The following is a 57,671-nucleotide window of genomic DNA, read 5'->3' on the forward strand; positions in this document are numbered from 1 at the left end:
AGTCTGTGACCCGCGCGAACGAGAGGCTTGCGGTCTTCGCGGGTTCTGTCGCACTCCGGTGGAAGACTCGCTTGCCTGTAATAGCTACGCTCCGGTGTTGACCCGCCAATCGCTGGCGGTTCAGCAGGCGCAATCGACGCAGGAATTCTACCCGGGAACCTACCGGGAGTGGCCGCTCGAGGGCGTCATGTTGTGGAATTCTCATTCCTTCAACCTGACTGCCGTCGACCACATTCTGCGTGGTCGATTCAACCTTCGATTTGCTCGCGACCGGTCGTATCCGCAACTCGAGGCTGGCGGATTTGATACGTTATTCGGAATCCCGAGGCTGATCGGTGAAGGGGCTGCGCCCTATACCGAGCAGGTTCTTTGCGAGCGCGCCGTATTGCCAATGGGTGCGATGGTGACGGGGCTGTCGTCCCATACGCATAGTCGGGGTAAACATTTCTGGTACGAAATGCCCGATGGCACGCATATCTATGACAGCTACATCTACAACGATCCCCTGAACTTGTTTTTCGACGAGCCCATGGCGTTTCTCGATCCGGACCCCGCAGAGCGGACACTGACCTATTGCTCGCTTTTTCGAAACGGAGTGGACGAAGACGGAAATCCTGTTCCGGACGAGGTGACGCGCGCGTCGGATATCGAATACGCGGTTCCGATCGGCAGATTGGGTCCCAATATCGGCCTTTGTGAACCGACGCAGTGTGTGAACGAGGGGATGTATGAGGTCGAGTGTGATGATGGAGTTGCCAACCAGGCCGGCGATGATGCCGCCTGCGACTCGTCTCCGGGTGCGGGCGATGGTAGCTGCGATGCCTGCTCGATCACGGGTGGGGTTACCACCGGAAACGAGATGTTTGGTGCACAGATCTGGTACTTTATTGCAGAAGGCTATCCGAATGAGCTGGTAGAGTTTCCCGACAGCACCTTCATTCCGGGGATCATCCCGGGTATCGGGCGCTGAGCCGTTCGCAAGCTGAAATTCGTCCGTTGCGACCGCATCGGGCTCTTTTGGAAAATCAAAGCTGAGGGGATGATACGATGGCGAAGAACAACGAAGCGGTGGAAGGTCTTGGGCTTCTGGTCTTGAGGTTGGCCGTGGGCGGGATGATGCTCACGCATGGCTTGCCCAAATTACAGAGGCTGTTGGAGAAGCCTGACCAATTCCCCGACCCGATTGGCTTGGGTCCCGAAGTGACGCTGGCGTTCGCGGTATTTTCCGAGGTGATTTGCGCGGTCCTGATCATCGCCGGTGCGGCCACGCGACTGGCCGCGATCCCGCTTTTGATCACCATGCTCGTGGCGGCCTTTGTGACCCACGCGGGCGACCCCTTCAATAAAATGGAACCCGCTCTGCTTTATGGATCCTGCAGTCTTGCTCTGGTGCTTACCGGTGCGGGCAAGTTCAGCGTCGACGGTTGGTGGAACGGTCGGGGCTGAGGTCTCAGGCGTTGACGCGCATCGCGCCGAGGAAATCCATTTTCCCCAGATCAACGCCGTCCATCCGCAACAGATCGTATCCTGTGGTGGCGTGAAAATAGAAGTTGGGAAGCGAGAAGCTCAGCAGGAAGTCGCTGGACTTGAACGGAATTTTCATTTTGCCCAATTCGAAGACGACCGGATCATCCGCTCTTGCGTTGAAGGCATCCGCGTCGATCGCGTTGACAGCTTCGGTGGCTTCCTGCACATGCGTCTGCAGGCCGGCCAGATCAAAGGCGAGTGAGAAGTCCGGCGGACCGGCCTTGCCGGTCTCCAGACTTTTCAATGCATTGGCTGAGTGGTGTACGACCGACACCACCTGAAAATGCAGCGGCAGCATATCGTCAGTCAGTTTCAGGTCGACCGCGACGTTGGGGTCCCTGCCGATTGATTCGTAATGGCTGCGGCCTTTGGCCAGGTAATTCTCCACTACGGGCAGGAGTTGTTGGTAGGTTTTCACAACGGCGTCGTAGATCGTGATCTGCATGGGGTGACTCTAGGGGTTTTGCGGCGGATGGCAATCTCTATGCGCTGTTGCGGGTTTCTCCGAACGGATCTTGCAGGTTCTCTGCGGGGTTGGGCGATCGGCTTATTTTTTAAGCAGTTTTTCGGTTGATTTCCTCATGCAGGTGCAGGGGAAAAACCTTGCATCGCGGAGTTCCAGAGGCGAAACTCTTTCTGTTGCCAAGGAGGCACACCATGGAACCAGCACAGACTGAATCGCAATCACCAGCCAAGCGTCGTCGCTACCACGACCGGGCCGTTCGACCGAGAGCAGCCTGGCGGGCTCTCCGTAATTTGATGCGGGACCCGGATGATACGAGCCAGGTTTTCGAGATTATTGATTCTCTGGCAGGGCGTTCGTTCGAGAACTCCTTCAAGCGATTCAGACGCTCGCCCAACGGTCCGCGTCTGATCGAAGAGCAGCCCGATATCGTCACGCTCCTGAACGATCGAGACGCACTGGGCGCAATGCCGGCCGGAAGTCTGGGCCGCGCCTATCTCGACTTCGTGATTCGGGAGGAGTTGACCCCGGAGGGGCTTTCCTCGGCCAGCAAAGAGTTCGATCAGGACCCTGCAGCGCCCAAAGGCGCTTATTGGTTCGGAGCACGACTGCGCGACACCCATGATCTGCATCACGTGTTGACCGGCTACAATCGGGATCTGGTGGGCGAGGCCTCGTTGCTCGCTTTCACCTGGGCACAGACCCGCAATCGCGGGATCGGAGCGATCGTTCTGATGGCCTATATCCGATCGGGAAAAGACAACCCGTCGGCTCGCACCATGATCCGCGCGGGTTATCGCCGTGGCCGCAAGGCAGCGTGGTTCCCCGAGCAGGACTGGGAGCAGTTGCTCACCCAGCCACTCGAAGAGGTTCGTGAACATCTGCGCCTCGGCGATCTGCCCGCTTACGACGAAGTGCGTTCCGAGGGCGCACCCGCGCTGGCCTAGCTGATACCCGACGAAAGGTCTCGTACCGCCAACATTTTTGCGGCGCTCGCGAACACACTCTGGAGGTCATGGGCATGGCACGCGTGCTCGAGATCCTGACCCATGGTCTGGTTCGATCTCTGTTCGGCCATCATGTGATCGAACGCTCGGACGGTATGGTGGAGGCGGCGGTGGAGTTGCTCCGCGCGGGTCTCTCATCGCCCACACTGAAGTTGCGTCGAAAAGGTAAAGTTTCATGAAATTCGGAATCCGTATTCCTCCCCCGCAAATGGGCCCGATCGGTGACCCCGATTTTGTCGTGCGCTATGCGCAGTTGGTCGAGTCTCTGGGGTTCGAGTCGCTATGGACGATCGATCATGCGGTCATGCATACCGAGTATGACTCGCGCTATCCCTACAAGACCACGGGTCGTACGCCCTTGCCCGCGGACTCCAATATGCCCGACCCGCTTCTGCTGTTGATGTTTCTCGCGGCGGCGACGGAGAAGATCCGATTGGGTACCGCGATGTTGATCTTGCCGCAGCGCCATCCGGTAATTCTTGCCAAGGAGGTCGCTACGCTGGATCAATACTCCAAAGGTCGCCTGACGCTCGGGATGGGAATTGGTTGGGTGAAGGAAGAGGTCGAGGACCTGGGACAGGACTTCTCGGACCGCGGCCGCCGCGCGAATGAGTGGATCCGGGTGATGCGCGCGCTCTGGGCGGAAGGCATATCTCATTTCGAAGGCGAGTATTTCAATTTCAAGGGCGTGCTCAGCTATCCCAAGCCGGTGCAGACCGGGGGAATTCCGCTGATGATCGGCGGTCACAGCAAATTCGCAGCGCGCCGGGCCGGGCGGTACGGTGACGAGTTCTATCCCCATTGGTCCACGCGTGGGCCCGATGCCGAGGAACTCGGAAAATTGTGGCCGGTCGTGCAGGACGAAGCGGAAAAGGCCGGTCGCCCGCGTGATGCTGTGAGTCTGACGCTGACCAGTACGAGTGATGCCAAAACGGCGCTGGCGACAGCGGAGTTTTGCGCCGAATTGGGTGCCGAGCGCGTCGTGGTGCTTCCGCCCAAGGGCCGCCTTGACGGATCCTTGCCCGATGAGTTGGCGCGCTTCCGCGAAGAGGTGATGGTGCCGCTGGGTAGCGAGGGCGCGAAGTAGCTCTCCCAGACCTCGGCGAATGCAGGATTGGAGAATGTTGGGCTGGTAGAAGCGTTGCGCTTTCGCGGCGGTATGCGCTTCTCGGATCGCAGCGTAGCCGCGAAGAGCACCTCGAAACTCCATTTTCGCGATTCGCCTTCGCGGAAGAACGCTTGGGTCTCCGCCTGAAGTCTGACGAGTCATTCGGTGGGCAGGGTAGCGTCACGAAGATGGAAGAAACCGGTTTCGAACAACCCCTGGCGCAGCGTCGCGCGATTGTTCGAATCGTCGAGGGCTTGTTCGCACGCCGAAGGGCAATCCCCTGCTGGCTCTCGAGAAGCCCGTCCGAGTATTCGCGTCTATGGTGCGAGCATTCGCAATGCGAAGTCGACTTCGTCCTCGCCGCTGGGGTGCTCGATGCCCAGAACGGGGGCATAGAGAAGGTGCTCAACTCCGACTTCGCGGGCGCGGTCCGCGATCGTGGTTGCATGATTTACGTGGTGAAAGAGCAGGGCCACGCTGGTCGGGAATTCATTCGGTTGGTTCTTGTTGCGGACGAAAATGGGGGGGTCGTCTGCTGTCAGAAGTGCGAGCATGTCGACACGGGCCCGGTAGGCCCGAATTTCGGGCGAATCAAACTCCTCGAGTTCGGAGATGCCGTAGAAACCGAGAAGCCGTTTCTCGAGTCCCAGAAGCTTCGCACCCTCGAGAACGCCGATGCCGAGATCGGGAAATACATCCGTGCTCCATCGGGCCACGTCGTAGGTTGCCTGCGTCTCGAGCAGGATCACGCCGCGGACTCGCGTCGATTGCCGCAGGACCGGGTCGGTGCGAGAAGGTTCGGCGAGGTCGTCGTTTGCGCCGATCCAGAGGCTCATGCCGGCGCCGGCTGAAGCTCCGACGAGCACGATGCGATTGGGGTCGACGCCCAGTTCCGCGGCATAGCGGCGGATGAATTGAACAGAGCGGGCTCCGTCCTGCAGAGGAGTGAGTACGCCGACACCCTCGGACCGGTTGAGAAATCGGTAATCGACACTCGCGATCGCGACTCCCATGTCAATCAGTCTCTCGATCCGGGCAGCCCAGCCATTGGCCCACGCCGACGACCGTGAACCACTGGCGAAGCCTCCGCCATGAAAGAAGATCACCAGAGGAGCTCGATCCTTGTTGTTCGGGAGGAGAATATCGAAGAGGTTTTTCTCGTCGGAGGGGCCATAGGCGATCGCTTCATGAAAGCTGGCATCAAGTCCGGAGAGTGCTTCCGGGAGTGCGGTCGGCTCGGTCAGGACCGGCTGTGAGTCGGAGTCCCCACAGCTCGCGATCAGCAAGAGGCTGAGGGCAATCAGGAAACCGGCCGGGTGCCCACGACCGCTACGATCTGCTCCAAATGCACTATTCTTCATATACTTGTTTTGTCGTTCTGCGCGATTGAGTGCAAGACGGGAAATCGCGAATCCCGAGCGACAAGATTCCAGTCGAAGCGGATCAATCGCTCAGGTAAGGGTCCGAGGAAGCCGAATGTCGGACAAGATCAGAGCCTGGCTCTTCCGCAGAGCTTCGTCGCAGGGGTATAAGCGGACATGAATCATCTCCATGGAGCTTCTGCCTCCTGCAGGTTTTGCTCCCCTTGCGAGCAGTGTGCTTCCGGCTCAGCGGTTTCGCCAGGCGGCGAGGCTTGCGCAGTGCAAGCAGGGGGTTCCAGTGATCGAAGACTATATTGAACGGATCCGGAAGGCGCGCGTTTATGACGTAGCCGAGCGCACGCCACTGGAACTCGCGCCGCGGCTTTCGGAGCGTCTTGGGAATCAGGTGCTGATCAAGCGTGAGGACCTGCAGTCGGTGTTCTCCTTCAAGTTACGGGGCGCGTATAACAAGATGGCACAGCTGACGGAAAGACAGCGTGCCGATGGTGTAATTGCTGCCTCTGCTGGCAATCACGCGCAAGGAGTGGCTCTGGCCGCGCAGAAGCTGGGACTGCGGGCACTGGTCGTCATGCCCACGACCACACCTTCGATCAAGATACAAGCGGTCCAGGCCCGTGGGGTAGAGACCATGCTCGTGGGCGACAGTTACGACGATGCCTATACTCACGCTCGGAAGCTGGAGTCAGAGCAGGGTCTCACTTTCGTGCATCCATACGACGACCCCGACGTGATCGCTGGCCAGGGCACAATCGGAATGGAGATCCTGCAACAGCACCGCGGGCCTCTTCACGCCGTCTTCGTCCCGGTTGGAGGCGGTGGTCTCATCGCAGGGGTGTCGGCTTACGTAAAACATCTCTACCCGGAGGTGAAGATGATTGGTGTGGAGCCCGAGGATGCGGCTTGCCTGAAGGCGGCTCTGGATGCGGATACTCGCGTGACTCTCGACCGCGTCGGCTTGTTTGCCGATGGAGTCGCTGTCCGACAGGTGGGGGACGAACCATTCCGTATTGCACGCGAGACCGTGGATGAAGTGGTTACTGTGGGGACTGACGAGATTTGCGCGGCGATCAAGGACTCCTTTGATGACCTGCGTTCCGTGGCAGAGCCCGCTGGAGCCTTGGCTGTCGCAGGGATCAAGCGCTACGTGAAACTGAAGGGCATTCGCAGGCAAACACTGGTGGGGATTCAGAGCGGAGCGAATCTGAACTTTGATCGCCTCCGTCACGTTGCGGAGCGCGCGGATCTCGGTGAAGCGCGCGAGGCAGTTTTCGGCGTTACCATCCCCGAGTGCCCGGGTGCCTTCGAGTCTTTTTGCAAGATTCTCGGCGCTGTCCCTGTCACCGAGTTCAACTACCGCATCGGCGATCTTGAGCAGGCACATATCTTCGTTGGGGTCGGTTTGCAGCGTGGCGACGAGGAACGCGAAGAGATTCGAACCAGGCTGGAGCAAGCCGAGTTGCCGGTCGTGGACATGAGCCAGAACGAACTCGCCAAGTCGCATGTGCGCTTCATGGTTGGCGGCCGCGCTCTGGCGGCGCATGAGAGACTCGTCCGCTTCGAGTTCCCGGAACGGCCCGGTGCGCTCCTGCAGTTCTTGCAGGCCATGGGGCATCGATGGAATATCACTCTTTTTCACTATCGGAACCATGGAGCCGCCTTCGGGCGCGTTCTCGCGGCCATGCAGGTGCCAGATTCCGAAACCAACGAGTTTCATGGATTTCTCGATGGCGTAGGTTACCGCTGGGTCGACGAGTCGGACAACCCGGCCTACCAGCTCTTTCTCCGCTGACGAGACAGGCGGCTATCGCCTCGTTGCATCTATTGTCGCAACAGTTCGCGACCTTCTAATGTTTCTGGAGAAGGGGTGTACCAGATAGGACTGGTCCATACGCGTTCCTGGATGATGGGCGCGACGACATCCGGGGGCGGTACGCCCAACGCAATGGCGTCTCGCGTGCTCCATCGGCAAACCGGATTTTCGAGGACTCGCACATAATAGAAGGCTGGAACCGATGCATCGAAATCCGGGTCTTTCCAGGTGGCCGCAAGAGTAGCCGCTCCCTTGTCGGACGAAATCGCGCAGGTCCTCAGGTCGACTTCGGCTCCATTGTTCGGGCAGCGGTGCGTGTTCGGATCGACCTCGCCGCCGTCGGAACAGGCGACATCGTAGACCTTCTCCATCATCTCGCCGTCCTTGGTCCATCCTTTGATAATCTGGATGCGTTGGAGCGGAGCGCTATTGACGTCCCGGAGGGCCGAGACCGCGAACGTCGGCGCACTCGAAGGTTTCTTGCCCGCCGCTTGTGGGTTGAGGTCGCCCCCCATGGGCACACCGGTCGCGTAGGCTTGTTGTACCCAATTCGGCTGCGCTGTCAGTTCGGTCTCGAAATTCCACCCTGCAAAGAAACGCGGTACGATCTTTACTCCGGAGGAAGCGAAGGTTTCCTTGCGTCGATGGCTGCAAAAATTGCGTCCCGATGATTGCCCTCGGCCCAAACCCCCGTGATTCCGCCGGCTGACAGCCGAGCATTCAGGTTTTTGGCCGCACCCGCGAGGGGAATTGTGCCGGTCATGCGGTCTTCCGGTGTGGAGTCGAGTACGGCAGGCCCGCCGTGATAGTTGAACTCCTCCCATGTATGCGTCGAGCCGTGATCATCGCCGCCTTCGAGCCCGAACTTCAAGGGATTGGCTCCAATCGTTTCCTGAAAACGGAGTCCGGACTTGTAGGCCTCGCGGACATATGAGGTCTTCTGCTGCTCGATCCGCTGCCAGCTGTAGAGACTGAAGGGTAGCAACTCGAAGTCGGCAAACTCATCTTCGGGCGCAAAACTGGGCATCGTCTCGGAGGTCCCCTTGAGTTGCATCATCTCGAAAAGGGGCTCGTTTGCCATGCGCCGCATGGCGTATTCGGCCGAGATCGGTGCGCCCCAGGAGTCTACGGGTTGGAACATCCGACCATTGCTCATATTCCCATTATGGGGAATGGCCAGATTATCGTTCCCTCGGGCGCGCTCGTTTTCCAGGTAGGTCCAGAGGTCTTCGGGCTTGGTGGAATCGATAGCGGAGAAAGGCAGGTCGGGTACCTTTTTTGCGTCACGGAAGATGACGTTCCGATGCAGGTTCTCGCCGTTGGGCATCGAACTCCACTCGAATGCGGCAAAGGTCGTGAAGGTCCCGGGTTGGTAATATCTCTCCGCCAGTTCTACCAGCGCCTGCCAGATGGTTCGGGTGGAATCGTTGTTGTACCCCTCGGGGACGACGCCGGTTCCAGCAGCGGTTTGCAACGCATTCAGAAACCGGGCCCCACCTGCCTTCTGATCCGGGTCGCGCAGATCTTTGCCAAGCGACGTCTGGTAGAGGGTAGTTGCCGGGTCGCTGGCAATCTGCGCAATGCCGATCATCTCGGCATGGTCGGTCAGCATGAAGAAATCGAGCGGAGATTTCAGCTGCACTTTGTAGCCACCAACGTGCTCCACCTTATCGCCACGTGCGAGCCTGTAGGCAGTTTCCGGAGGAAGGCGATTCCCGAACCCGAATGCGTCACTCGAATATGCCGAGTGTGCATGCGTATCTCCGAAGTACACCCTGCGGTCGACTGAAGTGTCCGCGGCCAATGCGCTCGAGCCCAAAAGCGAACCGAACGCCATCGCTCTCAAAGCAGCGGTTCGTAAAGCGCTGAGGGGCGCCATTTTCGATAGTTGGTGATACCAGTCTGCGAACATGCCAGAGCGAGGCGCCCGGCCCCTGTGTCAGAATGCATCGCTGAAGTAGAAAATAAACTTCGCAGGATAGCAAAGAGATTGTGGCCTTGACCTTCCAGATTGACCAGGCAGCGGCCGAACGGGATTTTTCCTCGTCACCGTTGCGGCTGTTCTTTTCGGGAAATTTCGGAAAGATCGCCCGGGCGGCAGAAACGGCCAGAAAAGCACGGTAGGACCTCTGGCCAAGGGGTGGCGAGGGATCTAAAAAGAAACAGGATGATCGATCTCGGAGACAGGGGCCTGCTGCTCTTTGATGGAGACTGCGGGGTCTGCAGCAAGCTTGCGGAGTGGGCCGCGGAGCGGGACGGCGGTCGCTATTTTCGCGTCGAGCCCTATTTCGAGTTCAGCGAGGAGCAGCTTGCGCCGTATGGGCTCAACTGGGCCGACTGCACGCGTGCCGTTCAGCTAATCACTTCGGAAGGCAAGGTGGTCGAGGGTGCCTTCGCGGTGAATCGATTCTTGTGGAGGCTGCCGCCTTTCAAGCCGCTGGTGGTCATTCTTTACCTCCTCTTCCCGCTCATCGGTATCGAGATGCTCGGCTACGCCATCGTTGCCCGGAACCGTCACCGCATCAGCGCCGCGCTGGGGATGAACGAATGCAAGATTCGTACGGCCGAGGACGTTGGCGCACCGCCAGCGGTCGACGATCACTGAGCGTCCGGCCTTGGTTGCGCCACGGGCATCTCCGAAAGCAGGCATCTGCCGGGGTGGTTGGCGGGCTTGAGCTTGACGAAACCACCGAGGTTAGGTCAGAAGGGGCGTCTGTGGCGTCCGCCCCGACCTGCAGCTTTGGGCGCAATTGTTCCTTGGACAAGAGAGAGAGAATCATGAAAACAGTTATCGCGAGCTTGCTGATCCTGTCGGTCATTCCATTGCTCTGTGCGTGGATTGCGGCCTACTACAAGCAGAAGCAACTTGGGAACGTTGACAATAAGGAGCCCCGCATCCAGACGATGCAACTCACCGGTCCGGGTGCACGGGCGAGTGCGGCGCAAGGCAATACCTGGGAGGCTCTCGCTGTCTTCAGTGCCGCTGTTCTCGCCGTCTTGATCAGTGGTGCCGATTTGGAGAGTATCTCGACCCTGAGCACGATCTTCGTGGCTCTGCGTATTGCATACGTCCCGGTCTATATTGCGGATCTGGACAAGCTGCGCTCGCTGATTTTTCTCGCCGGATTCGGTATCTGCATGTACCTGTTTTCGGTGGCGCTTGGCGCTGGCTGATCCTGCAGGTGTCTGGCCGCTGCCTGTGCGGCCCTGAACAGGGAGGCCGACTCCGTCGTCTTGTGGGAGCGGCCTCCTCCCGGAATCGGAAACGACATTCATCCGGGATTTCGATTCCAGGCCATGATTGCGCACACCGCCCCTGATATTTTCGCTGGAGCCGGACCGATGCCGGGAGCGGGTTGGAGGCCTTTTACGGGATGCGTTTCCAGACCCGCTTCTGATTCGAGAGGATGGGGCCGGGTTCGAACTGCTCGTCAATTTCGAGCAAAAGTAGCCATGGTGTCGCTGTTTCAGGGTAGTAGAGCGCTTCGATCTTGAGATCACTGTTGAGGAGTTCGCGCAGATCTCGGTTCGCGCGAACCTTCACCGCCGGGAGCCCGGCCTCCCAGGATACGATCTCGGTTGCCGAGGTCGCCACAATTCCCGAATCGGGTAGGGCCTTCCTTAGTTCACGACGCTTTGCTTCCTGCGTGAGAATCCCTTCTGAAAAATCTGCGCCGAGCGCAATGCGGCCCAGACGCGCATAGTCGGCCATTCCTGCCAGGAAATAGACAGCGGCCACGCAAAGCACCGCGCGTGTCGCAAATCGCCTCGCGGCGAGCGAGGTGTGGTGTCCTCGCAAGCGTTCCACCATCGGCAATGCCTGCTCGACCAGCAGCACCCACAATCCGCCGATACCCAACAACAACACCATCGGGACAAAGCTCGAATAGAAACGTCGTTCATGGTGCATCAGAGAGAGCAGCAGCACTCGGAGCCCGTAGGAGGACGCCAAGAAAATCCAAACCTGTCGCCTGCGATGCTTTCCGACCCAGAAGATCGAGGCTGCGGCCGCGAGGGCAATCCAAAGATGGCCTTCTCCGGCAAACAATTCCGGCCTTTGAAAAGCGTAGGTCCAGGACGACAGCTTCCCGGAGATCATGCCGATATTCTCGATCAACTGGTCAAGGAATGACGACGTAAGCCGGCTTGCATAGGGGTCGGTGCCCATTTCGGACGCTCGGAAAAGATTCCGGTCGATCGAGAGCATAGCCACCGGCTCACCAGTCACGGTCAGGTTCCGTCCGACCCAAGGCAGGACCAGTGCGGAGAAACCGAATACGATGCCGAGGGTGGATCGCCAGAGGACTCGCCTGTGCGAAAAAGCCAACGAGACGAAGGCTGCAGGGACCAGCACGAGCAGGTCGTACCGCAGCAGGAAGGACAGAGCGAGCAACAGCCCCAGCAATACGGATTGCTGCAGGCTGCGGTGTGCGGAGAGCAGTGCCCATGCGACCGCAACGATAAGGGCGGCGGCCCAAGTCTCTAGTAGCCCGGAGAATACGAAAAAAATCAACCAAGAGTTACAACAAACGGCGAGGCCCGCGATCAGCCCGGCCACGGGTGAAAAAAGTCGGGCCCCCAGGGCGGTAACGCCGAGCGCCAAAAAGACAAACCCGATGGCACCCGTCAGGAGCACCCCCTCGACGGTCGGGCCGGTGAGATGAAAGACTGCGGCATATAGAATCGTGATTAGGGGAAAGCGGGCCACATTGGGCCACGGTGGCGTCAGAGGAACGCCATGACTCTCGTACCAGGAGAGTATGTAGGGGTAGGTTTGTAGAGAGGTGAAGCCTTCCCCGCGATAGAGTTGACGCCCCATCTCTGCGTAATGGAAAGCATCGGGAAAGTTCAAAGTATGGGGTGAGAGAATCCACAGCGCGGCCATCTCTAAAATCGCGAAAGCCCCGACAAGGCCCGTGACTTGCCACCTCCGCTTTCTGCGCCAAGGTATTTGGATATCGGTGGCCATCGCAGGTGGATCCTCGCTCGAATGAACTTGACGGTCAACTCAACATGATGCCGGGCCTCCTTTGGCTTCGCAGCGGTGCGGCTTGTCCCGCCGAACTTTTGTTGTTGTATTTCGCGCCGGATCGATGTCGAGCGATCCTTCGCGGCTGGCGAGGTCGCCCATGGCGGGCTCCTCGACGGATAACGCCTCGATCCCGTTGACCAGGGTTGTCTCCGCAGGATAGCTAGAGCCCATGCAGGCAGAAGAGAAGGACCTTCGAAGCAACCCCGGCGATATTCTTGGCTGGCCGGTTCTCAAGATCGACTACCCGACGGCAAAAGAGAATATCGCAGCTCTGCTTCCGCCCGGTCTGGAGCCGAGCGCCACCTCGAACGTGCACCTCTCGATCTATTGCTATCCGGTCCCCGACGAGCCGGAATTCGGCATCGTGATCGCGGTCGATGCGGACTATGAGGGCACGCCTGGTATGTACACGCTGGGCTACGGGATTGATCAGGAGTCAGCGATCTATATCAGCAAGGATATGAACGGGCAGCCGAAATATCCGTGCGATATCGAGTTCTTCCGTCTCGGCGATTCCGTACGCGCTCGTTGTTCGCATCAGGGATATACTTTTCTTGAGTACCGCGGGAAAACCGTTGGCGAGGCGCAGTTGCCGGCCGAGCAGGTCGAGCGGGAGTGGTGGATCAAGGTTTCGCGCGCTGTAGGCGGCGCGGAGAAAGCTTACGATTTCCCACCGCATATCGTACAAGTGAAGACGGATTACCAGCCCATCCACCGCGATACGGTCGAAGGGGAGCTGCGTCTGTTGGAAAGCCCCTGGGATCCGATCGCCGAGCTTTTGCCGAACCACGGCGAGGCGAGCGCCTGGCTCTCGACGGCCATGCCGACATCGCGCGATATCACCATGGAAGGCAAGCTGGACCCCGACGGTTTCTGGCCGTTTGTCGACACGATCGGGAGTTCGCGCTGGCCGGGTAGCGGTGGTGGCCCCCGGCCCCGAAGCTAGAGGCCTGTTCGATGGCGAAGGGAGCGATTCGCTCATTCGATTTTTTTTGATCGGGTTTGGGACCCCGCGAGCATGGCCGGGATCGCCGATGGGTTCGCGTTCCTTCTTCCCGAAGACGCCTCGTTTGTCACTGGTTCGGCTGCGATGGTGGATCGCGGTCATGGAGCGATCCCGGTTCGAGGGGATGGTGTGCGCGCCAGCGAGTCGTTGATCTGAAAAAGAACTTCCGGCCGCCTGGTCGGGAGTTGACGGTCGGCACCAGTCTGGGGCAAAAGAACTTTTATCAGAGCTGTTTTGAGCCGACCACCGATGTGTTTCGGTGGCGGCGATTTCAGGAGGAAGCATCGTGAAGAAATACCGCGTGATTGAGTGGGCAACGGGAGTCGTTGGCAGTGCTGCGTTGAAACGCATCATCGAACACCCGCAGCTCGAGTTGGCCGGGGTTAAGGTCTATAGTGATGAGAAGACCGGCCGGGACGCCGGCGAACTCGTCGGTCTCCCCGCGACCGGTGTGCTGGCCACTCAGGATGTCGATGCGATCCTCACGGCTGATGCGGACTGCGTGATCTACTGTCCGATGCCATGGGATCTCGACGAGATGTGTCGGATCCTCGAGTCCGGCAAACACGTGATCACGCCTTGCCCCTATTGGTTCCCCTGGAAGCAAAACCCGGAAGTCACCGCGCAGATCGAAAAGGCATGTCGCACGGGTGGCGTGAACCTGCACGCGTCGGGCTGCAACCCCGGCGGCATCGCCGAGCGGTTTCCACTGACCTTCAGCGGATGGTGCAACCGTATCGACCGGATCACGATCACCGAATACGGAGACTGCCGCGACTACGCATCAGAGCCGGTTATCCGTGAGGTCATGAATCTGGGCAAGACACCGGAGACGGCCAAGGACAATCCCATTCAGGCCTTGCTGGCAAACAGCTGGTATGAGCCGATCGACATGATCGCCGAGGGGCTCGGTTGCGAGATCATCGACTATGAAAGCGACAACGAGTATGTTCTGGCCAACCAGGATATCGATACCGCAGCCGGGGTCATCGAGAAGGGGACGATCGCTCTGAACCGCAGCCGGCACGTCGCTCAGACCCGTGAGGGAACCGAGATTGTCGAGGAGCAGATCTGGTTCATGGATGATCTCCACCAGACCCGATTGGAGTCCAAGCTCGATATTCCGCGGGACTCGGGCTGGCGAATTCGCATCGAGGGTGATGTGAACCTCATCTTCGACGTGCAGATTGATGCGTCTGAGCAAAAGGAGCGTACCGCGCAGGGAATCCAGACCACCGGTTTCCATTGTGTGAATGCTGTCCCGCTGGTCTGCGACGCGCCGAACCCGGGCATGAAGACCTATCTTGACCTGAATCTGATCGCCGGTCGCATGGGGACGCACACCGAGCGCTGAGCGGAGCGGCGCCCCATGCCGACCGCGCGCCGACCGCGCGCCGACCCCATGCCGACTTCCCCCCGAGCACCGAGTGTCGTTTTCTTCGACCTTGATGGAACTCTGACCGATCCGAAGCCCGGGATTACCGGTTGTATCCAGTACGCGCTCGAGCGGCTGGGTGAGCCTGTTCCCGGGCAGGATGCGCTCGAGTGGTGCATCGGCCCGCCTCTGATCGACAGTTTCGAGAAACTGGTCGGTGTCGAGCGCGCCGGGCAGGGTGTGGATCTCTATCGAGAGCGGTTCGGTGATGTCGGGCTCTTCGAGAATCAAGTCTACCCCGGGATTCCTGCGGCATTATCCTCACTTCTGGAGTGCGACCTGAGACTCTTTGTCGCTTCCAGCAAGCCGAAAGTCTACGTGGATCGGATCCTCGAGCACTTTGATCTCGTGGCGTATTTTGAGAAGTCCTATGGCTCGAATCTTGACGGCACCAGAACCGACAAGCGCGAGTTGCTCTGGCATGCTCTGGCGACAGAGCGTGTCGTTGCGGCAGAAGCGATGATGGTGGGGGACCGAGGTGCTGACGCGGTGGGCGCCCTTCATAACGAAATGCCTTTTCTGGGAGTCCTCTACGGGTACGGTTCTCGTAAAGAACTTGAGCAGGCCGGCGCGACTCGATTTGCCGCGCGCCCGCGCGATTTGGTGGCTTCTCTTGTGGAGGGAAGCTGAAGGATCCGGCGTGCTCGCACCCGGTAAAGCAGGTAGGAGTTGCGAATGGCAGACGAAACGATCGAACTCGAAGCAAACGGCCTTCGTTTCCGTGCGCTCGCGGCAGGCGACGGCGATCCGGTCCTTTGCTTGCATGGATTCCCCGACCACTACGAGTCCTTCCGCCATCAACTCCCCATGCTGGCCGACAATGGCTATCGCGCCGTGGCACCGATGATGCGCGGCTACGAGCCTTCGTCGCAGCCCGGACGCGATGTTGCGGCCTATCATCCGATGCGGCTTGCGCATGATGTGGTGCAGTGGGCGCGTGTTCTGGGCGATGGCCGTCCGCTGCATCTTGTCGGGCACGATTGGGGTGCGGTCGCCGGTGCGCTGGCGTGTTTGCTCGAGCCATCGCTCTTTCGGTCCTACACTTCGGTGGCGATCGCGAATTTTCAGGCGGTGGAGGATGGCATCCGCAATCATCCGGGGCAGATCCGCAACTCCTGGTATATGGTCTTCTTCCAGCTGCGCGGACTGGCAGACTGGATCGTTGCGCGAAACGACTTCGCGTTTATCGAGAAGCTTTGGCGGGATTGGTCGCCGGGTTGGGCCTGGGAGCCCGAGGCGATGGCTTCCCTGAAGCAGACGTTCCACCAGCCGGGTGTGCGGTGGTCGGCTCTGGCCTACTACCGTGCGATGCTCAACCCATTTCTGGAGGATTCGAAACGAGTCCGAGAGCTGACCCGTGCCCAGACGCATGTGCCGACCATGGCGGTCACCGGTGCACTTGATGGGTGCATGGAGACGCGTCTGTTCGACTATCTCGACCCAGCGCTTTATCCCCGGGGCCTGCGGCGGGAGAGGATCGAGGGAGCCGGGCATTTCGCGCACCAAGAAAAGCCCGATGAGTTCAATCGATTGCTTCTCGACTGGCTTGGTGGGCAGACCTGACCCACGCCCCGCCCAGCAGGGTACAACCGGAGTCGTGCCGCTCCCGGCAGGTGGATGCAACACCAGGTGCCGGCATCGGACCAAGCTGTCGCGGTTGCGGCGCGGCTGCAGTGGCTGCAGGGTCTACCGCGGCCGCCGCGCTCCGAGTCGAGCCAGCGTGGCGTGTAGCCGTCCCAGATACGATACGGGCATGGTTTCGGGACCGCGCGGGGCAACCTCGGGCCAGCGAACCAGTTCCTCATGGGATACGCCTGCGTCATGTCGTGCGCATAGCTCCTCGGGGTCAAAGTCTACCCCGATCGGATTGGTCGCGAAGTCGGGCCCATGCAAAAACGCACTCAACGCTTCAGCGGTTGTGAAGTTGTCGACTTGAAGCTCGACGTAGTTCCCGTCCGGATCGCCGTAGTACATCGAGGTTGTGCCACCGTGATTGATGCACCATCGCGGCAAAATATCGGTGGCTTTGAGCCTTCGGTATGTGTGAACGAGCTCGCCGAGACTCTCGTACGTGAAGGCCACATGATCGACTGCCGCCAGAAAGCCGGGCCGAGTGAACAAGCCGGGCATATTCGCGATCGCGATACGGTGGTGTTCCTCATCGTAGGTGAGGAAGGTGACCTGATCGTTGGCGAAAACCGTCTCGGCTTCGAGTACCGTCTTGTACCATTGCACCATCGCGTCGTAGCGACTGGTGCGCATCACCGCGTGGGCGAGTCGGATTGGTGCGATCCGGCCGCGCTCGCGGGCCGGCTTGGGAAGTGCTTTCGGCGCGATCATCTCAGTCTGTCCTTTGGGGTGTGCGTGGGCCGATGCGGTTGCGCAGAACGCCAATCCGCTCGATCTCGAGTTCAACCTCGTCGCCCGGTTCCAGGAATCGCCAATGTTCGATACCTGTCCCGTCCCCGACGGCCCCGGTCCCGAAGAACTCCCCCGGGCACAGGCGTTCGCCCGCAGATGCCTCGGCGAGCATGCTCTCGAGCGAGTGATACATGTCTGCCGTGTTCCCCACGCCATGAGTCTGGCCGTTTACCCGGACTTCCATCCGCAGCGATGTCGGGTCCGGGATTTCATCGGCGGTCACGATCCAGGGGCCCATCGCGTTGCCTCCCTCGAAGTCTTTTCCCTTGCGCGGACCCAGCGCGCCGCCGCGCATCTCTCGGAGCAGGCGGTCGCGAGCAGAAAAGTCGTTATACACCGTGTAGCCGAAAATATGTTCCCTTGCGGCGCTTTCGCTGATGTCCTGGCCCGCGCGGCCGATCACGAGGCCGAGTTCGAGTTCGTAGTCGAGTTTGGTTTCCCGGAAGGTGGGCCAGGGGACTTCGTCCTCGGGTCCGATGACGCTGAGGGGGTTTCCCTTGTAGTAGGCTGGCGCCTCATAGAACTCACCGGGGATCTTTACGAAGCCAACGATTCCGTTGAGAGCAGCTCCCACGCGCCCGAGCCGCGCCTGGACGAGGGCATCGACAGATTGACGCATGTGTTTTTCGTAGACGCTGAAGCAGCGCATTCGGACGGGGCGCGGCAAGGGTGCATGAAGGCGCACCGAGCCGAGTTCGTGCACGCCGCGTTGTTCGCCGGTGGCATCGACTTTTTCGGCGAGATCGCGGACCTTGTCGAGAGCGGCTTCCCCGGCTTCGATCAGGGATTGCAGACTTGCGAGCTCGGGCGGAGCTGTCGCCGCGCCCGTCGTTGCGCAATACGCTTCGGGGAGCTGGGCGAGACGGCTTCCATCTCCCAGAAGAACTCCCGGCATCGCTGCCTGTCCGGGTGTTGTGAAAGTTGTCAGTTTCATGTCGTTGTCTCTCCGGGTCTCTAGCGGGAACCCCGCAGGGAACGCTGATCTGCCTTGTTCACGGCTCCGATGGCGTCGCGCCGGGGATCAGAATGCTGCCGAGAAGGTCCGCATACTCTTCAACGACCTCGGGAGAGCGTGGGTCCCGCCCCGAAAGAAGTTCGAATTCGGCAGCTTGCGCGAAAAGGCCCGCTGCCGTCATGGCCATGAATGTCAGAAGGGCGGGATTGCCTGCCACAGCTGCACCCGTTGCCTGGAGGCGTTGCAACTGGTCGCGCAAGCCCTCGAACATCGGCCGCACGTGATTGTCGACCAGCCAGTGCAAGCGCTCGCCCGGGCATCCTCCCTCCTGGAGCATGAAGCGAGGCATCTCCGGGTGGTCTGCACTGAAACGGATGAAGTCGCCCAACAAGAGTCCCGCACGTGTGCTCTCATCGACGTCACCGAGCCCCTCGAGCCGTCCCGCCAATCGCGTCTGCAGTTCTCCGAAGCCCCGTTCGGCAGCGGCTTTCCAAAGATCGAGCTTGCTCGAATAATGATAGGTCACGAGTTGTTGGGTGACACCGGCACGGCTCGCAATGTCGCGGGTGCTCGCCCCATGGAACCCAGCTTCGGAGAACGCCACCAGCGCAGCACCCTCGATGCGCTCGCGTGACACGAGCGTTCGCGCCTGAACGCGACGTTTGCGCCCGGATTGTCTCCGATCGGTTTGTGAAACCGACAGATTTTGGGCTTCTGGCTCATTCTCGGGATTTGAAATAATCCTGTTCACTTCACCAGTATTAGTATCGGAGGGCGCTTTTCGTCAAGGGGCGACGGGTGGGGTCTGTGGATATTCCAACCGGTGTTCGCTTTCGTTGGTTCCGCTTTGGTTGCGCGTTGTTTCCCTGTTTAGCCGTTTCCCCCGCTGCTATAGTCGGGCGCATGGTTTCCCGAAGAGGATTTCATAAGGTTGCGGGTGCCGGCATCGCGGCCCTCGCGTTCTCGAGTCGTGTCGGCAACGCCGCGGCGTCCGGTCCAAAACCGGCGCCGCTTTCGTCTGCTGGTAGCGCGCGGGTCTCTCTGGCGGCGTCTCGAGCCGGTGAGGCTTCGGGCAATGTCGCGACGGCGGTCCGCCGTGCGGCCGAGGAGGCGACCGATTTCGCATGGCTGAGCCGCGGTGATTCGGTTCTGATCAAACCCGTCTGCAATTCCGGCAATACCTTCCCGGCCACCACCGATCCCGCAGCTCTGCATGCAATGATCCTGCTCCTCAAGGAGAAGGGTGCCGGCCGGGTTCTGGTCGGGGACATGTCGGGCGTTCAGTTTGTTCGCTTCCAGAAGGATTCGCTCACCGGAAGTACGCGATCGCTGATGAAGAGTGCCGGCCTTCTGCAGGCGGCCGAGGAGGCTGGCGCGGAAGTTGTTGCCTTCGAGGAAGCCGGTTGGGATGGGTTTGTCCCGGAGAGGCCGCGCCAGGGACCGGATTGGCGCGGCGAGATCCTGATGCCCGAGGTCGTCGATCGGGTTGACCATATCGTGTTGATGCCGCGATGTGCTCGGCATGTGCTCGCCGGAAGCACCCTTGGACTCAAGGCCGCCGTTGGTTGGTGGCGTACCGATTCGCGGCTGGAATACCACCACGATGCCGGCTCCTTTTCACGGAAGACAGCCGAAGCCAATTCCGTCCCGAGTCTCCTCGACAAGCAGCGGCTGGTCCTGTCGAGTGGCACCAAGGTCCTGACCACCTTCGGTCCGGATCAGGGCTTTATCGCGGAACCCGAGGTCGGGCTGGTCTATGCATCGACATCCGTACTCGCGCACGACATGGTCTCTCTGGCGTGGTTGATCGAAAACCAGCAAAGAGCAACGCCGCGTTCCGCACGCGAGGGCTTCCTTGATGATCCGAACCAGAACGGTCTGGCGGTCAATCTGATCAACCGCGGCGTGACCTACATTCTTGGCGGGGGACTTTCGGGCTTTCTGTCAGCCGAGACGCTTGAACGCTACGACCTCGACTCGGTCTGGGATGATCGTGTGCTCCGCGAGGGGTTCCGGATGAACGGCGGTGTTCCGGACCTGGAACTGGCGGCAGCGGATCACGATGTGCCCGCGGAACTTCAGGCAAGGCTCGAGGCAGCAACCCAGTTGAGTTGAGCCAGTCCGCTTCCTTCCATGGGATGTGTCTCGCAAGGAAAACGAGACTGGAAGCGGGGGCGGCGCCGGCAGGATTTGGCTTGACGGATTTGCGGCCGGGGCTGTAGAAAAAGAGATGGTTCCTCGATCGATTTCTGAATTCAGGCGATTGATTCTTCATGCTTTTTCGGAGGGAGGCCCTCTGCGCGCCCCCGGTAGCAGGAGTGCGAGCGCTAGGCTATTTCTGGCGCTTTTCGTTCTATGTTTCGGTGCGGGCCAAGCTGAGGCGGCGCCGCTCTTCGTGAACGAATATAATGGCGTGCGCGATGACCGCTACCTCAACGGCGGCGACGAGATCGAGGATGACGACGGGGAGCAGGCGGCCGACGTTTTTCTGGGACGGATCGTCGGCAACGGTGGCAACTGGTTCGAATTGGTTGTTACCGCAGAGATCCTCGATGTTCGTGGCTGGCAGATTCTCATCGACGATGACGGCGGGTCGACGCTGGCAACTCTGACCTTTTCACAAGACCCGCTTCTCGCCACCCTCCAGGCCGGAACCATCATCACGATTGCAGAGGACCTGTTCGAAGACGCCAGCTACGATCCGGACGCCGGCGACTGGGGGATTCAGTTGACGGCGGGGTCGGCGGGGTCGGGCACCTACATCAGTGCAACGCCATTTGCCGTTTCGCATGACGATACCACGTTCGAGATTCGCAACGACAGCGGTTTGTTGGTCTTCGGACCCAATGGCGAGGGCGTCAATGCGCCTTCGGGGGTCAGCAGTCGCGAGGTCGGTGCTCTCGAGGCCGATCCGAGCGCCGGGGTTACCGCTACCTCACCGGACTATGACGATGGCACGTCGAGCACGTTCGGGGCTGCCAATGTTGTGGGCGGAGGCGAGACACAAGACTTCTCTGCACTACGCATCGGCCTCCCGGTTGGTGATCTGGACTTCGACGGCTGGGCCGACTGTGCGGACAATTGCCCGGAAGCGGCGAATATCGATCAGGTAGATACGGACGAGGACGGGTTTGGCGATGCTTGCGATGCCGATCAGGGATCGCCGGCTGGACCGGGGCTCCCCGCGGAGGGTTGCGCTGTCGAGGATCCCTTTGATCCTGAAGTTTTGATGCAGGTCGAGGTCTTCATGAGTCAGGCCGATTGGAATGCACTCCGCCTGGAGCCGCGGCCTTTGAACGAGCTTTTCCCCGCGACGTGTCCCAAAGCGCCGGCTGAGTCGCCTTTCGAGTTCTTTCCCGCCGACGCCACCATCAATGGCGTTACCATCACCAATATCGGCGTGCGCAAAAAAGGCTTTCTCGGTTCGGTCAATTCGCAAAGGCCGTCGCTGAAGTTGAAGTTTTCGGAATTCGAGGATGACCAGAGACTCTTCGGCCTCAAGCGCCTGACTCTCAATAACGGCAATCAGGACCCGTCTCGCATCAAAACGTGTCTCTCCTACAAAGTTTTCACGGATGCCGGAGTCCCGGCCCCGAGATGTAATTTTGCGCGTGTCCAGGTGACTCATGAGAACGGCACCGTGGATCTCGGCATTTACGCACATGTCGAGTCACTCAAGAGTGCCTTTTTGCGACGTTCTTTCGGTAGCGCCGACGGAAACTTGTACGAGGCGGCCGCGCTGGCAGACCTCGAAACCGACTCTGTCGGATTCTACGAAATCAAAAACAACGAGGACACCAACGACACGGCCGACATCTGGCGACTTGCCGACACGGTCACCAACGCTTCGAGCGACGACCTGCTGACAGATCTTGGGGACCTTCTGGATGTCGACGAGTTCCTGACCTTTTGGACGACCGAGGCATTGGTCGGGCACTGGGACGGCTACGCCGGGGATCGCAACAACAATTATATGTACGTGGATCCCGCTACCGGTTTGTTCCGGTTTATACCCTGGGGGACTGACGATACATTCGGTCGGGGAAATCCTTTCGGTGGAAACGAGGAGGTAGCACCGCTCATTTGGTGGGAAGGACGACTTGCCTGGCGCCTCTACGGCAAGGGGACCGTCGCCTCGGCATACCAGACAAGAATGCAATCGCTCTTCGATACCATCTGGGACGAAGCTGAATTGCTTGCCGAGATCGATCGTATGGAGGCTCTCATTACACCTTTTACCGGTGATATCAGCGCCCATACGGCCAAGATCAGGAATTTTGTGACCACGCGTGAGGCAAGGTTCGTCGCAGAATTCGCCGGGGGGCCGCCCTCGCGAGGGAACCCCGGAGAGCCACGCCCCTGTTTCGGCGGCACTAATTTTGGATCGCAAGTGGAATGTCCGGTTTGTGATTTTGAACGCGAGGATGAGAAGTGCCAGGAAGCGATTGCCAAGGCAGGCCTCGGTTTGGTGAAAAAACGCATGATCGATATGCGTCGGTGTCGCGAATTGCTGGGCAAGGGGGTTGGGTTGACGTTGGCGGACGGGGTGACCGTACTCACCGACCCGGAAGACTGCGGCGAGGAGCTTCGTGTGTCGCAGTCCACAACGAAGCTGGCCATAAAGTCTCGCAAGAAGATCGCGGCCAAGTGCACCAACCCGATCGTGGCGAAGCTCGCGACTTGCGCAAATAGTGTGAACGCGCTGATCACTGTGGACGGTCTCGCCGGCTGCCTCCTCGACGATCATCTCGACCGCGCCGACGCCATGGTTGCCTACGAATTTGGAGCGAACCCTCCGGACGATAGTGCGGCACGCAAATGTCAATCGGGACTGGCTCGGGCCGGTCTGGCCTACGCGACAAAGACAATGAAGGCCGTCCAGAAATGCCGAGATAGCAGTAATGCCGGCAAAGACCTGTTCCTGGACAAGGAAGGGAGCCGGCCGCTGGTCTCCTCAGCCGAGTGTTCCAGCGAGTACCGGGCCGCCGCCGAAATCGCTCGCGGTGGGATCAAGGCGCGCGCCAAGCTCGAGCGCAGCGGCTGCGATGCCGGGACGCTCACCTCTCTGGATACTTGCGCGACCACGTTGGATGGGATGGTGGGAGCCGACGGAACGACAGGCTGCTTTATCGAAGGGCACGATGCCGAGCGCTTCCAGGCGGTGCGCAAGCAATATTGTGACGAAAAGATCTGTCCCTAGACTGCGGCGGGGTTTCGGGAGCGTGTTTGCATCCGGTCGCCCCGCGGCTCTGCCACAGGCTGGCAGGACAGGGGCAGGTCGCCGAACGTTCGAGAGGAAGAGATGCCATACACACGATCCGAGGTGGAAGAGGCCTACCTGCATTTTATCAAGACGGGGGATAGCGGGGACTGGAACGCCTGGGCGGATTTACATACGACCGACGGGATCTGGGTCGAGCACCATCTAGGTACTTTCGAAGGCCGCGAAGCGATTCGCAAGGCAATTCTCGAGGTCATGAAGCCAGTGCCGATGATGCAGTTCCCGGTTGAATGGCACGTGATCGATGGAGATCGAGTGGTCTATTATCCCGCGCAAGTCATGCCCGATCCGCGGGGCCAGGGGGACGTCTATCGATTCGGCTGCGTCACCATCCTCGGCTACGCTGGTAACGGCGAGTGGTCCTATCAGGAAGACCTCTATAATCCGCGTGAGGCTCAGTCCGTCATGGAGGCCTGGCTGGCGGCCGGCGGCAAATTCGCGCAATGAATTCAAAGGAACACAAGCGTTGCTGAGCTTCGCGTTCGACCCCCTCCTGCCCAGTCCCTGTCGGTGTTCGGAGCCTTTGTCCGGGAATGCTGTCCGGCATTGTTGCACCGGTGTGATTCGTGATGGCCCGCCTATGTCGGATGGCAATAAGGTGACGATGACTATTGCCGCGCGAGCTTGCGACCAGCCAGTTTTTCTCGAGAGGGGGTGTACCAGATCGGACTAGTCCATACGCGCTCCTGAATTACGGGTGCGACGACGTCGGGAGGGGGAACTCCGAGGGCAATCGCATCTCGCGTGCTCCACCGGCAGACCGGATTTTCAAGAACACGCACATAGTAGAAGGCTGGCAGCGAAGGATCGAAATCCGGATCTTTCCAGGTGGCGGCGAGTGCGGCCGATCCTTTATCGCTTGAAATTGCGCAAGTCTTCAAATCGACCTCAGCCCCGTTGGCGGGGCAGCGATGTGTGTTCGGATCGACCTTGGCGCCATCAGAGCAGGCAACGTCATAGACTTTCTCCATCATTTCGCCGTTCTTGGTCCAACCCTTGATGATCTGGATGCGTTGTAGCGGAGCACTATTCGGATCCCGAAGAGCCGAGACCGCGAAGGAAGGACTCGTGGAGGTGGCCTGTTGCGCGGATTGGGGTTCGAGATCGCCCCCCATGGGGACGCCGGTTGCGTAGGCCTTCCGGACCCAATTTGTTTGTGCCGTCAGGTCCGGCGGAAAATCCCATCCCGCAAAAAAACGTGGCGCGATTTTCACGCCGGAGGAAGCAAAAGTTTCCTTGCGTCGCATGGCCGTAAAAATAGCCTCGCGATTATTGCCATCAGCCCAAACCCCCGTGATGCCACCTGCGGACAGTCGAGCGTTCAGGTTTTTGGCGGCGCCTTCGAGCGGAATCGTACCCGTCATGCGATCCTTCGGCGTAGAATCGAGTACCGCATGCCCGCCATGGTAATTGAACTCCTCCCAGGTGTGCGTCGATCCGTGATCGTCGCCACCGCCTTCAAGACCGAACTTGAAGGGGTTCGCGCCGATCGTTTCCTGAAAGCGAAGCCCGGACTTGTAGGCTTCCCGCACATAGGAGGTCTTCTGCTGTTCGACTCTTTGCCATGTGTAGAGACTGAAGGGCAGTAACTCGAAGTCGGCAAACTCATCTTCGGGGGCGAAGCTGGGCATCGTCTCTGAGGTGCCCTTGAGCTGCATCATCTCGAAAAGTGGCTCGTTTTCCATGCGTCTCATCGCATATTCGGCCGAGATCGGCGCACCCCACGAGTCCACGGGCTGGAACATCCTGCCATTGCTCATATTGCCATTATGCGGAATCGCCAGATTGTCGTTGCCGCGAGCACGCTGTTTTTCCAGATAGGTCCATAGATCTTCCGGCTTGGTGGAGTCCATGGCCGAAAAGGGGAGGTCGGGCACCTTTTGGGCATCCCGGAAAATAACGTTCCGATGCAGGTTCTCGCCATTGGGCATCGAGCTCCACTCAAACGCGGCAAAGGTCGTGAAGTGCCCGGGGTCGTTGTATAACTCCGCCAATTCGATCAGGGCCTGCCAGATCGTGCGGGTCGATTCATTGCTGTAGCCATCGGGGGCGACACCGCTTCCGGCAGCTGTTTGCAAGGCATTCAGAAACCGCGCACCGCCTGCCTTCTGGTCGGGGTCGCGAAGATCTTCGCCCAAAGATGTCTGATACAAAGTGGTCGAGGGATCACTCGCAATTTGTGCAATGCCGATCATTTCGGCGTGGTCCGTAAGCATGAAGAAATCCAGCGGGGATTTCAGTTGCACGCTGTAGTTGCCTACGTGCTTCACCTTATCTCCGCGTGCAAGTCGATAGGCGGTGTCGGGGGGGAGTCGATTGCCGAATCCGAACGCGTCACTCGAATACGCGGAGTGAGCATGGGTGTCTCCGAAATAGACCTTGCGGTCGATCGGGGGGGCACCCGCCCATGCCGATGAGACAAGCGCTGAATTGAAAACCACCGTTCCGAGAGCTGCAGCAAGCAAAAGGTGCAGTTTCCCTTGTTTCCGCGAGGATTTCAGCCAGCCTGCGGCGCCAAGCGGTCCAAGGATTTTTCGAGATAAAGGCGATTCCATCGCCCGGATTAGAGCCAATCCGCTGCAGAAAGCAACCCGTGAGGGCGTCGCGTCCCTCCGGGGCTCCCGGTGCCCCGAAACTACGCGCTGGTTATCCGGTTGTTTCGATCGGAAAGGGGCTGGGAGGGCCCCATTCGAACCAGGATCCGTCATAGACGCGCACGTCCCTGAATCCGAGAGACTTGAGCACAATCCAGCTTAGCGAGGCTCGCCAGCCTGCGAGGCAGTACACTACGGTCGTTTTTTGCTTGTCGAGGCCGGCATAGAGTTCCTGCAAATCAGATTCGGGCAAAACCAAGCCTTCGTTCAGATTGATCGACCAGCGTCGGTCGATCGCGGTCGGGATCCGACCCGCCAGATATTCGCCGGGAGAGCGCGCATCGATAATCTGGATTTGCGTATCCAGATACGGGGCTGGCCCGAGTTGTTCCAGAATCCATTCGCCACCCACCCGCAAGTTTTCATCGATGGAAGCTGGCAGGGTGCCGCCGCCGACGACCGAAGCGGGGCCTGACACCGTGGGGCGCGCTTCGGCCTGCCATTGGCTCCATCCGCCATCGAGGTAACGCACATCGGGGTATCCGTAATAGCGCAACGCCCAAACCACGCGTGCCGGGTCGTATTCAGGCGCCAGGCCATAGACGACGATCGTGTCTTCGGGTCGGAGCCCGAGGCCTTCCAGGAGAGGTGCGGCCATGGTGCGCGGGGTTACCTGTGCCGGGATACCATCGATCGTCGAAGCGATCTGGTAGGGTTCGAGACGTTGGGCGCCGGGGATATGAGCCTCCTCGAATTCCTGACTCACGAATCGGGCGTCGAGAATGCGCACGTCGGGATCGTTCAACCTTGATTCAAGCCAGGCGCCGTCCACGATGAAGGAAGGCTGCGAGTCTCCGCAGCCAAGCCCGCCGAGCGCCAGCATGGTGATCGCAAGGACCCAATTAGTTGCGAGTTTTCGTCTGAACATCTTGAAATGTACTCCTGATCTTTTCTCGGGTCGCACTCTCGGTTGGTCCTGCTCTGCTGACCGGCGTTTCTTCAGGAATGCTCGATTGAGGACTCGGTGTAAAGCCGAAACGATTTCGTTCCGAAGGAACATCCGTGTGGCGCCGGAAGCAACCGGCTTCGCTTGCCAGGATGGTCATTGGCCGGAACAGGGTCAGGAGTGCTCGATGGAGAGAGCTGCTTCCCGGGCCCCTGACGTTTCTTGCCGTTGGCTCAGATTTGCGGTTCGGGCGTAGCCGGCCGTCTGTCGAAAAAACGCGTGGCTTGCTCGAACGCGTGGGCCAATTGCAGGAGTTCCCAGTCGCCGCGAGGGCGGCCCACCAACTGCAGTCCGACAGGGAGGCCGGATTCGGTGAAGCCTCCGGGGACCGACAGGGCGGGTACGGGCATCAGCGAGATCACGCAGCACGATTGCATCCATTGGAGATAGTTCTCCAGCCTTTGCCCCTCGATCTCTTCGACCCACTCGGTTTCGACCGCAAAGGGCGCGACCTGTACCGCGGGCAGAGCCAGAAAATCGAAGTTTGTGAAAAACTCCAAAAGTCCCTGGTAAAGATCGGCACGACGCGCCTCGGCCGCGGCGATCTCGACCGGGGTCAGGTTGATTCCCTGATCGATGTTCCAGCGAATCGTATCTTTGAGCATGGGCCGCGCTTCTTCCGGAACCGAGGCGAAGGCCCCGACGAACCGGGCCGAGCGCAAGGTCAGGAAGACCTCCTCGGCGCCGCGCAGATCCGGGGCGGCCTCTTCGACTTGGCAGTCGAGGTCGGCAAAGGTCTCGACGGATTTTGCGAGCACATCGCGAACTTCTCTCTCCACCGGGAGGAAACCGAGATCCGGCGACCAGGCGATCCGTCGGCCTCGGAAATCTGCTCGCAGATCCTCGCGAAAGTCGAATGCAGGGGCGGCATTCGAGAGCGGATCCCGAGGGTCGGCTCCTGCCATGACCGACAGGAGCAGGGCGACGTCGGTGGTCTCGCGCCCCATGGGGCCGAGGACCGCGAGGTCTTCGTAGAGGGCGCGCTTGGGATAGGCGGGAACGACTCCCGGTGAAACACGAAAACCGACCACGTTGCAGAAGCTGGCCGGGTTGCGCAACGAACCACCGAAGTCGCTGCCATCCGCGATCGGTAGCATTCGCGAAGCCAATGCCGCGGCAGCACCACCGCTGCTGCCGCCGACCGTTCGGGAAAGGTCGTAGGGATTACGGGTGGCCCCGAAAATCGGATTGAAGGTTTGGGAACCGGCGCCGAACTCCGGGGTATTGGTTTTTCCGATCACGATGGCGCCGGCGTCGCGCAGGCGCGTGACAAAGAGCTGGTCGTGATCGGGAACCCAATCGCTCAGCAGTGGCGATCCCTGGGTTGTGCGCAGGCCGCGGGTTTCGACCAGATCCTTGATCGCGATCGGTAGACCAAAGAGTGGACCGGGTTGTTCGCCGCGACTCAGTGCTGCATCCAGCAGCGCTGCCTGCTCCCGGGCACCGCTTTCATCCAGTGTGCAGATGGCGTTGATCGCAGGGTTGACCGCCTCAATTCTGGCAAGGAAGGCCTCGAGGACTTCGCTGCAGGTCCGACTGCGAGAGGTGATGTCGCGCACCAGATCTGCGGGCGAACTGTTCAGGATGGACTCGTCGACCATGAAACTTCTATAGGATCGATTCGGTTCGGGTTCCACAGTTGGCGAAACGCAGACGGTGAAATACGCGCCCTGAGGATTGCGCACGGCAATGCGTGTCTCTAAAATCACGCCAACTCATCAAGAGGATCTCGAGCCCACGGAGGGCGTTGACGGATCGCCAACCGGACCGCGCGCAGGGCGCGGAGCACGGTGGATTCCTCCGGAACGATGCATCCGCATCGAATGATGGGCGGCGCACTCGGATTTCTTTCCGGCGGCCCGCTCCAGGGACGCAAGGAGAGAAGAAATGTCGAGATATGCAGATGATTGGGTCAGCTTTGACCCGCGGGCTGCCAAGGACCGGGTTGCGCATTGGCGCGAGCTGGATGACTTGAGTGCAAGCGTGGAAAGTTTGCGACCGCGGCTCCCCGATCTGGACGAGGACGCGCTGTTGTTGATCGCCGTGATGGGCCGGGCTTTGCACCATCTGACTCGGAAACACGGATGCATGACGTATATGCGTCTTGCGGGTGACTATGACAATGCCAAGACGGCGGTCCATTTGATGCGCCGCCATTCGCAGAACTGCGAGGAGGGAAACCCGTATTTCCGGTGGCTCAGTGTTTATGGTTGGTGGCTGATTTTCGATCAACCCAGCAGCGGCTATCGGATGCGTGGGGGAGGATGGGACGAGGTGCGGGTCGAGGATTATCTCGACGGCCTGTTTGCGGGGATTCCCGACCATGCACCGGCCAATCCGAAACTACCGCCGCCGGGGCCGCTGCCTCCAGCATTGAAAAATTGATCGGTGGGCCTCGGGGACTGTGCTGCTGTCCCCGAGGCTGTCCGAGTAGTTTTTTTCCTGTTCCGCGACAAAAGCGATATATTCATCAGCGGCCGATGCGCAGGATCACATCCTTGTTTTCCGGGCAGTCGCCGCGTCCGTCGCAATTGCTGGTGGTTACGTACAGGCCGCCATCGGGCCCCATGATCACATCGCGGAGCCGCCCATATTCGCCCAGCAGGTAGACCTCGGAGAGCGTCACATTGCCGACGGCGTCGAGACGAATTCGGTGCAGATGACCGGTGGCCCCGCCGAATCCGAGTACGCCGATCAAAGCATCCCCCTTCCACTGTGGGATCTCGTCCCCGGTGTAGATGGCCAGACCGCCGGGGGGCATGGCTTCCTTCCAGCTCATGGAAGGCGCTGCGAGGCCGGGTCCGGTCTCGCAGCCGGTGATCGCTGGCCATCCGAGGTTTTCGCCGGCATCGGCAATATTGATTTCGTCCAGACCGCGGAGTCCGAACTCGAAACTGGGGCCATGGTCGACCAGAACCATCCGCCCGTCCTCCCGCCAGTCGATTCCCTGACTATTGCGCACGCCAATCAACCAGGCCGCGCTATCGGGGAAGGGGTTGTCCTCGGGGATACCGCCGTCCGGATCGATGCGCAGCACCTTGCCGGCCAAACTGGCGGGATCCGGCGCGAGGTCGGGGACGCCGGCGTCGCCCATGGTGGCGTAGAGCATCCCGTCGGACCCGAAGCGCAGACGTCCGCCATCGTGGTAACGGTTGGCGGGCATGCCTTCGAGAATCGTTCGATCCAGAGCAGCTTGCCGGCCATCTTCCGCGAGAATGTAGCGCTCGATGCGGTTGTTGAGCTCACCATCGTCGGTCCCTGTGTAGAAGAGATAGAAGTAGTTGTTTTCCGAGAATTCGGGGTGGATCGCCAGCCCTAGAAGGCCGCCTTCTCCGGCGCGCGCAGCCGGAACCGTGATCACTGGCTGTGGGTCGAGTACGCCCTGAGGATCGATGCGGCGTACATCACCTCCGCGTTCGGTAACCAGCCAGCTCCCATCGGGGAGAAAGCCGATCGACCAGGGGATCTCGAGACCGGATACCGCGACCTCGACATCGATATCCACTTGCCCCTGAGGGCCGAAACCTTCTTCGATCAGTTGGCAGCTATAGTCCAGCGGGACCGGCGCGGGTTCGGGTTGCGGTTCCGCACTATTGCCCGAGCAGCCTCCCAGGAGTGCCATTGCCAAGATCCCTGTCGCCAATCCGTGAACCGAAGAATGTCCCATACCTTCAGCTAATCGCAAGACGGCGCCGGTTGCCAGCTTTCCCGGCCGGACTGAATCGGGGGATGGGAGGAAGGTCCGGCCGGCCATGGGTTGCAAGGGGGTTTCTTCTGAAGGGATCGAGCGCACCCTTGCGGGGATTATGCGATCAGCCGATCGCAGCGAGCGCGTCGAGATCGGCCACGGCGGTCGCGGTCCGCTCGATATTTTTTGCCGTGACTTCTTCCCCATAGTTTGCGGGCGGGCAGATCAGCCAGCCGATCACCAGGCCCCATAGAGAGGCTTTGCGACAGAGCAGCCAAGCCTCCTCGAAGGACGGCACCGGATCGGCGCCATGCTCCCGCAAGGCATCGAGATAGAAGCGCACCAGGTCGGTTTGATGCGTCCGGCGCACTTCGGTCGGGAGTGCTGTGACCATTAAATAGGTGATGTCTGCGGCAAAGCAGCCACGAGTCATTAACTGCCAGTCCAGAAACCCACCGCGTTCGTTGGGCAGAAGGTAGGTGTTGCCGATATGCGTGTCGCCGTGCAGCACAGTCGCTGGCAGGCTGGCCTGTTCTTCACGGACGATTGTCAGGGAATCCCAAAGTTGGCGGACCGAACGCCCGAGCGGGGCGATCAGTTCCTGTTTGAAGGGATGCATGTCGACCTGGCTCTGTACGAACTCGTAGCCAAAATTTGTGAAAATGGTCTGCATGCCGCCCGCAAGCGGTGTGGGGATCCACTGCAGATCGGTGGCAAATCGGTTGCTGCGCCAGAAATGAGCATGCAGTCGTGCCAGTTGTCCCAACAGCGATTTCACCTCGCTGAGGCTCACGGTTTCGGTGGCCTTGGGAAAGCGCGCACCGCGCCGCTCGAGGTCTTCCATCAGGATGCCGAAATTTCCGGCCTCGCCACTGAATTGGGCGCCAAAGGAAAGTGGCGTTTCCATTTGGATTTCGGGCTGGATCTCGCCGTAGAAACGCACCTCGGTCTCGTACATCTCGGGCGGGGCATGGGGGCCGACCAGCATGGTCTTCAGGATCAACCGCGTGGGCAAGTCCGATGGTGCCCCTGCGGCATAGACCAGCTCGAGCACAACGCGGTCGGCGGTAGAGGCAACGCCTTCGCCGGCATATTTTGTCGTGAGGATCTGGAAATCTTCCACGACCACGCCCGGAATCCGAGCCGAGATTGCCCGGGTCAGGACCTCCTTGTCGAGGTCGGCGACATCGGCCGGGAATACTATGTCCGGATGCGATGACATGGTGAGGTGATTCGATAGTCGGGTGTTTTAACAGCGACGCGGGTTTTGCCGGCGACGAGACGGCTTCGGCGGCCGGGCTGGACGGTCTCGTCGAGCAATATCGAGGAGTTCATGGCTTCTGTTTGAGCCCAACAGCCTGAGCGTTGCAAGCGGGCAGCAGCCTTCGGCTCCTGTCGACCTTGGTAGCCTCTTCTGCGATAACGCTGTACTGGATTTGCCGGAGCTCAACAGGGAGAAGATGAATGATCCGACGGGGCTATATATTTCTGGCTTTGCTGGGGCTCCGGCAAGCTTTTTTCAGCTGCTATCGGTCCGGCGAAGGTCCATTGACCCCCGAAGAGATCGCCGAGGTGATGGAGCGGGCCTCGGCTCGGTTCTCCGGAGGTCGAGTATGAGGGCGAGGCTGCATCGAGGTTGGTCGATCGCACTTCTGTTGGCGTTGTTTTGTCTGGCAGGGGTGAGCCACGACACGAGAGCTGCCGAATCTTCCGCGCAAGAAAACTCGGGCGGACAGCCGTTGGCGGTTCTGGTTGAGGGTTCGGGGACCTATGGTCGCTCGGGTACGGCGCAGACAGCCGCGGCCCAGAGCTTTTTTGATCAGGGATTGCGTCTGGTCTGGGGCTATTATGCGGTCGAGGCGGCGGCCTCGTTTCAGGAAGCCCTGCGGCTGGAGCCCGATAATGCCATGCTCTATTGGGGCCTTGCGCTGGCGATCAGCCCCAATCCGAACAGTCGCTATCAGGGCGTCCCGGATGATCCGAAAGGAGAGGGGCGCAAGGCCATTCAATGGGCGCTTGCCCTGTCGGCGGGCACCGAATCCAGGCAGCGCGACTTTATCGAAGCTATGGCAATTCGCTACGATACGAGCCGATTCCCCGAGCGCGATGCGCGGGACGATGCCTATGTCGCAGCTGCTCTCGCGCTTGCCGAGAAGTACCCGGACGACCCGGATGCGGTTGCTCTTTATGCGGATGCGGTGATGACCCGCACGCCATGGTTGTATTGGGATGCCGATGGCGCCGCTATTGCGCCGCTGGACGATGTGGTCACTCGTCTGGATGCGGTGCTCGAGAAGGCAACGGACCATCCGGGTGCGAATCATCTTTATATTCATATTCTGGAATCCTCGCCGAATCCCGCCCGCGCCTTGCCTCATGCCGATCGCCTCGAAAGTCTGATGCCGAAAGCCGGGCATATTGTGCACATGCCCTCGCATATCTACGTACGCCTCGGCCTGTATGATCAGGCGATTGCCAGCAATCAGCGATCCCTCGCGGCCGATCGTTATTTCGTCGAGGCGTGGGGTGACTCCCCGCTACCGGACGTCACGACTTACAAGCTGTCCGCGCGCATGCACCCCGGGCATGCAAATGACTTCATTCGATTTGCCGCGACCTCGCAGGGGAACTACCAGCGCGCCATTACGTCCGCGCGCGCGGTAGCAAAAGGGGCCTCCGAGGAGCGGCTTCTCGTCAATGGGCGCGCGCAGCTGGCGGTGGCAAACGTGTGGCTGGTGAACAAGATCTTCGGCAAATGGGATGCGGTGCTGGCCGAAAAAAGACGCGGTGAAGGCATCGCCTATCTCGATGGCATCTGGCATTACACGCGGGGCAGTGCCTTGGCTGCCCGGGGCGATCTTGTCGCAGCCGCACGCGAGCTGGACGGGCTGCGCAAGGCTGCGGCCCGCGCCGCCCGCGAAAAGGTGCGTGGCTTTGTCAATCCCCCAGCGACGTTGCTCGCATTGGCAACCGAGGGTCTTGTTGGTGAAATTGCCGAAGTCCGGGGCGAGAATGCGAAGGCTGTCCAGGCCTACGCGAAAGCTGTGGCCGTGCAGGATGGCATGCGCTTCATCGAGCCTCCGGATTGGCCGCAGCCGATGCGCCTCTATCTGGGTGCGGCACTTTTGCGCTCTGGAGACCCCCAGGCGGCCGAGCAGGTCTATTCCGAGGACCTTGCGTGGAATCAGAATAGCGGATGGGCTCTCCGTGGTCTCGCTCAGAGTTTGCGCGAACAGGGTAAAGTCGAAGAGGCCACGAAGGCCGAGGTGGATTTCCGCAAGAGTTGGCAAAGTGCCGACGTCCCACTCGCGGCATCACGGTTCTAGCCAACGGCCGCCCGTCCTGAATGGGCGGCGCTAGGGTGGGGTATTGCTCGAAGATATCTTCATTCAACACGGCAATGGTTTCTCGAGCTTGCGCGATTCCCCCATGATTCCCGAATGGTTGACGGAGGTGCCTCCCCCATGCGCCGTAGCAAATGCGCACCTGCTCCAGCCTTCAAGATGGACCGGAATCTTGCTTGATGGGCCTTGGATACGATACAGGAACGAACGGCGGCAGTAATGGCGTCAGGTCCTCGGGATTAGGTATCCACAGGGGTTGGTCAGAAGACCGGGAGGTCAAGTCGATGGTTGCACCGAATTTAGTTCGATTTTTTTTGCCGCTTGCATTCACTCTGATGATATTTCTCGTCGGATGCGGATCGAGTGATTCCGGTTCGGCGAACAATGTGGAGGGTCTGCCTCGAAAGGGTTCGTTTGGGGTCGGGCGGGTAACCCTGAATCTGGCGGATGAGAGTCGTGTCACGCCCGCGACCAAAAACTCGGCAGTGCTGGAGTCCCGAACATTGGTCACCGATGTCTACTATCCTGCTGCGAGCGGCAAGCCTGGTGCGGTGTCCCAAGGCGCGCCGCCGGCCGCGGGCAAAGGCCCGTTTCCATTGCTGGTCGTCGCACATGGCTTGTTTGGCAGTCGCACGAATTTCACCGGGACGCTGGGGCTTCTTGCCAGTCGTGGCTATGTGGTGGCCGCGCTCGATTTTCCGCTGACGAATTTTTCTACCTACACTTCGCAGACAGTCTGGCTTCCCGATCTCTTTGACCAGCCACTCGATATATCGTTTGTCATCGATAGCCTCACAGGTTCCGGCGATCCCGCCGCCAACGAGTTCGCGGGAATCGTGGATGGAGACCGAATCGGTCTGGTGGGGCATTCTTTTGGCGGGGCTACGGTTCTCCTGACCGGGTTTTCCGGTGTTATCTCGGATCCGCGGGTCGATGCGATTGTGGCGCTCTCTCCGTTTACCTGTTTCTTCGGCGCCGAGAGCTTTGCCAACGGAACAGCTCCGGTGTTGTTGCTGCACGGAACCAGCGACGCGATTCTCGAGAGGGTCTGGAGTGACGAACTCGACGAGTTCTTGCCGGCGACTCAGGTCTACGGGCGCATTGTCGGAGGCGATCATATGGGATTTGTGTCCGACCCGACACGTCCCGAGGGGGAGCGGGATATGGAGTTCGCGGAGGTGGTCTCCAGCGCCGAGGAAGCCGCGACGGACTCGCTGGCCGAGTTTGCCTTGGCGGCGGTCGCTGTCGTTCCGGGGACGGACTTGGCTCGCTGTGCACTTCGTCCGTTGATCGCGCTTCCGAATCCGGATTTGGATCCCTTGATATCGATGGACCGGCAGCGCGCGATCAGCGAAGCATCCATGATCGCGTTTTTCGACGCCTATGTCCGCGACAATGCGGAAGCAGAGGCGTTCCTGTTTGATGGCTTGCAGGATTTGGCGCCGGAGATGCAAGTGACAACGAAGCAGTGAAATCTTGAGTGGCAAGGCGAGTCCTCACGCACGCGCCTGCGCTGTTTCGATCGGTCGCCGGTGCTTTCCGATACGCTCGAATGAAGTTCCGTTGACAAGGTCCGCTGCAGCATCACATAAGGGCTGAGATGCTCGACTCGATGCCCTCCTACCAGAGATTTTCGGAGCGCGAATTTTTCGGTTCCCTCAATGGCCTTCGTGCGATCGCCGCGCTTCTGGTGGTCTGGCACCACTGTCATCAGGGGATTGATTTCGGTCGCATCGGGACTCGGATGGGCCATGTCGGCGTATCGCTTTTCTTTGTCTTGAGTGGTTTTCTGATCGTGACCTTGCTGATCCGGGAGCGCAGGAAGACTGCGGATATCGACCTGAGAGCTTTTTATGGTCGGCGGACTCTGCGAATTATGCCGCTCTACTATGCGGTCGTCATTCTGACGCTTCTATTCGTTCTGGGTTTCGATTCCGGTAGTTCCGAAGCTGAAGCTCTGAGGGTGGGATTGCCCTACCTGCTCACCTACACGACCAATTGGGTTCCCGTCGTGAGTTTTTTGGCGATCACTTGGACGCTCGCGACCGAAGAGCAATTTTATTTGTTCTGGCCACAAATTCAGAAACGCATTGCTGATTCGATTTGGGTCCCTGCAGCGCTGCTGGTTCTGAGTGAGGCGATTCGCTTTCGCCTGCTCGATCCGGTCTTCCATGCTCTGGGCTGGGATCTTGCCAAAGCGCCCTTCCTTTTGATCGGGGGTTTCACACCGATCTTGTTGGGTGTGTTTCTGGCCTATGCGCTGAATTCTCCAACCGGGTTCCGCCGATGTGCTCGTGTTTTCGGTCACCGCTTTGCGCCCTTGGCGGTTTTGGTGATCCTGGTTCTGGCGCTCCTGTGGATGCCGGGCGGTTGGGCCTCCTTTCGGACGACGCAAGATGCACTGGTGAACCTCACTCTCTATGTTCTGCTGACACTCGTGATTGGTTCGACCGTGATTCGTGAGGATCACGCGCTGGCGTCCGCGTTGTCGATCAGGTGGGTGTCATGGTTGGGGGTGATCAGTTACGGGATTTATTTGTTGCATCTACCCGTGAACCGTCTCGTGGATTTCGCCCTTCCTGATCTGACCCCGGTCGTCCGGTTGCTCACTATTACCGTATTTACGGTTCTGGCAGCGGATCTCAGCTACCGCTTCTTCGAGAGACCCTTTTTGCGGATGAAAGAGAAGTTTGGCATCTCGCGTGTCTGATCCGGATCAACCTGGAGCGTCGGGAGCGGCTTCAGTCGGCTCGATCACGAAGGCCGGAATGGCCTGAAATTGGTGGGCTGCAGAAATGGAAGTGCAGGCTCCGCTTTGAGGATCAGGGTGCCCATCAGCGACTTTGTTTATGGCGTGAAAGAGCCCGGCGCACATATAACCACGGCTAAGGGCCGCCAACCGCCCGGTGTGGATGCCGTCGATATCGTGGTCGTTCATGATGTGGAAAAGATTTTGGGTGTCCCAAAAATAGCCGATGATTCCGCTCAGGTTTCCTGAGTCGTCGATCGTGGCCTCGAGTTGGGCCTCTTTCCAGTGTAATTCATCGTCCACGATGCCTTCGCGCAGGCGAACTCGGAGGTCCATTGGTTGGGTGCGGAGCTTACCTTCAATGATTTTGGCGCTGGTAAATTCGCCGCGAAATCTTTGGTCTGGATCTTGGGAAAAGCTCGTGTGAGGTAGTGGAGATCCAGCCGAAGACAAGCGCAATCCGCCGGAGCCGGAAGATACCCGAACCTGTACTTCCTTGTCGTTTTCGCGGTCATGGACACCCTGGATCTCAATCAGAAGTACGCGGCTTTCCTGATTGAATGAATATTCCTTGCCAAACGGCTTTCGTTGCAGGTTCAGGAATCCCCCTTGCAGATAGGCTTTCGAACAGCCAACGAGGCGGGCGTATTGGTTGTCGATCCCGGGTTGCAGATTCATGTCGATGAAATCATTATGGCCGCATCCCGTAGTATCGTCCCCGTTGGAATTGTGCCCATCCAGATCGAGGCCGGGAGCCGCCAAAAATGATTCCAACGTCCGGAAGCCGGGATCCTCTTGTGCCAATGGATCCTGGCAAGCGTCGGGGGGGAGGAGCCTTTGGGTCGCCTCCGCATAGCCGACGTCCCTGATTTCGTCCTGAAGTGCTCTTCGGGAAACGCCAAAGTGTTCCAGTTCGGTTTTGTTGATCCCTTCGGGGCAATGACCTCGAGAACTTTTCGGCAGAGCTTGCTGCCAGTCGACCACAACAAACTCCAGTTTTTCACCCGGGCCTCGGCTCGATTGATGGTGGATCCAGAAAGCTGCGGAGCCCAAAAGGAGGATCCAGATGATCCACATGGGTTTGGGGAGGCGATATCCATCGATTCCCATCAGCTCAAAATGTCCGTAAGTGGATCTCTGGTGGTGTTTTCGGCGATGCCGAACTGGTTCACTTCAAGCCCCATGAGTTGCTGTGCCGTCAGTCCGATGCGGGTGACTGGACTGCCGTTGCCGCGCAGGTGAGATCCGGGTTTGATTTTGCCGCCAGCGCTTCCGGCAAGCATCAGCGGGAGTCCCCGGACGTCGTGCTTGCTTGCCTCGGAGTGTTCGGAGTGTGCGAGAATCAGACAATTATCCAGCAAGTTGCCATCACCTTCGGGGATTGCAGCCAGCGTTTCGAGAAAGTAGGCCCACGCTTCCATCGAGCGAAGGACAAAGCCTGCACATTCTACCTGGTAGCCCAGTTTTTGATCGCGCGGCTCGGTGTGGGTCAGAACATGATGGTTCGCCGTGCCGCCGGGAATGTACAAGTCGCTGCCCGCTGGTGAAAAGAGTACGTTGAAAACTCGCGATTGATCGCAGGCGAGAGCGAGAGCGATCACCTGCGACATCAGCTTGTGGTTTTCCTCCACATCGGCAAGCGAGCTCGTCGGCGCGGTTTCCGGAGGTTGCTCGGGCACAGCGCAGGATTCAAGCGGCGTGGGCTTGATCAACTGAATGGCCAACTGGCTTTCGATCTCCCGGAGCGAGGTGAAGTACTGATCCAGACGCGCACGATCGGCAGCACCGACCGCTTTTTCGAGGCGGCGCCGATCGTCCTGAGTGATGGACAGGACGCTCTTCTGAAGCATCAATTCGGGAGAGGGCTTCCAGTCGTCAGTGTTTGTGCCGGCAAAGGAAGGCCCGAAAACGCGCTGGTAGAGGCTGAGCGCTGTTGGCTCCGGGATGTTGACGGAATTCTGATTCCGCTGGCTGTAGCTGTGGGCGGGGTTGCCGGTAGCGGCCATGTCGAGAGAACGAAAGCGGGTTTCCCCGCCGATCTTGTCCGAAATCATCACGTCGAAAGTCGGGAGAGTCGAGATTTGACCGGAAATCGGGGTCTCGCCCGTCAGTGTTCCCATGTAGCCGGTGTAATGCACCTGATTGCCGCGGCCGCCGACGCGCACATCAAATCCGGACAAGATGGTCAAATGATCGCGAAGGTTGGCCAATGGCTCCAGTTCAGGCGTCACCTCGAATTCGGAGCCCTCCTCGAGCGGAATCCACTGCTCGGGAGTGACGCCGTTGCCCCAGAACCACGTGCCGAACCGGCGCGGTAAATTCTGTCCCGAGGCAAGAGCGTCGCCGTTGCCATTCAGGAAGATCTCGAGAAAGGGAAGGCCGACCGAAACCAAGGCACCCGTTTGCAGTGCGCCACGCAGAAAGCGCCTCCGACTGAGAGAGTGTCTCTTCATGATCTTTTGCTCGCGATCTGGCTCGATTGGACGACGGGTGACTGATCGGGAAGCCGTCCTCGGCGAAAGGCCTCGCTGGTGGCGATGGCGCGGAGGAGCGGGAGGATCCGATAACCGGAGTCCTCGAATTTTGACTGCAGATTCTGAATCGTTCCAACCTCTTCGATCGAAATTTCTCGTCCGGACGCGTAGCGATAGAGCGTTTCTACAAGGCAGGGTGCCAACTCGGGGTGGTTTCGAATCGCGACCCCGAGTTCGGCTGAACTCTCGAAGCTGACCCCGTCGAGTTCTCCGCTGACGTCGATGATCGCGCCATTCTCGTACTCTCGCAGTTGTCCCACGGCATCAAATGCTTCGAGGCCCAGTCCTATCGGGTCGGTCAGGCGATGGCACGCCCGGCAGCTTCCCTCGGAGGAATGAGCTGCAAGGCGATCCCGCGCGGTCGCCTGATCAGGGTTTTCGTCATCGTCGAATAAGGAGAAGTCGACGTCGGCGGGTGCCGGCGGCACTGGCTTGCAGAGAAAGGTCTCACGGACAAATTGCCCACGAAGTGTCGCCGAGCTGCGATCTTCATGGGAGTGCTGGATGTGGAAGCTGGGGTGCGAGAGGATTCCGGAACGAAGATGCCCGGGCGGAAATTCGCGGGGCTCCCAGCCGGTCTCGTTGTACACAGGGACGCGATAGAGCGGCCCGAGGGTTCGGTTCAGGTAAGTTTTGGAGGTGGTAAACAGGTCTCGGTAGTCGCGATTTTGATCCACCACATGATCGAGTACCACCAGCAAGGTTTGTTCGCGCGCATCTTCAACAAGTTGGCGGTCGAATGAAGGGTAGATGCCGACATCCTTGCTGGCTTGCGGAAGATCGCGCAGGCGGAACATGTCGGCGAAGAACGCGCCCAGACCTTCGCGGACGCCGGGCGACTCGAGCAGGCGGTCTACCTGGCTTGCGAGAAGTTGTTCATCCTGAAGTTCGCCGCGTGCCGCTGCTTTTCGGAGTTCGTCATCCGGGGCCTGGTTCACCAGTAAATAGGAGATCTTCGTTGCCAGAGTCTCGTCACTCAACATACCGTCGAGATCGCCGGAAGAGTTTTCAGCCAGTTCCTCGATACGAAAGAGAAATTCGGGCGAAAGCAGCAAACTTGTCAGAACCGCTTGTGTTTCGGGAAGCTCGGCTGTTGTGCTGTTTTTGCTCCTCTGCAGAATCTCCCCACGTTGAACAATTTCCTCCTCGAGGACCTCTCTGCGAAAAAGCTGACTGGCAACCCGCTGCAGAAATTTCTGCTCGCATCGTCTGGTTTCGATTTGGGTTACGGACGCACTGCACTTCACGAGTCTCTCGCGGTGCGACTCGGACATGGCTTGCTGGGAAATGGTGGTGGCCATCCCGATGTACCTCTCCATCCCGGATGGGGTAATGGTTTCCTTGGAGCGACCAAGGGCGATCAGTCCGGATCTGCGTATCTCGGGAGGAAATCGATCGGGAATGACAATCTCGGGTCCGAAGATTCCAGAGACCGCCTCTCGGTATTGTCGCGCCGTCAGAAGCCGAAGAACCGGTGGTTGTGGCGAAGGTGGAGAGGCCTCGAGCAGGGCCATCCGGGACGGCGAGGGTTTATGCGCGCCCGCGACATGTCGAATTTCGCCGCCGGATTTTGCAATGGTCGCCCCGGAAAGGAGGGCGCCAATCGTCAGCAATCCAACAATGCTCGCAGCGGGCGTTGTCCAGGAGGGGCGCGCGACGGCGATCAGGGTGCCCAGCAAGGCGATTCCGGCCACCAAATAGATCTGCTGGATCCACTCCCCGGCGACGTCTGCGTGGAGGTCGAGCCTCTCTCGGGCAGGACCGTCGAGTGCCGGCAGGACCAATTGGTAGGCCGCCTCGCCGGCAGATACGACAAAGGCTGCGCTACCTGCTGTGCCGCAGACCAAAATCATCCCGACGACGGCACATGCGCGGTCGCGGGTCACGGCACCGAAGGCAAGGACGATCCATGCGATCAGCAGGCCTATAACCGGCAGGTGATTGATGGCCAGATGAAGATAGACGGGATTGTTGAACAACGAGTCGACCATACAGGTATGCCCGTGTCATTATTGATCCATTCACGCCGAAGTAGCAAGGCACTTCGGAGGCGAGGTGAGCTGCACCGGCCTGTTTTTCATCAGTTTTTGAGCACTTCGCAGCGCTCGGAGTTGCGTAGGAGATCGCGGGGCCGATACAATCCGACAGCGATGCAATCCCGGACAATCCACTCAGATCTTTTGGCTGTTTTTGGAAGGGCTTCGGCCGCGGTGGTTGGTCGTCGCGCGGCGGCCCTGCCGCAGGGGTCTCTGCGAGACCGGCCATGAGGTTCCTTTGCCGGTGCATCGCTTTGGCGGTGATTTTTATTTCCCTCGCCTCCCCATCGCTTGCCGGAAAATTTGGGGATCAACTCGAAGGCGCTGCGCGTGCCTGCTGGGTTGGGGGGCTTTGCGGCATTGATGGTTATGCCTTTGGTACCTACGTCGACAAGACGCGTGAGGACCTGGGTTGCGAGATCGGCGAAGAGGGAGTCGATTATTGGCAGATGGGGGTCGACGCGGCGCCGCTTCTGCCGGAGTTTGCTCGAGATGATTGCGCGTTCTTCTATGGCTATGAGGCGTGCTTGCTCCCCTCGGTTGCCTGTCGCCAATAGGAAGGCCGCTCTCTTGAATCTACACGGATTCGTAGATGCGCCGGGAATCTTCGGCAGAACGGCGCCAGGAAAAACGGGACGCTTGGTCCTGCAGGGGCCCGGGCGGAGAGGGGTCGCGCCAAGCCGAGAGGATGGCATCCGACAAGCTTTTCAGATTACCCGGCTCGAATTGGATGCCCACCTCTCCTGCGACTTCGGGTAGAGAGCTTGCCCGGGAGCAGACCACCGGCGTGCCACATGCCATCGCTTCGACGACCGGCAGGCCGAATCCTTCGTACGAGGACGGCAAGACCAGCAAGCGTGCTCGCTGATAGGAGGCAAGGAGTTCTGTGTCGCTGACGTAGTTGCGCTGTATAACGGCTCCGCTCAGGCCCAGTCGTTCAATGGTCATCGCGGTCTCGGGGTAGCGGTCATCGGAGGAGCCGATGATCTCGAGTCGGGCTTCCGGGCCCAGTTGCTCACGAACCGCAGCAAAGGCTTCAATCAAAAGCGGCACGTTTTTATAAGGGTCGAGTCGGCCGACATAAAGGATCACCGGCTCTCGCGGCAGCGGGCCGGGACAGTAGACGTCGGACACGCCGTTGTAGACAACCTCGACGTGCTCGGGCGGCACCGGCAGATGTTCGACAATGTCGTTGGCCGAGGCCTTGCTGACGGCGATGATCTTGTCGGCTCGCTTGCTGAGGCTTTGCATCAACGAACGGTACAGCGGAAAGAAGCGCCGCTTTTTTGATCTCGGAGCGTTGTCGGGAAACAGGAGGGGAATCAGATCATGCACCGTCACCACGCAAGCGATACGCCCTCGACGACCCGCCGGGAAAGCTCCGAACGGAATCATCCAGTTCGGGGAGTGAAAGACATCGATCTGGTGTTGCTTCAGCCATCTGGGCATCACCAGTTGCCCAACGGGCGAGAAGACACCGTGCTCCATCCGAAATGCCGACCAATTCGGATTTTTCTCGAAAGAGGTGGCATCGCGAGTGTGCTCGAGGGTTTCGTTGGCGTCGAACAAGCAGACATATTGGTTGCGATCGTCCAGCACGGACAACTCGCGAATCAGCTCGCGCGTATAGACACCGATCCCCGAGAGTTCCGGGGTGATCCATCTTGCATCGATGCAGATCTTCATCCGACCACCTCACGATAGAGTGCCCAGGTCTTTTCAGCTGTAGTCTCCCAGCGGAAGGCAGTCGCCACCGACCGGCCGGCATCGATCCATGGGCTCGGATTGTTGAGAACTTCGCCGACCGCAATTGTCCACTCTGTCGGATCGTATCCATCGACCAGGCGGGCTCCGTTGCCGAGGACTTCGCGCAATGAGCCTGCGGAGGACGAAACCACTGGCGTTCCGCAGAGCATCGCTTCCAACGGTGGCAGGCCGAACCCTTCGTAGAGCGACGGAAATACCATGGCATCTGCACCTCGATAGAGGTCGCCGAGATGGGCCTCTGGCAGGTAGTCGATATATCGAATTCGTTCCGCGGCGGGAGACCGTCTAATTCTCTCGAAGATCGGTTCGCACTTCCAACCTTTCATTCCCGCCAGCACAAGGTCGCCATCGAAGTCGAGCTTCTCGAAGATCTCGATCAGAAGCTGATGGTTCTTGCGCGGTTCGATCGTGCCGACGTGAAGCAGGTAGGGGCGGTTTAGGCCAAAAGAGGATTGGAAATGGGTGCGCTGTTGGGGGGTTGATGTTGAATATTCTTTCAGACCGAGATGGATCGGAAAGAGTTTTTCTCGTGGTACGCTCAACAGGGCCCGAACTTCGTCGGCCACAAACAAACTGTCCGTGATAATGGCATCCGAGCGTGCGACCGTTTGGCGAATCTGTCTGCTCAGAAAGGCGTAGTTTTTGGCTTCCATGGTTTCGGGGTGCCGAAGGAACGACACGTCGTGAATCGTCACGATCGATTTTCCTTGTCGCAGGGGCGGGCGGATGAAATTCGGGAAATGGTAGAGATCGGCCGGGCCCGCAAATGCATCAAATGGCGGCCAGTCCAGCCGATTCCAGCATTGCTGCACCCAACGTCGGGGCAGCCATCGGTTGGCTTTTTCCTCGGCGCTGCCCGCAGCGACAGGGCGGCTCTTGCCGGCGAAATCGAAATGGAAGAGCGCCAGCTGGTCGTCGGCTGCCTGCGGAGCGAGGTGCTCCGCCAGCATTTTCGTGTAGCGTCCCACACCGGCGCGCTGGGCGACCGCTGCCTGAATATCGATGCAGACCCTCACGCGGCAGAGCATAGCCGAACCTCTGCCGAATCCCAGACCTGAGCGGCAATGCGGCTTCAGCCCGACGTCGGCTTGTGGCGGTTAGTTTTTGCGCTCCAAATGAAGTGCTGTGTAGCTGCGAGCGGGGGACCCAAGGTCGATCTCTTCGGATTCCATCGAAAACCCGCCTTCCGTGAAGCATGCCATGATGGCGTCCGGGTCAGTGTTGACGAAGATCTCGGGTTGGGCGCCCGCCACCGCCAGAAACTTGCCGGCAAGAAGGCCCCGCGCGCCTGGTTTCAAGACCCGCGCGAGTTCGGCGACATAGGCGGGCAGGGGGTTCAGAAAGTAGACGACGTTCACCGCGAGCAGTCGGTCCACCGCGCCGTCGTCCAGAAAGCCGCTCATATCGATCGCATCGGTGTCATGGATCTCCGGTCGCAGCGGCAGCGAGGGGGCAAGCTGCACGAGCTCTTGGCGAAAACGTTCGCTGATTTCCACCCCGATCAGGCGCGAGGGGTTGGTCTTCCCGATCTCGGGCCACGCCCATCCACTGCCGGGCCCCAATTCCAGAACGCAGTGTCCGGCCGAGATCTCCAGCCGTCGGGCAGCGTCCTGCGCGCTCAGGCGGTTGTTGCGCTCCATCATTCCACGAGTGAGGCGCCCGAGCACGCCTGTGCCTGGTTCGCGCATATTGCGCGCGATTATCGAGGTGTTCATGAAGGTAGCCACCAACCGGGAAAGTTTGTCAGCCATGAGGATTGTATGGTGGAGGGTTGGTTCGTGGTCAATATCTGGCTTGGAGATGAGTGTCAGATGAGTGTCGGACGTGTGTCGCCGACCTTGTAAATCGGACGAGAATCTGGGCGAAACATGCTGCAATGGAGTACTCCGATCTCGCTACTATCGCCGGGTTTGCCTTCCTGTATTCTCTGGTTGCGTCTCGGTTGGAGAAGTCGCGGTTCAACGGTGCCCTCGTCTACGTGCTGGCCGGATTTGTTTTCAGCAATCACGTTCTTGGGTGGATAAATATCGAGATCGGTGGCGAAGCGCTGAAGACGCTTGCGGAACTCACGCTCGCATTGGTCCTGTTTACCGATTCGGCCAATATCAACCTGGTCACGTTGCGCCGTGTCGAGAAAATTCCGATAAGGCTTCTGCTGATCGGGTTGCCGCTGACGATCGCATTGGGCCTGGGCTTGGGTACTCTGTTGTTTGCCGAACTCGGGTTTTTCGAAGTGGCGCTGCTGGCCACGATGCTCGCGCCTACGGATGCGGCCCTTGGTAAGGCGGTGGTGACCAACCCCTCGGTTCCGGATTCTGTCCGCGAGAGTCTGAACGTGGAGAGCGGCCTCAACGACGGGATCTGCGTACCGGTGCTGCTTTTCTTTCTGGCCCTGGCGGTAGGAGATACCGAATCGGGGCAGGCGGCTGAACTGATGGCCCAATTATCTCTTCAGGCGATTGGCATCGGCGTCCTGATCGGATTTCTGGGCGGCTATTTTGGCAGTCGCCTCGTGCGGTATTGTTCTGCGCGGCGATGGGTGCACGGTCCCTGGTTGCAGATTCCGGTCATCGCGTTGGCGCTGCTCTGTTTCGCAACCGCACAAGGTTTCGAGGGGAGCGGGTTTATCGCCTGTTTTGTGGCTGGCCTGATTTTTGGTGGTTTCGAGACCGACCATAAGCAGAGTTTTCTGGATGCGGCCGAGGGCATCGGCAATTCGATGGCGTTGGTCACCTGGTTTGTCTTTGGCGTCGGGGCGCTGGGGCTGACCTGGCAGTACCTCGATTGGCGCGTTCTGGCCTACTCGCTGCTCAGTCTGACCGCCCTTCGCATCGTGCCGGTTTTTGTCGCCGCCCTCGGTCTCAATCTGCGTTGGGATACGACGCTATTCATGGGATGGTTTGGCCCACGCGGTTTGGCCAGCATCGTGTTTGTGGTTCTGGTTCATGACAAGGCTCTTTCTGGATCCGGGCTATTGATTACCATCGTCACTTCGACGATCCTCCTCAGCGTGCTTTTGCACGGGATCACGGCAAATCCCCTATCCAAAAAATACGGGGCAAGAATCGCCGAGGATGGCGGAGAGATCTGAACGCTTGATGTTCGGGTTGTGATCTTGGGGCGGTCGCCGCGCGAAGCGGCATGCGGTCTCAGGGCAAGTGCTCGTAGGTGCCGCTGGCGGTGTTGGCGCGTCCGCCGCTGACCGAGGCAAAGTCCCCGGTGGCCTGGTTCTCGAGCCCGCCGCTGATCGATGCGCAAGTGGCCGCAGCCTCGTTGTCCTGGCCGCCGCTGACCGACGCGTGACTGGCGGTGGCCCGATTCGCGTAGCCGCCGCTGGCGACCGACGCGAAGCTGCTGCTCTCGTTGTCCTCGCCGCCGCTGGCCACCGCATAGTCGCCATCTGCAGTATTCCTGTAACCACCGCTGACCAAAGCTCCGGTCCCGCTGGCCGTATTATGTCCCCACCGCTGACCGCCGAGAGGTCGGCATCGGCGGTATCTGTTAGTGACCGGAAACCAGTAAGGGGGCTAGGCTTCGGGAATGCTCGCGAAATTCGCCCTTGTCTGTGGTTTGCTGGTCGGGATTGCCAAGCCGCTACCTGCGATGGCCGGCGAGTGTGCCGGAGACTGGACCTATGCGGCAGCCCGGGTGGAGGGATGCACGAGTATCGGTGGGTCGCTCGTGATTACAGGCGGGCGCATGGTGACCCTCGCGGGCCTGGCGGACTTGGAGCGCGTGGGTGGTAGTCTGGTCATCACGAACAACAAGGCCCTCGGGAGTCTCGACGGCTTGTCCGAACTGACTTCGATTGGCTCAAGCGGCGATCGCTCGAGCCAAGGTCTGATCATTAACGGGAACGGAGCACTCCGGGATATCGACGGTTTATCCCGGCTCGTGGAGGTCGTCGGGAGTATCCAGATTGCCGCCAATGGTGCCCTCGAAAACCTCGATGGGCTGTCGGGATTGAGCGCAATCGGTGCGACGGGGGCTCGCGCGGGCGCGAGCCTTGTCATTGCCGATAATGGCTCGCTGCGCGATGTCGATGGGCTATCCGGGGTCTCGCGGTCCGAGGGTAGTATCCGGGTGGTGAATAACGATGCTCTCGATCATGTCGATGGGCTCTCGAGGTTAACCTCGATTGGCACGAGCGGGGATGGCTCGGGCGAAAGTCTGGTGATTTCCGACAATGGAGCGTTGCGCCATATTGACGGCTTGACCGGGCTCTCGGAAACCCAGGGTGGCCTACGGATCGTGAATAACGATGCGCTGAGGAATCTTGCGGGGCTCGCGCGCGTGACCTGGATCGGAGTCGATGGCGCGGGGGAGAGTCTGGTGATCGCGGATAACGGCGCACTGTGTGACCTCGATGGCTTGTCTGCCCTGCGTGGCCTCGGCGGCAGCCTCCGGGTGGAAGATAATGATGCCCTTAATCATCTTGACGGGCTCTCCGGACTGACCTCGGTGGGCTCGAACAGTGAACCTGCAAGCGAGAGTGTCGTGATCGCGGACAACGGTTCGCTTCGCGACCTCAATGGATTGTCCGGATTAACGAGCCTTGGTGGTGCGCTGCGCATTGCCAACAATGATGCGCTCGATAACCTCGATGGCCTCGCCGGGCTGCGCTCGGCTGGTTCGAGCGCAGATCAAACCGGTGAGAGTCTCGCGATTGAGGACAACGGAGCACTGCGCGATCTCGATGGCTTATCCGGTCTTACGGGTACCGGCGGGAGCATCCGTGTCGCGAGCAATGATGCCCTCGAGAATCTGGACGGACTTTCCGGGCTGCGCTCGATCGGGTCGAGTGGGGAAGGTTCGGACGAGAGTCTGGTTATTGCGGACAATGGGTCGCTGCGCGATATCGACGGGCTCTATGGTCTCGGCGCGACCCCGGGGGCGGTGCGCATCGTGTCCAATGACGATCTTTGCGAAAGTCAGGTAGCCGACCTGTTCGAGAGCGTGGTGGTCGGAGGTGCGCTCACGATTTCTGGAAATAGTGGCTCTTGCGTATCTGTCTGCGGTGACGGGATCGTCGATGCGGGGGAGGCTTGCGATGACGGCAACACCTACAACGGGGATTGCTGCTCGTCTACCTGTGATATCGAGGCTGCGGGAACTGTCTGCCGGCCAATGGCAGATATATGTGATCAGGAAGAAGTCTGCGACGGGATCGAGGGTTTTTGCCCCGCGGACGAGCGCATCGCGGACCTGGATGCCGATGGGGTGTGCGACGACATCGACATTTGCCCGGAGGTTGCCGACCGGGAGCAATCCGATGCAGACGGGGACGGCCTAGGCGATGCCTGCGACCCCTGCACAGGCGGTGTGACTGCCGAGAACGCAGTCTTGCAGGCCACCAACTTTGTCACCCCGGAAGCCGATGACAAGCTGAGCTTCAAAGCCGATTTGGTGTTCCCGGCGCCGGTCGCCCTCAGCCCACAGACAAACGGATTCCGGCTTCTGGTCGAGAGTGCCGACGCCGAGGCCGGTGGGGACGTCGTGCTGGAACTGGCGGTGCCCGCGGGGCTCTATGATCCGCTCACGCGTAGCGGTTGGATCCCGGCAGCTAACGGCAAGAAGTTCCAATATGTCACAAAGGAAATGATCGGCGGTATGGAGCCCAAGGTCATCCTTAAATGGAACCCCAAGCAGGCCAACGAAGTGGCTGTGGTGGTAAAGGGGAAGGCCGGCAATTTCGCCCAACCCGCGATTGCTTTGCCTTTAAAAGCGACGTTGTCGTTGGAACCGACGGATCCGATGACTACTCTTTGCGCTGAAGCCGATTACCCCGGCCCGAGGCCGCAGCCTTTCTGCCGCATGAGTGCCAGCGGTGTGGCGGTCCTTTGTAAATAGGTCCAGCCTCGGTGACGAAAAAGGCCGCTGAAACTTGCCGGAGTGCTGGGTTTTGGGGTTTTCGGGCCGCGCGCAGAGGAATTTCGCGGTTTTTGCCGTGGGGTTGTAATGATGCCCCAACTGGATCGTCAGCCCTTGCAGAAGGGGCCGTGCAACGAAGTTCATGAATCGCGTGGCCGCAAAAGGAGTCGATAATGTCTGATGAATCCAAATGTATGTGTGAGACCTCGTGTTCCTCTGAGCCGACCGGTTCGGGTTGTTGCTGTGGCGAAAAATGCGGCTGCGCCGCCTCGTGTGCCTGCCCGAGCAGTTGTGGCTGTCCGGAATCCGCAAACTAAGCTATAAAAAGCCCATGGGTCCTTCCGAAAGCGCCAGCAAGCGCGAAATCATCGCTGCAACGCTGCGCGAAAAACGGGCTGATTTCGAGGCGTTCGTTCGACGTCGCTCGAGTGCTGACGAGGCTGGAGATATCCTCCAGGCAGCAGCACTCCGAGCGATCGAGCGAGCCGATTCCCTCGATGATCCGGAAAAAGCGGTCGCATGGCTCTATCGCTTGCACCGCAATGTGATGATCGACGCAGGGCGCAAAAACGCTACCGAGCGTCGGGTGATCGATGCGGCATCGGAGGCCGAGGCCCGTGCCCCCGAACCCGCCGAGGATCCCTGCGGATGCAGCATCAGCCAGGCGAAAGGCATGGAAGGCAATCACGCATCGATCCTTTCGCTGGTGGATCTGCGGGGATTGAATTTGGGGGAGGCGGCGCGAGCGCTCGATATCTCGACCAACAGTGCCGCGGTCCGTCTGCACCGTGCTCGCAAAGCACTGAGCCAGAAAATGCTGGACCATTGTGGCGTGACGAGCCTCAGCGACTGCATCGACTGCCGCTGCGTCTACGAGGGCTGCTGCGCTGGCTGAAGCCTCGCGGCTGTGCTGCGACCTCGGGCTGACGCTTGATGCCTCGAGCTGACGCTTGCGATGTGGGACTATGTCGCGCTGCGCACTAACGTGCGCAGGCGTTTTCAGACCCTGAGGCATACCGCAGGGCGGGGTAGGGGTTCTGCGAAGTGGAGGTCCATAGAGGCTGTAAATTCGCCCGTTGGTCGATCCAGTTCTCGGCAGCATCGATCTACGCTCCGAGATCCTTTTGGCTTTGCGGGGACTCTGCTCGCTTTCAGGCGCTGTCGTTATCTTCGATTTCCCTGATGGAGCGGCGCGTGATTGCAGATACGATATTGCTTTTGCTTCGCAGGCAGCGAAGTGGTGGAGTCAACCGATGGCTTTGAAAAGTTTTCCGCCGAGTCGGCTCTTCGCGTTTTTCATGTTCCTTGCTCTGTTGGTGAGCCCGATTGCCAGCGCTGCCGAATCGGCAGCGCCTCGCGATGACCGGACGGCGTCGCCGAAAGTTATCGGCGGGGAGCCTGTACCTCTCGACGATCCGGGATTGTTTCCGTTTCTTGTTTCCGTGCTGATTCCGGAGGGAGGCGATTTCGGACTCTGCACGGGCAGTTTGGTCGCGCCTCAATGGGTACTGACAGCCGCCCATTGCTTTGAAGGTAGCGATGGGGATGCATTGATTGCTGCGACGTCCGGGAGGCCCCCTTTTGCAAACCCGCAATTTGGCCAGGCGGTCCGCACGGTGATTCACCCTGAGTGGGATCCTTCAACGTTTCGAAATGATATCGCCTTGATCGAATTGTCGGCCGATGTCACTCTCTACCCGCCCCTGAATCCGGAAACTGGCGAACCGCTCTACACGCCCAGCGTTATATCATCGCCGGAAAACCCTCCGGTGTTGACCAGTGATGGAGTCGGGCCGGTGTATGTTGCAGGCTTTGGTCTGACTTCGCAGGACCCGGACGTAAGCCCCGAATTGGCCCATTGGGCGGGCCCGATAGACAGCCTTTCCAGCTCGCAGTGCAATGTCTACGAGGAGGGACCACCGGTCGACCCATTCACGCAACTCTGCGTGAGTGGTCAGCCGCAGACACCTTGCAAGGGCGACAGTGGCGGGGCCGTTTTCGCGATCGAAAATGATGCCTTCGTCCAATACGGAATCGTCTCCTACGGCGGGATTCCCTGCGACATTGGCCCGTCGGTGAGCACCTATCTTCCCGCCTACCTCGATTGGATCAATGGAGTCCTGAGCGGCGATCCCGGTGGGATCGTCGCCAATCTCGAAACACCGATACTTGGAATCGATGGCCTCGCGGCCGATGCGACCGGCATTTCCAACGTCCAGGGTTGGGCATATACCACGACACCCGGAGCCGAAATCAATCGGCACGTCGAGGTCTTCATCGATGGCGACTTCGCGATGTTGGTCCCCTGTTGCGGCGACCGTGGCGATGTCGAGGCGGCAGGTGGGCCGTTGCTCGCCGGGTTCTCCGGCGTTTACAACTGGGGTCTTCTCGAATCGGGATCCCACGAACTGAAAGTCGTCATCACCAGCACGATCGGCGAACAGCTGGTCATCTACCGCGACTTGAGTACTGCTCGGTTCGGCAATCATCCATTCGTGCGTGAAATGGAGTTCACCAACGGCTCTGGTGGGGAATACACCGGTGGCACCCTCAGCTGCGAGACGGTGCCTGTGTCTGCACCGGAAAACAGGAGTTCCCAGGCAACGGTGCGCTGCTTTAACTGGCTGGCAGAGGCAAGAAACGGCAGCACCCTTTGCGAAGGAAATGATTCTGACAACGCGCTCTACCTCGCGTTCGATCGGAGTTCGCAGAGCTTCAAGACAGTACCTGTGCCCGAAAATTCTTGTTTCCAGTGATCGACAGGGAGGATCGAAACCCTCACGATCGGGCTTGTTGGCTTGTTGGATTTACGGATTTCTCACCCGTCGGCAAATACTGGTGCTCGGTGAGCCTTGCCGTCGGTTGGAATCACCCAGATCGGTGAAGACCAGGCTCTCTCCTGCAAAGTCTTTGCGATATCCGGGCGTGGTTCGACGCCCGAGCGAACAGCATCCCACGTGGACCAACGGCACGTCGGGTTTTGCAGCGCGCGTGCGTAATAGAAGGCGCGATGGTCAGGATCGAAGTCCGGATCGATCCACCAGGCCTTCAGCTCGTCGTTCCCGACGTCCGCGGAATGCGAGCAGTCGCGTAAATCCACTCGGGCTCCGTTGTCCGCACATCGGTTTGTCTCGGGGTCGGGGATGGTGCCATCGGAACAGGCGACGTCGTATACCTTCTCGTGGGTTTCCCCGTCCTTGTCGATCCAGCCTTTGATGATCTGCAGCCGCTGCAAGGGCGCACGGCGGGGGTCCCGGAACGCCCATGCCAGAAAACGCGGGCGATCGTCGCCCTCTGCGACCAGTTCGCCACCCATGGTCACGCCGTCCTTGTAGGCCTGCGCGATGGCATCGTGCTCGTCGAGCAGGGCGCGGTCGAAGTCAAAGCCTGCAAAGAATCTTACGCGGATGCGTGGCCCGGAAGTGGCGAAGGTTTCCTTGCGACGGAAAGCATCGAAGATCGCCTCGCGCGTGTTTTCCGCCGCCCAGACGCCAGCGAGTCCCGAGGCCCCGTAGGTGATCGTGGCGGCAGCGGTGTAGTCCTCGCCGCCGATCTCGGTCACCAGGTCCGGTGTCACCACTTTCTGGAGGGTTGCCTGGAGGAAGGGGAGCGGCACCGAGCCGCGCTTTTCCGGGTCGGCATCCATCAGGCCGAGCTTGCCATAGAATTCACTCTCCACATCTGTGGTCGCGCCGGTATGGGCGTCGCTCGAGCCGATGAATCCGAATTGATACGGATTGCCGGCACCCTCGGTTGCCAGAGACAGGCCGTTGCGCAACGCCTCGCGCACATAGCTGCCATGGAGCTTGCTGATTTTCATGTTGCCGACCACGTACGGCATGATCTCGAAATCGGCCCATTCGTCGGTTTTGGAAAGATCAGGGTGGGTCTCCGAGGTTCCCTTCACTTGCGTGATCTCGACCAGCGGTTCGTTGCGCAGACGTCGGCTTGTATATTCGTCGTCCAGCGGGTCGCCGGCCCAGTCCGCGAGTTCGAACATCTGTCCGTTCGAGCCGTTGGAATTGTGTGGAATGGCGAGACTGTCGATGCCTTGTTCACGGAGGTTATCCATCCAATCCCACAAGTCTTCGGGGTTTTGTGAGTGAAAGCGTGAGAAGGGAATGGCGGGGAGGCGATCCCCGCCGCGGAAGATCACATTGCGGTGCAGATTGCCGCGGTCATCCGCCGACGTACTGTACTCGTAAGCGACAAAAGTCGTGAAGCGACCCGGATCGTTGAATCCTTCGGCGGCATCAATCGTATCGCGCCAGGCAGATCGAGCCACCTGAGTCGTGTCTTCGATATCGATGCTGCCATCCTCGATGCCCCGCAAGAGGCCGGGAAGGAAGCTTGAGAAAATTTTCATCCGTGACGGGATCGAAAGGAGGCCCCGATTGTCCGGAGCATTCAGGTCGTGGATCCAATCGATCTCCGGTGTTTTCGAGAATTCCTGGGATGTGTCTGCCGCGGCCTCTGCCAGGCCGAGGAACATGGCATGGTCGGTGACTCCGTAGAAGTCCAGCGGTTCGTCCAGTTGCATCATGAAGCCGGCCGGATGCCGGAGTGGTTCGCCTCTCGCATAGCGGTAGGCATCGCTGGGTTTTGCTGTCGTCCCGAAGGCAAACGCATCGAAGGAATAGGCCGTATGCACATGCAAGTCGCCAAAGTAGGCATTGCGCTCGGGGTTGGGCGCGGCGCGTACAAAGACTAATTCGTCGCCGATCTCGTGGGGCACTGCCGGGAAGCCCTGTCGGTTCGGCGTCGCGCCCTCCTCCGATGGTGCAGACGAGTCGGAACACCCGGTGCAGAAAACAAACAGTGCCACGCAGATTAGTTGCCATGCTTGAAATTTCATTGCTTTACCTTTGCTGAAGTTGAAGAGCGCCGCCGGTTTACCGGGAGGGCTTGATCCAGATCGGCGAGGACCAGACGCGCTCGCGTATCGTTGCGGGGACGCGCGGGTCGGGTTCGCGGCCCAGTCGCAGGGAGTCGTAGGTTGACCAGCGACAGGTGGGATTTTGCAGGACGCGCACGTAGTAGAAGGCGCTTCGTGCCGGGTCGAAGTCGGGATCTTGCCAGGTCGCCGCCAGTTCCATGCTGCCGGTCTCGCCGACGAGCGCGCAGCTGGTCAGATCAACGGAGGCGCCGTTGTCGGGGCAGCGTCGAGTGGTGGGGTCGACCTCAAGGCCATCCGCACAGGCGATGTCCTGAACCAGCTCGTGAGTTTTGCCCTCGGCATCGATCCAGCCCTTGACCATCTGGATCCTCTGCAAGGGTGCGCTCATCCAGTCGCCAAGAGCCGAGACGTAAAATGTCGGACTGGCGTCATGGCCGGACCGCGGGCGGAGCACGCCGCCCATCGGGACGCCGCCTGCGGCGGCGATCGCGACCGGCTCCGCCTCGTCAAGAATGCTCTCGTCGAAATCCTCGCCGGCAAAAAAGCGCAGCGTGATCCGCGGGCCTGACGAGGCGTAAACCTCACGACGTTGCATCGCGGCAAAGATCGCGTCGCGGGTATTTTCCGGGGCCCAGACCGCAGCCAGGCCGCCCGGGGTGTTGAACCGCAGGGGTGAGAGGTGAGGCTTGGGTTCGCTGCCGGGTTTCTCGGGTGCCCCGAAACGACGAATCGCGGGAGAACTCACCTGGCCGACAGCGCCCACGAAATCCCATTCGTCGGTGTCCCCCGGGTTTCCATTATGCGTGTCGGTGGATCCAATCATGCCGAAGGCCAGCGGGTTCATGCCGAGACCTTGCTCGAGTTGGAGGCCGATCTTGAGTCCCTGGCGGGCAAAGCCAGTCTCAAAGGCGCAGCCGGTCTCCTCGCCGGGTTCGCAGGGTTCAAAGACCTGGCTAAAGGCGCACTCTTCGTCGGTGGCGCCAACTCCCAGTGCGCATTCCGAGGCCCCCTTGATCTGGTAGATCTCGGCCAGTGGTTCGCGCCTTTTGCGGATCTCCCATTCGTCTTCGCCGTATTCGCCGCCGTCGTATGTGTAGCGGCTGTAGGCGAGGCCCCAGGATTTGTTCATGTTGTGAGGAATCGTGAGGAAGTCACATTTCCCCGTGCAGGTCTCTTCGAGGCCTCGCCAGAGATCGATTGCGTTGGATACCTCGAGAGACGAGATCGCGAATTCCGGGAGATCCGATCCGTTAAACAGGATGTTGCGGTGCATTTTCCCGGCGTCGGGCAGGGTCGGGGAGTATTCGTAGGCGGCAAATGTAGTGAATGTGCCCGGGTCGTTTTCGGCATCGGCCAGCGCTATATATCGTGCCCAATCACTGCGGGCATCCTGCTCGCAGCGCAGCACACCGCCTTCGCCGCGGCCACAGATCGGCCACGAATCGCGCCCCTTGGCGGTGCGCACCTCTGGTTGATACACGCCCGCCGGAGCGTCGGGATTCTTCTCGACGTCTGGTTTGGTGAAGCTGACGATGGTCCGCAGCAGCAGGAAGGCCATTGGGTTCGGTGTCTCGAGAAGGTAGCAGTTGATCGATTCGAACCAGGTGAGGTCTGTTTCGTCACAGCGCGTGCTCACACCGAAGCCCTCGGCATGGTCGGTGATCGCGACGAAGTCGAGCGGGCGTGCGAGCTGCATGGTCTCGCCGCCCGTGCTGAGAAGGGCTTCGCCCTTTGCGAAGCGATAGGCGTCCTCGACGGTCACCGTTGTTCCCATGAGCTTTGCATCGAAGCTTTCGTGGGTATGGACATGGGTGTCGCCCCAGTACACGTTGTTCAGAGAGTTGCGCGGTTGGATGACCCTTGGCTGGGGCTCCGGCTTCGGGACTCTGGAATCATCCTGAAGCGCGTAGTCGGCCGCCAGATTGTCGGCGCCCACCCGTTGCATCCTTTCGTAGGTGCTCTGGCCGAAGGTGAACCACCCAACGATTGCGGCAAGCGCGACCAGGCCGATCGCCCCCAGGAAAATCTTTCTTATCATCAATGATTTCTTTCCGAGGCTTCGACTCGGGGTCCTCGATCCGGGGCTCCCGATCCCGGGCGCTCGAACCCGGTGTTTCCATTGATTCTCTGGCTGCGCCTCAGAAGCGGTAGGAAAGCTCGGCACCAAAGGTGCGCGGGATCGTGAAGTTCCGAGTGATGACGCCGACGGAATTCGCAAGACTGAAGACGCTGCCGGCGGGCACGCGAGTATCGGTCAGATTCTCGCCCCAGAGGGCGACTTGAGCGCTATCGTCGAAGAAATCGTAGGAGACGCGAGCACCGAGGTTGTTGCGGCCTGGTTGCCTGGCTTGTGGCACCTCGGGCCCCAGCGCATAGTTGTCGCTCTGATAGCTCCATTGCGCACGGGTCGTCAGCCAGCCTCGCATCCAGTCGCGTTGTCCCAACTCCAGCGGGAAGGAATACTGCGCCGAGAGGAAGGATTGAAAGCTGGGGACCCCCTCGATCTTCTGGCCTGATTTGTTGATCTCCTTGCCATCCAAATTGCTCACGGCTCCCGGGAAGCTGGTGTAGCGCGCGTCAAGAAGTCCGATATTGCCGGATAGTACCAGGCCGGGCAGGGGCATGGCCGTCACCTCAAGCTCGGCGCCGCGGGTGGTTGCTTCCGCGGCGTTCAGGGTGAGGGTGAGGATTTCCTCGATCAGTCCTTCGTCGTCGAAAATGGTTTCGGTCACCCGGCGCTGGATGTTGTCATACTTGCCGTAGAACAAGGACACGTTCAGTGTCAGTCGGCGATCAAAGGCGATGGACTTCACGCCGATCTCGAAGTTGTCGAGGGTCTCGGGCTCGAAGGGCTCGAGCTGATTCCCTCCGGCGCTGGGATTGATGGTTGCGTTGAAACCGCCGCCCTTGAAGCCCTGAGAGTAGGTGAAGTAGCCCATCAAATGGTCCAGGCGGATATCGTCGAACCACTCCTCCGGTGCGGTCAAGGCAATGCTCGCCATCGGACTCCATGCGTCGAACGTTTTGTCGCCGGATCCGTCGAATACTACTGCAGGAGGGTCTGCCAGCAGGTTGGTGTTGATCTGTGTGGCCTGTTTTCGATCGGATGAGTAGCGCAGCCCTGCCGTCAGGCTGGCCCACTCGGTGAGCGCGGCCGTGGCCTGGCTGAAGAACGCCCAGGTAAAGTTGTCGGTCTCGAGGTTGTTCAAGGTGGCCGATGTGACCACCGGGATTCCGACATTGGTGACGGAGGGCCGCTGGGCATTCTCCCAGAAGGCGAAAAAACCACCGACGAAGTTGATACGGCCGTCCCAGGCTGTCGCGTTGATCTGGAATTCCTGCTGGATTTGTTCGGAGTCGCCGGGATCGCCCTTGGTTGGATCGGGTCCCCCCCGGCTCGTCAGCGAGACCATGGGAAAGGGCGTTGCGTCGAGGTCGATTGCGGATGCAGTCGTCTGCTGGCGCCAGGAGGTAATGGACTTCAGTACGATATCTTCCACCCAGTCGGTATCCCCGACGTCGTATTGAATCGTTCCCCAGGTGCCGTAGCTGGTCGCGCTTTGGACCTGATTGACGTTCATGGGATGTGTATATGGTCGAGACTCGCGACAGGCATCATAGAAGCCTGGCTGGAAATTCCCGATGTTTGTCTCCTGAGCAATGGCACATTGGCCGATGGCCAACTGCCCGTGGGATTTCCACCAGGTCCCTGTCATGTCGATCGTGAGAGCGTCTGTTGGCAGGAATCGAAACGAGCC

Annotated in this window: 49 protein-coding genes (2 of these 49 only partly in view); 25 read left to right on the plus strand and 24 right to left on the minus strand. The window is 59.8% G+C overall.

Annotated elements, in window-relative coordinates; translation table 11 throughout:
* Positions 1 to 970, plus strand: the 3' portion of a protein-coding gene (locus tag P8K07_16305) for a hypothetical protein (GenBank protein MDG1960088.1). Its footprint begins 893 nt before the window's first position; the window shows 970 of its 1,863 coding nt (coding positions 894-1,863); the start codon falls outside the window, past its left edge; the stop codon is at positions 968 to 970.
* A 77-nt stretch (positions 971 to 1,047) separates the two neighbouring features.
* Positions 1,048 to 1,446, plus strand: coding sequence for a DoxX family protein (locus P8K07_16310; GenBank protein ID MDG1960089.1), 399 nt, complete (start codon positions 1,048 to 1,050; stop codon positions 1,444 to 1,446).
* A gap of 4 nt (positions 1,447 to 1,450) precedes the next feature.
* Here P8K07_16310 and P8K07_16315 read toward each other — a convergent pair whose 3' ends face one another.
* The gene (locus P8K07_16315; GenBank protein ID MDG1960090.1) at positions 1,451 to 1,972 is read right to left on the minus strand and encodes a DUF1993 domain-containing protein; all 522 of its coding nucleotides are present in this window, start codon (positions 1,970 to 1,972) and stop codon (positions 1,451 to 1,453) included.
* Between the two features lie 212 nt (positions 1,973 to 2,184).
* Between P8K07_16315 and P8K07_16320 the strand changes: the two genes are divergently transcribed.
* The 3 genes from P8K07_16320 to P8K07_16330 all read left to right on the plus strand — a co-directional run bounded on the left by P8K07_16320 (position 2,185) and on the right by P8K07_16330 (position 4,084).
* On the plus strand, positions 2,185 to 2,937 hold the full coding sequence (locus tag P8K07_16320; protein ID MDG1960091.1) for a Coq4 family protein: 753 nt from the start codon (positions 2,185 to 2,187) through the stop codon (positions 2,935 to 2,937).
* A gap of 74 nt (positions 2,938 to 3,011) precedes the next feature.
* Positions 3,012 to 3,176 carry a hypothetical protein gene (locus P8K07_16325; GenBank protein ID MDG1960092.1) on the plus strand — a complete coding sequence of 55 codons (165 nt, stop codon included), beginning with the start codon at positions 3,012 to 3,014 and terminating at the stop codon, positions 3,174 to 3,176.
* Complete coding sequence (locus P8K07_16330) at positions 3,173 to 4,084, plus strand: TIGR03619 family F420-dependent LLM class oxidoreductase (protein ID MDG1960093.1); 912 nt, start codon at positions 3,173 to 3,175, stop codon at positions 4,082 to 4,084. Before P8K07_16325 ends, P8K07_16330 begins: the two co-directional genes overlap by 4 nt.
* A gap of 338 nt (positions 4,085 to 4,422) precedes the next feature.
* On the opposite strand, the gene P8K07_16335 is transcribed toward P8K07_16330, so the two are convergent.
* A complete protein-coding gene (locus P8K07_16335; protein ID MDG1960094.1) occupies positions 4,423 to 5,466 on the minus strand; it encodes an alpha/beta hydrolase in 1,044 nt (347 codons plus the stop codon).
* A 190-nt stretch (positions 5,467 to 5,656) separates the two neighbouring features.
* Here P8K07_16335 and ilvA point away from each other — a divergent pair, with 190 nt between their 5' ends.
* On the plus strand, positions 5,657 to 7,276 hold the full coding sequence (gene ilvA, locus P8K07_16340) for a threonine ammonia-lyase, biosynthetic (protein ID MDG1960095.1): 1,620 nt from the start codon (positions 5,657 to 5,659) through the stop codon (positions 7,274 to 7,276).
* A 29-nt stretch (positions 7,277 to 7,305) separates the two neighbouring features.
* Here ilvA and P8K07_16345 read toward each other — a convergent pair whose 3' ends face one another.
* Positions 7,306 to 7,983, minus strand: coding sequence for a DUF3604 domain-containing protein (locus P8K07_16345; protein ID MDG1960096.1), 678 nt, complete (start codon positions 7,981 to 7,983; stop codon positions 7,306 to 7,308).
* On the minus strand, positions 7,908 to 9,134 hold the full coding sequence (locus P8K07_16350) for a DUF3604 domain-containing protein (GenBank protein MDG1960097.1): 1,227 nt from the start codon (positions 9,132 to 9,134) through the stop codon (positions 7,908 to 7,910). Before P8K07_16350 ends, P8K07_16345 begins: the two co-directional genes overlap by 76 nt.
* 330 nt (positions 9,135 to 9,464) lie before the next feature.
* On the opposite strand from P8K07_16350, the gene P8K07_16355 reads away from it, so the two are divergent.
* Both P8K07_16355 and P8K07_16360 read left to right on the plus strand, forming a co-directional pair.
* Positions 9,465 to 9,902: a DCC1-like thiol-disulfide oxidoreductase family protein gene (locus tag P8K07_16355; GenBank protein ID MDG1960098.1), complete on the plus strand. Its 438-nt coding sequence runs from the start codon at positions 9,465 to 9,467 to the stop codon at positions 9,900 to 9,902.
* A gap of 173 nt (positions 9,903 to 10,075) precedes the next feature.
* Positions 10,076 to 10,471, plus strand: a complete 396-nt coding sequence (locus tag P8K07_16360; GenBank protein MDG1960099.1) for an MAPEG family protein — start codon at positions 10,076 to 10,078, stop codon at positions 10,469 to 10,471.
* 193 nt (positions 10,472 to 10,664) lie between these two features.
* On the opposite strand, the gene P8K07_16365 is transcribed toward P8K07_16360, so the two are convergent.
* Both P8K07_16365 and P8K07_16370 read right to left on the minus strand, forming a co-directional pair.
* The gene (locus P8K07_16365) at positions 10,665 to 12,182 is read right to left on the minus strand and encodes a glycosyltransferase family 39 protein (protein ID MDG1960100.1); all 1,518 of its coding nucleotides are present in this window, start codon (positions 12,180 to 12,182) and stop codon (positions 10,665 to 10,667) included.
* Positions 12,183 to 12,305: 123 nt separating this feature from the next.
* The gene (locus P8K07_16370; GenBank protein MDG1960101.1) at positions 12,306 to 12,500 is read right to left on the minus strand and encodes a hypothetical protein; all 195 of its coding nucleotides are present in this window, start codon (positions 12,498 to 12,500) and stop codon (positions 12,306 to 12,308) included.
* Between P8K07_16370 and P8K07_16375 the strand changes: the two genes are divergently transcribed.
* The 5 genes from P8K07_16375 to P8K07_16395 all read left to right on the plus strand — a co-directional run bounded on the left by P8K07_16375 (position 12,499) and on the right by P8K07_16395 (position 16,333).
* On the plus strand, positions 12,499 to 13,275 hold the full coding sequence (locus tag P8K07_16375; GenBank protein ID MDG1960102.1) for an acetoacetate decarboxylase family protein: 777 nt from the start codon (positions 12,499 to 12,501) through the stop codon (positions 13,273 to 13,275). The two genes, P8K07_16370 and P8K07_16375, sit on opposite strands and share 2 nt — an antisense overlap.
* Positions 13,276 to 13,347: 72 nt before the next feature.
* A complete protein-coding gene (locus P8K07_16380) occupies positions 13,348 to 13,491 on the plus strand; it encodes a hypothetical protein (protein ID MDG1960103.1) in 144 nt (47 codons plus the stop codon).
* A gap of 130 nt (positions 13,492 to 13,621) precedes the next feature.
* Positions 13,622 to 14,689, plus strand: a complete 1,068-nt coding sequence (locus P8K07_16385; protein MDG1960104.1) for a dihydrodipicolinate reductase — start codon at positions 13,622 to 13,624, stop codon at positions 14,687 to 14,689.
* 48 nt (positions 14,690 to 14,737) lie between these two features.
* On the plus strand, positions 14,738 to 15,400 hold the full coding sequence (locus P8K07_16390; GenBank protein ID MDG1960105.1) for an HAD hydrolase-like protein: 663 nt from the start codon (positions 14,738 to 14,740) through the stop codon (positions 15,398 to 15,400).
* 45 nt (positions 15,401 to 15,445) lie between these two features.
* Positions 15,446 to 16,333 (plus strand): alpha/beta fold hydrolase, encoded by an 888-nt coding sequence (locus P8K07_16395; protein MDG1960106.1) that lies wholly within the window; start codon positions 15,446 to 15,448, stop codon positions 16,331 to 16,333.
* A gap of 123 nt (positions 16,334 to 16,456) precedes the next feature.
* On the opposite strand, the gene P8K07_16400 is transcribed toward P8K07_16395, so the two are convergent.
* From P8K07_16400 to P8K07_16410, 3 genes are read right to left on the minus strand one after another with little or no spacing between them, the layout of a single operon-like run.
* Positions 16,457 to 17,110 (minus strand): VOC family protein, encoded by a 654-nt coding sequence (locus P8K07_16400; protein ID MDG1960107.1) that lies wholly within the window; start codon positions 17,108 to 17,110, stop codon positions 16,457 to 16,459.
* Position 17,111: 1 nt separating this feature from the next.
* A complete protein-coding gene (locus tag P8K07_16405) occupies positions 17,112 to 18,125 on the minus strand; it encodes a fumarylacetoacetate hydrolase family protein (protein ID MDG1960108.1) in 1,014 nt (337 codons plus the stop codon).
* A gap of 58 nt (positions 18,126 to 18,183) precedes the next feature.
* Positions 18,184 to 18,783 (minus strand): TetR/AcrR family transcriptional regulator, encoded by a 600-nt coding sequence (locus tag P8K07_16410; GenBank protein ID MDG1960109.1) that lies wholly within the window; start codon positions 18,781 to 18,783, stop codon positions 18,184 to 18,186.
* A 266-nt stretch (positions 18,784 to 19,049) separates the two neighbouring features.
* Here P8K07_16410 and P8K07_16415 point away from each other — a divergent pair, with 266 nt between their 5' ends.
* From P8K07_16415 to P8K07_16425, 3 genes are all read left to right on the plus strand, one after another.
* The gene (locus tag P8K07_16415; GenBank protein ID MDG1960110.1) at positions 19,050 to 20,261 is read left to right on the plus strand and encodes a DUF362 domain-containing protein; all 1,212 of its coding nucleotides are present in this window, start codon (positions 19,050 to 19,052) and stop codon (positions 20,259 to 20,261) included.
* A 280-nt stretch (positions 20,262 to 20,541) separates the two neighbouring features.
* The gene (locus P8K07_16420; GenBank protein ID MDG1960111.1) at positions 20,542 to 23,346 is read left to right on the plus strand and encodes a CotH kinase family protein; all 2,805 of its coding nucleotides are present in this window, start codon (positions 20,542 to 20,544) and stop codon (positions 23,344 to 23,346) included.
* 102 nt (positions 23,347 to 23,448) lie between these two features.
* Positions 23,449 to 23,874: a nuclear transport factor 2 family protein gene (locus P8K07_16425; protein MDG1960112.1), complete on the plus strand. Its 426-nt coding sequence runs from the start codon at positions 23,449 to 23,451 to the stop codon at positions 23,872 to 23,874.
* 161 nt (positions 23,875 to 24,035) lie between these two features.
* Here P8K07_16425 and P8K07_16430 read toward each other — a convergent pair whose 3' ends face one another.
* The 3 genes from P8K07_16430 to P8K07_16440 form a co-directional block, all read right to left on the minus strand.
* The gene (locus P8K07_16430; GenBank protein ID MDG1960113.1) at positions 24,036 to 25,982 is read right to left on the minus strand and encodes a DUF3604 domain-containing protein; all 1,947 of its coding nucleotides are present in this window, start codon (positions 25,980 to 25,982) and stop codon (positions 24,036 to 24,038) included.
* 91 nt (positions 25,983 to 26,073) lie between these two features.
* The gene (locus P8K07_16435; protein MDG1960114.1) at positions 26,074 to 26,949 is read right to left on the minus strand and encodes a sulfurtransferase; all 876 of its coding nucleotides are present in this window, start codon (positions 26,947 to 26,949) and stop codon (positions 26,074 to 26,076) included.
* A gap of 251 nt (positions 26,950 to 27,200) precedes the next feature.
* Positions 27,201 to 28,736, minus strand: coding sequence for an amidase (locus P8K07_16440; GenBank protein ID MDG1960115.1), 1,536 nt, complete (start codon positions 28,734 to 28,736; stop codon positions 27,201 to 27,203).
* A gap of 178 nt (positions 28,737 to 28,914) precedes the next feature.
* Between P8K07_16440 and P8K07_16445 the strand changes: the two genes are divergently transcribed.
* The gene (locus P8K07_16445) at positions 28,915 to 29,412 is read left to right on the plus strand and encodes a hypothetical protein (protein ID MDG1960116.1); all 498 of its coding nucleotides are present in this window, start codon (positions 28,915 to 28,917) and stop codon (positions 29,410 to 29,412) included.
* Between the two features lie 85 nt (positions 29,413 to 29,497).
* On the opposite strand, the gene P8K07_16450 is transcribed toward P8K07_16445, so the two are convergent.
* Both P8K07_16450 and P8K07_16455 read right to left on the minus strand, forming a co-directional pair.
* A complete protein-coding gene (locus P8K07_16450) occupies positions 29,498 to 30,649 on the minus strand; it encodes a PQQ-dependent sugar dehydrogenase (protein MDG1960117.1) in 1,152 nt (383 codons plus the stop codon).
* Between the two features lie 190 nt (positions 30,650 to 30,839).
* Complete coding sequence (locus P8K07_16455) at positions 30,840 to 31,937, minus strand: phosphotransferase (GenBank protein ID MDG1960118.1); 1,098 nt, start codon at positions 31,935 to 31,937, stop codon at positions 30,840 to 30,842.
* 391 nt (positions 31,938 to 32,328) lie between these two features.
* Between P8K07_16455 and P8K07_16460 the strand changes: the two genes are divergently transcribed.
* From P8K07_16460 to P8K07_16470, 3 genes are all read left to right on the plus strand, one after another.
* Positions 32,329 to 34,041 carry a hypothetical protein gene (locus P8K07_16460; protein MDG1960119.1) on the plus strand — a complete coding sequence of 571 codons (1,713 nt, stop codon included), beginning with the start codon at positions 32,329 to 32,331 and terminating at the stop codon, positions 34,039 to 34,041.
* A 353-nt stretch (positions 34,042 to 34,394) separates the two neighbouring features.
* Complete coding sequence (locus P8K07_16465) at positions 34,395 to 35,531, plus strand: alpha/beta fold hydrolase (GenBank protein MDG1960120.1); 1,137 nt, start codon at positions 34,395 to 34,397, stop codon at positions 35,529 to 35,531.
* Positions 35,532 to 35,659: 128 nt separating this feature from the next.
* Positions 35,660 to 36,769, plus strand: a complete 1,110-nt coding sequence (locus P8K07_16470; protein ID MDG1960121.1) for an acyltransferase — start codon at positions 35,660 to 35,662, stop codon at positions 36,767 to 36,769.
* Positions 36,770 to 36,775: 6 nt separating this feature from the next.
* Here P8K07_16470 and P8K07_16475 read toward each other — a convergent pair whose 3' ends face one another.
* The 3 genes from P8K07_16475 to P8K07_16485 are packed head-to-tail and all read right to left on the minus strand — an operon-like array spanning position 36,776 to position 41,333.
* The gene (locus P8K07_16475; protein MDG1960122.1) at positions 36,776 to 37,918 is read right to left on the minus strand and encodes a hypothetical protein; all 1,143 of its coding nucleotides are present in this window, start codon (positions 37,916 to 37,918) and stop codon (positions 36,776 to 36,778) included.
* Positions 37,918 to 39,261, minus strand: a complete 1,344-nt coding sequence (locus tag P8K07_16480; GenBank protein ID MDG1960123.1) for a DUF1552 domain-containing protein — start codon at positions 39,259 to 39,261, stop codon at positions 37,918 to 37,920. The genes P8K07_16475 and P8K07_16480 overlap by 1 nt, the downstream gene beginning before the upstream one ends.
* Positions 39,258 to 41,333, minus strand: coding sequence for a DUF1592 domain-containing protein (locus P8K07_16485; protein ID MDG1960124.1), 2,076 nt, complete (start codon positions 41,331 to 41,333; stop codon positions 39,258 to 39,260). Before P8K07_16485 ends, P8K07_16480 begins: the two co-directional genes overlap by 4 nt.
* Positions 41,334 to 41,638: 305 nt before the next feature.
* Here P8K07_16485 and P8K07_16490 point away from each other — a divergent pair, with 305 nt between their 5' ends.
* On the plus strand, positions 41,639 to 41,935 hold the full coding sequence (locus tag P8K07_16490; GenBank protein MDG1960125.1) for a hypothetical protein: 297 nt from the start codon (positions 41,639 to 41,641) through the stop codon (positions 41,933 to 41,935).
* 19 nt (positions 41,936 to 41,954) lie between these two features.
* On the opposite strand, the gene P8K07_16495 is transcribed toward P8K07_16490, so the two are convergent.
* The 3 genes from P8K07_16495 to P8K07_16505 form a co-directional block, all read right to left on the minus strand.
* On the minus strand, positions 41,955 to 43,064 hold the full coding sequence (locus P8K07_16495; GenBank protein MDG1960126.1) for a glycosyltransferase family 1 protein: 1,110 nt from the start codon (positions 43,062 to 43,064) through the stop codon (positions 41,955 to 41,957).
* Positions 43,061 to 44,161 carry a glycosyltransferase family 1 protein gene (locus tag P8K07_16500; protein ID MDG1960127.1) on the minus strand — a complete coding sequence of 367 codons (1,101 nt, stop codon included), beginning with the start codon at positions 44,159 to 44,161 and terminating at the stop codon, positions 43,061 to 43,063. Before P8K07_16500 ends, P8K07_16495 begins: the two co-directional genes overlap by 4 nt.
* Positions 44,162 to 44,242: 81 nt before the next feature.
* Positions 44,243 to 44,896 carry a class I SAM-dependent methyltransferase gene (locus P8K07_16505; protein MDG1960128.1) on the minus strand — a complete coding sequence of 218 codons (654 nt, stop codon included), beginning with the start codon at positions 44,894 to 44,896 and terminating at the stop codon, positions 44,243 to 44,245.
* Between the two features lie 125 nt (positions 44,897 to 45,021).
* On the opposite strand from P8K07_16505, the gene P8K07_16510 reads away from it, so the two are divergent.
* Positions 45,022 to 46,236 (plus strand): cation:proton antiporter, encoded by a 1,215-nt coding sequence (locus tag P8K07_16510; GenBank protein MDG1960129.1) that lies wholly within the window; start codon positions 45,022 to 45,024, stop codon positions 46,234 to 46,236.
* A 58-nt stretch (positions 46,237 to 46,294) separates the two neighbouring features.
* On the opposite strand, the gene P8K07_16515 is transcribed toward P8K07_16510, so the two are convergent.
* Positions 46,295 to 46,576 (minus strand): hypothetical protein, encoded by a 282-nt coding sequence (locus P8K07_16515; GenBank protein ID MDG1960130.1) that lies wholly within the window; start codon positions 46,574 to 46,576, stop codon positions 46,295 to 46,297.
* 109 nt (positions 46,577 to 46,685) lie between these two features.
* Between P8K07_16515 and P8K07_16520 the strand changes: the two genes are divergently transcribed.
* The 3 genes from P8K07_16520 (at position 46,686) to P8K07_16530 (ending at position 51,772) form a co-directional block, all read left to right on the plus strand.
* Complete coding sequence (locus P8K07_16520; GenBank protein ID MDG1960131.1) at positions 46,686 to 48,995, plus strand: DUF4215 domain-containing protein; 2,310 nt, start codon at positions 46,686 to 46,688, stop codon at positions 48,993 to 48,995.
* A 352-nt stretch (positions 48,996 to 49,347) separates the two neighbouring features.
* Entirely contained in the window at positions 49,348 to 49,911 is a 564-nt protein-coding gene (locus P8K07_16525) for a sigma-70 family RNA polymerase sigma factor (GenBank protein ID MDG1960132.1), read from the plus strand.
* A 358-nt stretch (positions 49,912 to 50,269) separates the two neighbouring features.
* Positions 50,270 to 51,772 (plus strand): serine protease, encoded by a 1,503-nt coding sequence (locus tag P8K07_16530; GenBank protein MDG1960133.1) that lies wholly within the window; start codon positions 50,270 to 50,272, stop codon positions 51,770 to 51,772.
* Positions 51,773 to 51,834: 62 nt separating this feature from the next.
* Here the strand turns inward: P8K07_16530 and P8K07_16535 are convergent, their stop codons facing one another.
* The 3 genes from P8K07_16535 to P8K07_16545 form a co-directional block, all read right to left on the minus strand.
* The gene (locus tag P8K07_16535; protein MDG1960134.1) at positions 51,835 to 53,871 is read right to left on the minus strand and encodes a DUF3604 domain-containing protein; all 2,037 of its coding nucleotides are present in this window, start codon (positions 53,869 to 53,871) and stop codon (positions 51,835 to 51,837) included.
* Positions 53,872 to 53,908: 37 nt separating this feature from the next.
* The gene (locus tag P8K07_16540; GenBank protein MDG1960135.1) at positions 53,909 to 55,951 is read right to left on the minus strand and encodes a DUF3604 domain-containing protein; all 2,043 of its coding nucleotides are present in this window, start codon (positions 55,949 to 55,951) and stop codon (positions 53,909 to 53,911) included.
* A 100-nt stretch (positions 55,952 to 56,051) separates the two neighbouring features.
* Positions 56,052 to 57,671, minus strand: partial view of a TonB-dependent receptor gene (locus tag P8K07_16545; protein ID MDG1960136.1) — the 3' portion only. Its footprint extends 795 nt past the window's final position; only the last 1,620 of its 2,415 coding nucleotides appear in the window; its start codon lies beyond the right edge, outside the window — the gene reads right to left on this strand; the stop codon is at positions 56,052 to 56,054.

It is taken from the genome of Candidatus Binatia bacterium, from assembly GCA_029248525.1.
Classification (GTDB): Bacteria; Desulfobacterota; Binatia; order UBA12015; family UBA12015; genus UBA12015.

Coding starts and splice junctions, on each gene's coding strand:
- P8K07_16310 (MDG1960089.1), top strand. CDS start 1,048: ATGGCGAAGAACAACGAAGCGGTGGAAGGTCTTGGGCTTCTGGTCTTG.
- P8K07_16315 (MDG1960090.1), bottom strand. CDS start 1,972: ATGCAGATCACGATCTACGACGCCGTTGTGAAAACCTACCAACAACTC.
- P8K07_16320 (MDG1960091.1), top strand. CDS start 2,185: ATGGAACCAGCACAGACTGAATCGCAATCACCAGCCAAGCGTCGTCGC.
- P8K07_16325 (MDG1960092.1), top strand. CDS start 3,012: ATGGCACGCGTGCTCGAGATCCTGACCCATGGTCTGGTTCGATCTCTG.
- P8K07_16330 (MDG1960093.1), top strand. CDS start 3,173: ATGAAATTCGGAATCCGTATTCCTCCCCCGCAAATGGGCCCGATCGGT.
- P8K07_16335 (MDG1960094.1), bottom strand. CDS start 5,466: ATGAAGAATAGTGCATTTGGAGCAGATCGTAGCGGTCGTGGGCACCCG.
- ilvA (MDG1960095.1), top strand. CDS start 5,657: ATGGAGCTTCTGCCTCCTGCAGGTTTTGCTCCCCTTGCGAGCAGTGTG.
- P8K07_16350 (MDG1960097.1), bottom strand. CDS start 9,134: ATGGCGTTCGGTTCGCTTTTGGGCTCGAGCGCATTGGCCGCGGACACT.
- P8K07_16355 (MDG1960098.1), top strand. CDS start 9,465: ATGATCGATCTCGGAGACAGGGGCCTGCTGCTCTTTGATGGAGACTGC.
- P8K07_16360 (MDG1960099.1), top strand. CDS start 10,076: ATGAAAACAGTTATCGCGAGCTTGCTGATCCTGTCGGTCATTCCATTG.
- P8K07_16365 (MDG1960100.1), bottom strand. CDS start 12,182: ATGGCCGCGCTGTGGATTCTCTCACCCCATACTTTGAACTTTCCCGAT.
- P8K07_16375 (MDG1960102.1), top strand. CDS start 12,499: ATGCAGGCAGAAGAGAAGGACCTTCGAAGCAACCCCGGCGATATTCTT.
- P8K07_16370 (MDG1960101.1), bottom strand. CDS start 12,500: ATGGGCTCTAGCTATCCTGCGGAGACAACCCTGGTCAACGGGATCGAG.
- P8K07_16380 (MDG1960103.1), top strand. CDS start 13,348: ATGGCCGGGATCGCCGATGGGTTCGCGTTCCTTCTTCCCGAAGACGCC.
- P8K07_16390 (MDG1960105.1), top strand. CDS start 14,738: ATGCCGACTTCCCCCCGAGCACCGAGTGTCGTTTTCTTCGACCTTGAT.
- P8K07_16395 (MDG1960106.1), top strand. CDS start 15,446: ATGGCAGACGAAACGATCGAACTCGAAGCAAACGGCCTTCGTTTCCGT.
- P8K07_16400 (MDG1960107.1), bottom strand. CDS start 17,110: ATGATCGCGCCGAAAGCACTTCCCAAGCCGGCCCGCGAGCGCGGCCGG.
- P8K07_16405 (MDG1960108.1), bottom strand. CDS start 18,125: ATGAAACTGACAACTTTCACAACACCCGGACAGGCAGCGATGCCGGGA.
- P8K07_16415 (MDG1960110.1), top strand. CDS start 19,050: ATGGTTTCCCGAAGAGGATTTCATAAGGTTGCGGGTGCCGGCATCGCG.
- P8K07_16425 (MDG1960112.1), top strand. CDS start 23,449: ATGCCATACACACGATCCGAGGTGGAAGAGGCCTACCTGCATTTTATC.
- P8K07_16430 (MDG1960113.1), bottom strand. CDS start 25,982: ATGGAATCGCCTTTATCTCGAAAAATCCTTGGACCGCTTGGCGCCGCA.
- P8K07_16435 (MDG1960114.1), bottom strand. CDS start 26,949: ATGTTCAGACGAAAACTCGCAACTAATTGGGTCCTTGCGATCACCATG.
- P8K07_16445 (MDG1960116.1), top strand. CDS start 28,915: ATGTCGAGATATGCAGATGATTGGGTCAGCTTTGACCCGCGGGCTGCC.
- P8K07_16450 (MDG1960117.1), bottom strand. CDS start 30,649: ATGGCACTCCTGGGAGGCTGCTCGGGCAATAGTGCGGAACCGCAACCC.
- P8K07_16455 (MDG1960118.1), bottom strand. CDS start 31,937: ATGTCATCGCATCCGGACATAGTATTCCCGGCCGATGTCGCCGACCTC.
- P8K07_16460 (MDG1960119.1), top strand. CDS start 32,329: ATGAGGGCGAGGCTGCATCGAGGTTGGTCGATCGCACTTCTGTTGGCG.
- P8K07_16465 (MDG1960120.1), top strand. CDS start 34,395: ATGATATTTCTCGTCGGATGCGGATCGAGTGATTCCGGTTCGGCGAAC.
- P8K07_16470 (MDG1960121.1), top strand. CDS start 35,660: ATGCTCGACTCGATGCCCTCCTACCAGAGATTTTCGGAGCGCGAATTT.
- P8K07_16475 (MDG1960122.1), bottom strand. CDS start 37,918: ATGGGAATCGATGGATATCGCCTCCCCAAACCCATGTGGATCATCTGG.
- P8K07_16480 (MDG1960123.1), bottom strand. CDS start 39,261: ATGAAGAGACACTCTCTCAGTCGGAGGCGCTTTCTGCGTGGCGCACTG.
- P8K07_16485 (MDG1960124.1), bottom strand. CDS start 41,333: ATGGTCGACTCGTTGTTCAACAATCCCGTCTATCTTCATCTGGCCATC.
- P8K07_16495 (MDG1960126.1), bottom strand. CDS start 43,064: ATGAAGATCTGCATCGATGCAAGATGGATCACCCCGGAACTCTCGGGG.
- P8K07_16505 (MDG1960128.1), bottom strand. CDS start 44,896: ATGGCTGACAAACTTTCCCGGTTGGTGGCTACCTTCATGAACACCTCG.
- P8K07_16510 (MDG1960129.1), top strand. CDS start 45,022: ATGGAGTACTCCGATCTCGCTACTATCGCCGGGTTTGCCTTCCTGTAT.
- P8K07_16520 (MDG1960131.1), top strand. CDS start 46,686: ATGCTCGCGAAATTCGCCCTTGTCTGTGGTTTGCTGGTCGGGATTGCC.
- P8K07_16525 (MDG1960132.1), top strand. CDS start 49,348: ATGGGTCCTTCCGAAAGCGCCAGCAAGCGCGAAATCATCGCTGCAACG.
- P8K07_16530 (MDG1960133.1), top strand. CDS start 50,270: ATGGCTTTGAAAAGTTTTCCGCCGAGTCGGCTCTTCGCGTTTTTCATG.
- P8K07_16535 (MDG1960134.1), bottom strand. CDS start 53,871: ATGAAATTTCAAGCATGGCAACTAATCTGCGTGGCACTGTTTGTTTTC.
- P8K07_16540 (MDG1960135.1), bottom strand. CDS start 55,951: ATGATAAGAAAGATTTTCCTGGGGGCGATCGGCCTGGTCGCGCTTGCC.